At 45.0% G+C, this 57671-nt stretch carries 47 protein-coding genes and 2 tRNA genes (1 of these 49 running past the window's edge); 26 read left to right on the plus strand and 23 right to left on the minus strand.

Translation table 11 applies throughout. The annotated features are described in order from the left end of the window. Nucleotides 1-250: 250 nt before the first annotated feature. Both K1Y79_RS28700 and K1Y79_RS28705 read right to left on the minus strand, forming a co-directional pair. Nucleotides 251-1300, minus strand: coding sequence for an alpha/beta hydrolase (locus K1Y79_RS28700; RefSeq protein ID WP_220253675.1), 1050 nt, complete (start codon nt 1298-1300; stop codon nt 251-253). Between the two features lie 158 nt (nt 1301-1458). Beyond that, nucleotides 1459-2373 (minus strand): helix-turn-helix domain-containing protein, encoded by a 915-nt coding sequence (locus K1Y79_RS28705; protein WP_220253676.1) that lies wholly within the window; start codon nt 2371-2373, stop codon nt 1459-1461. A 365-nt stretch (nt 2374-2738) separates the two neighbouring features. On the opposite strand from K1Y79_RS28705, the gene K1Y79_RS29230 reads away from it, so the two are divergent. The 3 genes from K1Y79_RS29230 to K1Y79_RS28720 all read left to right on the plus strand — a co-directional run bounded on the left by K1Y79_RS29230 (nt 2739) and on the right by K1Y79_RS28720 (nt 8051). Then, nucleotides 2739-5987, plus strand: coding sequence for a sigma 54-interacting transcriptional regulator (locus K1Y79_RS29230; RefSeq protein WP_236059924.1), 3249 nt, complete (start codon nt 2739-2741; stop codon nt 5985-5987). A gap of 73 nt (nt 5988-6060) precedes the next feature. Next, nucleotides 6061-7449, plus strand: a complete 1389-nt coding sequence (locus tag K1Y79_RS28715) for a sigma-54-dependent transcriptional regulator (RefSeq protein ID WP_220253677.1) — start codon at nt 6061-6063, stop codon at nt 7447-7449. Nucleotides 7450-7637: 188 nt separating this feature from the next. Then, entirely contained in the window at nt 7638-8051 is a 414-nt protein-coding gene (locus K1Y79_RS28720; RefSeq protein WP_220253678.1) for an OsmC family peroxiredoxin, read from the plus strand. 30 nt (nt 8052-8081) lie between these two features. On the opposite strand, the gene K1Y79_RS28725 is transcribed toward K1Y79_RS28720, so the two are convergent. The 3 genes from K1Y79_RS28725 to K1Y79_RS28735 all read right to left on the minus strand — a co-directional run bounded on the left by K1Y79_RS28725 (nt 8082) and on the right by K1Y79_RS28735 (nt 9735). Next, the gene (locus K1Y79_RS28725) at nt 8082-8423 is read right to left on the minus strand and encodes a hypothetical protein (RefSeq protein WP_220253679.1); all 342 of its coding nucleotides are present in this window, start codon (nt 8421-8423) and stop codon (nt 8082-8084) included. A 54-nt stretch (nt 8424-8477) separates the two neighbouring features. Next, nucleotides 8478-8930, minus strand: coding sequence for a hypothetical protein (locus K1Y79_RS28730; protein WP_220253680.1), 453 nt, complete (start codon nt 8928-8930; stop codon nt 8478-8480). Between the two features lie 76 nt (nt 8931-9006). Next, nucleotides 9007-9735, minus strand: a complete 729-nt coding sequence (locus K1Y79_RS28735) for a DUF3667 domain-containing protein (protein WP_220253681.1) — start codon at nt 9733-9735, stop codon at nt 9007-9009. A gap of 184 nt (nt 9736-9919) precedes the next feature. Here K1Y79_RS28735 and K1Y79_RS28740 point away from each other — a divergent pair, with 184 nt between their 5' ends. Beyond that, nucleotides 9920-10681 (plus strand): response regulator transcription factor, encoded by a 762-nt coding sequence (locus tag K1Y79_RS28740; RefSeq protein WP_220253682.1) that lies wholly within the window; start codon nt 9920-9922, stop codon nt 10679-10681. 248 nt (nt 10682-10929) lie between these two features. On the opposite strand, the gene K1Y79_RS28745 is transcribed toward K1Y79_RS28740, so the two are convergent. The 3 genes from K1Y79_RS28745 to K1Y79_RS28755 all read right to left on the minus strand — a co-directional run bounded on the left by K1Y79_RS28745 (nt 10930) and on the right by K1Y79_RS28755 (nt 12206). Beyond that, on the minus strand, nt 10930-11358 hold the full coding sequence (locus K1Y79_RS28745; protein WP_220253683.1) for a hypothetical protein: 429 nt from the start codon (nt 11356-11358) through the stop codon (nt 10930-10932). Nucleotides 11359-11374: 16 nt separating this feature from the next. Further along, on the minus strand, nt 11375-11983 hold the full coding sequence (locus tag K1Y79_RS28750) for a type II toxin-antitoxin system antitoxin SocA domain-containing protein (protein ID WP_220253684.1): 609 nt from the start codon (nt 11981-11983) through the stop codon (nt 11375-11377). Between the two features lie 151 nt (nt 11984-12134). Then, nucleotides 12135-12206 (minus strand) — tRNA-Glu (locus K1Y79_RS28755). A 101-nt stretch (nt 12207-12307) separates the two neighbouring features. Between K1Y79_RS28755 and K1Y79_RS28760 the strand changes: the two genes are divergently transcribed. Next, on the plus strand, nt 12308-12694 hold the full coding sequence (locus K1Y79_RS28760; protein ID WP_220253685.1) for a response regulator: 387 nt from the start codon (nt 12308-12310) through the stop codon (nt 12692-12694). A 76-nt stretch (nt 12695-12770) separates the two neighbouring features. Here K1Y79_RS28760 and K1Y79_RS28765 read toward each other — a convergent pair whose 3' ends face one another. Then, complete coding sequence (locus K1Y79_RS28765; protein WP_220253686.1) at nt 12771-14051, minus strand: chloride channel protein; 1281 nt, start codon at nt 14049-14051, stop codon at nt 12771-12773. A gap of 90 nt (nt 14052-14141) precedes the next feature. After that, complete coding sequence (locus K1Y79_RS28770; RefSeq protein ID WP_220253687.1) at nt 14142-14984, minus strand: dienelactone hydrolase family protein; 843 nt, start codon at nt 14982-14984, stop codon at nt 14142-14144. A 144-nt stretch (nt 14985-15128) separates the two neighbouring features. Here K1Y79_RS28770 and K1Y79_RS28775 point away from each other — a divergent pair, with 144 nt between their 5' ends. Beyond that, on the plus strand, nt 15129-16679 hold the full coding sequence (locus tag K1Y79_RS28775) for a PAS domain S-box protein (protein ID WP_220253688.1): 1551 nt from the start codon (nt 15129-15131) through the stop codon (nt 16677-16679). Here K1Y79_RS28775 and K1Y79_RS28780 read toward each other — a convergent pair. From K1Y79_RS28780 to K1Y79_RS28790, 3 genes are all read right to left on the minus strand, one after another. Next, entirely contained in the window at nt 16676-17080 is a 405-nt protein-coding gene (locus K1Y79_RS28780; RefSeq protein ID WP_220253689.1) for a response regulator, read from the minus strand. The two genes, K1Y79_RS28775 and K1Y79_RS28780, sit on opposite strands and share 4 nt — an antisense overlap. Before the next feature lie 395 nt (nt 17081-17475). Then, nucleotides 17476-18261: a glycoside hydrolase family 16 protein gene (locus K1Y79_RS28785; protein ID WP_220253690.1), complete on the minus strand. Its 786-nt coding sequence runs from the start codon at nt 18259-18261 to the stop codon at nt 17476-17478. A 181-nt stretch (nt 18262-18442) separates the two neighbouring features. Continuing rightward, nucleotides 18443-19006 (minus strand): Crp/Fnr family transcriptional regulator, encoded by a 564-nt coding sequence (locus K1Y79_RS28790; protein WP_220253691.1) that lies wholly within the window; start codon nt 19004-19006, stop codon nt 18443-18445. A 120-nt stretch (nt 19007-19126) separates the two neighbouring features. On the opposite strand from K1Y79_RS28790, the gene K1Y79_RS28795 reads away from it, so the two are divergent. Continuing rightward, a complete protein-coding gene (locus K1Y79_RS28795) occupies nt 19127-19894 on the plus strand; it encodes a type 1 glutamine amidotransferase domain-containing protein (RefSeq protein WP_236059925.1) in 768 nt (255 codons plus the stop codon). A gap of 537 nt (nt 19895-20431) precedes the next feature. Continuing rightward, complete coding sequence (locus tag K1Y79_RS28800; RefSeq protein ID WP_236059926.1) at nt 20432-21079, plus strand: sterol desaturase family protein; 648 nt, start codon at nt 20432-20434, stop codon at nt 21077-21079. 79 nt (nt 21080-21158) lie between these two features. On the opposite strand, the gene K1Y79_RS28805 is transcribed toward K1Y79_RS28800, so the two are convergent. Beyond that, entirely contained in the window at nt 21159-24146 is a 2988-nt protein-coding gene (locus K1Y79_RS28805; protein ID WP_220253694.1) for a glycoside hydrolase family 9 protein, read from the minus strand. A gap of 340 nt (nt 24147-24486) precedes the next feature. Here K1Y79_RS28805 and K1Y79_RS28810 point away from each other — a divergent pair, with 340 nt between their 5' ends. From K1Y79_RS28810 to K1Y79_RS28825, 4 genes are all read left to right on the plus strand, one after another. Further along, on the plus strand, nt 24487-26805 hold the full coding sequence (locus K1Y79_RS28810; RefSeq protein WP_220253695.1) for a hypothetical protein: 2319 nt from the start codon (nt 24487-24489) through the stop codon (nt 26803-26805). After that, nucleotides 26802-27758, plus strand: a complete 957-nt coding sequence (locus K1Y79_RS28815; RefSeq protein WP_220253696.1) for a hypothetical protein — start codon at nt 26802-26804, stop codon at nt 27756-27758. Before K1Y79_RS28810 ends, K1Y79_RS28815 begins: the two co-directional genes overlap by 4 nt. Nucleotides 27759-27854: 96 nt before the next feature. Then, nucleotides 27855-28367, plus strand: coding sequence for a hypothetical protein (locus K1Y79_RS28820; protein WP_220253697.1), 513 nt, complete (start codon nt 27855-27857; stop codon nt 28365-28367). Nucleotides 28368-28514: 147 nt separating this feature from the next. Next, entirely contained in the window at nt 28515-29297 is a 783-nt protein-coding gene (locus tag K1Y79_RS28825) for a hypothetical protein (RefSeq protein WP_220253698.1), read from the plus strand. Nucleotides 29298-29419: 122 nt separating this feature from the next. Here K1Y79_RS28825 and K1Y79_RS28830 read toward each other — a convergent pair whose 3' ends face one another. Together K1Y79_RS28830 and K1Y79_RS28835 are read right to left on the minus strand one after the other, a co-directional pair. Continuing rightward, a complete protein-coding gene (locus K1Y79_RS28830) occupies nt 29420-30304 on the minus strand; it encodes a hypothetical protein (protein ID WP_220253699.1) in 885 nt (294 codons plus the stop codon). Nucleotides 30305-30715: 411 nt separating this feature from the next. Beyond that, nucleotides 30716-30790, minus strand: a tRNA-Glu gene (locus K1Y79_RS28835). A gap of 171 nt (nt 30791-30961) precedes the next feature. Between K1Y79_RS28835 and gap the strand changes: the two genes are divergently transcribed. The 4 genes from gap (at nt 30962) to K1Y79_RS28855 (ending at nt 37808) form a co-directional block, all read left to right on the plus strand. After that, the gene (gene gap, locus K1Y79_RS28840) at nt 30962-31978 is read left to right on the plus strand and encodes a type I glyceraldehyde-3-phosphate dehydrogenase (protein ID WP_220253700.1); all 1017 of its coding nucleotides are present in this window, start codon (nt 30962-30964) and stop codon (nt 31976-31978) included. Nucleotides 31979-32098: 120 nt separating this feature from the next. Then, entirely contained in the window at nt 32099-33295 is a 1197-nt protein-coding gene (locus K1Y79_RS28845) for a phosphoglycerate kinase (protein ID WP_220253701.1), read from the plus strand. An 84-nt stretch (nt 33296-33379) separates the two neighbouring features. Then, complete coding sequence (gene dctA, locus K1Y79_RS28850; RefSeq protein WP_220253702.1) at nt 33380-34636, plus strand: C4-dicarboxylate transporter DctA; 1257 nt, start codon at nt 33380-33382, stop codon at nt 34634-34636. 16 nt (nt 34637-34652) lie between these two features. Then, on the plus strand, nt 34653-37808 hold the full coding sequence (locus K1Y79_RS28855) for a sensor histidine kinase (protein ID WP_220253703.1): 3156 nt from the start codon (nt 34653-34655) through the stop codon (nt 37806-37808). A 55-nt stretch (nt 37809-37863) separates the two neighbouring features. On the opposite strand, the gene K1Y79_RS28860 is transcribed toward K1Y79_RS28855, so the two are convergent. Genes K1Y79_RS28860 through K1Y79_RS28870 form a run of 3 tightly spaced genes read right to left on the minus strand, consistent with a single transcriptional unit; the run spans nt 37864 to nt 39751 of the window. Beyond that, on the minus strand, nt 37864-38655 hold the full coding sequence (locus tag K1Y79_RS28860) for a TPM domain-containing protein (protein ID WP_220253704.1): 792 nt from the start codon (nt 38653-38655) through the stop codon (nt 37864-37866). Between the two features lie 37 nt (nt 38656-38692). Further along, nucleotides 38693-39148: a TPM domain-containing protein gene (locus K1Y79_RS28865; protein WP_220253705.1), complete on the minus strand. Its 456-nt coding sequence runs from the start codon at nt 39146-39148 to the stop codon at nt 38693-38695. A 12-nt stretch (nt 39149-39160) separates the two neighbouring features. After that, entirely contained in the window at nt 39161-39751 is a 591-nt protein-coding gene (locus K1Y79_RS28870) for a LemA family protein (protein WP_220253706.1), read from the minus strand. Nucleotides 39752-40179: 428 nt separating this feature from the next. Here K1Y79_RS28870 and K1Y79_RS28875 point away from each other — a divergent pair, with 428 nt between their 5' ends. Continuing rightward, nucleotides 40180-40644 carry a response regulator gene (locus K1Y79_RS28875; protein WP_220253707.1) on the plus strand — a complete coding sequence of 155 codons (465 nt, stop codon included), beginning with the start codon at nt 40180-40182 and terminating at the stop codon, nt 40642-40644. Here K1Y79_RS28875 and K1Y79_RS28880 read toward each other — a convergent pair. Together K1Y79_RS28880 and K1Y79_RS28885 are read right to left on the minus strand one after the other, a co-directional pair. Further along, nucleotides 40641-41870 carry a FecR family protein gene (locus K1Y79_RS28880; protein ID WP_220253708.1) on the minus strand — a complete coding sequence of 410 codons (1230 nt, stop codon included), beginning with the start codon at nt 41868-41870 and terminating at the stop codon, nt 40641-40643. The two genes, K1Y79_RS28875 and K1Y79_RS28880, sit on opposite strands and share 4 nt — an antisense overlap. A gap of 57 nt (nt 41871-41927) precedes the next feature. After that, nucleotides 41928-42293 carry a sigma-70 family RNA polymerase sigma factor gene (locus K1Y79_RS28885; protein ID WP_220253709.1) on the minus strand — a complete coding sequence of 122 codons (366 nt, stop codon included), beginning with the start codon at nt 42291-42293 and terminating at the stop codon, nt 41928-41930. 179 nt (nt 42294-42472) lie between these two features. Between K1Y79_RS28885 and K1Y79_RS28890 the strand changes: the two genes are divergently transcribed. The 4 genes from K1Y79_RS28890 to K1Y79_RS28905 all read left to right on the plus strand — a co-directional run bounded on the left by K1Y79_RS28890 (nt 42473) and on the right by K1Y79_RS28905 (nt 48193). Then, nucleotides 42473-43843 carry a dipeptidase gene (locus tag K1Y79_RS28890; protein WP_220253710.1) on the plus strand — a complete coding sequence of 457 codons (1371 nt, stop codon included), beginning with the start codon at nt 42473-42475 and terminating at the stop codon, nt 43841-43843. A 72-nt stretch (nt 43844-43915) separates the two neighbouring features. Continuing rightward, the gene (locus K1Y79_RS28895; protein WP_220253711.1) at nt 43916-44311 is read left to right on the plus strand and encodes an RNA-binding S4 domain-containing protein; all 396 of its coding nucleotides are present in this window, start codon (nt 43916-43918) and stop codon (nt 44309-44311) included. A 99-nt stretch (nt 44312-44410) separates the two neighbouring features. Further along, nucleotides 44411-45631, plus strand: coding sequence for a diaminopimelate decarboxylase (lysA, locus tag K1Y79_RS28900; RefSeq protein WP_220253712.1), 1221 nt, complete (start codon nt 44411-44413; stop codon nt 45629-45631). 225 nt (nt 45632-45856) lie between these two features. After that, entirely contained in the window at nt 45857-48193 is a 2337-nt protein-coding gene (locus tag K1Y79_RS28905) for a GAF domain-containing protein (protein WP_220253713.1), read from the plus strand. Nucleotides 48194-48356: 163 nt separating this feature from the next. Here the strand turns inward: K1Y79_RS28905 and K1Y79_RS28910 are convergent, their stop codons facing one another. Both K1Y79_RS28910 and K1Y79_RS28915 read right to left on the minus strand, forming a co-directional pair. Beyond that, nucleotides 48357-52028, minus strand: a complete 3672-nt coding sequence (locus K1Y79_RS28910; protein WP_220253714.1) for a BamA/TamA family outer membrane protein — start codon at nt 52026-52028, stop codon at nt 48357-48359. Then, on the minus strand, nt 52025-52873 hold the full coding sequence (locus tag K1Y79_RS28915; RefSeq protein ID WP_220253715.1) for an SdiA-regulated domain-containing protein: 849 nt from the start codon (nt 52871-52873) through the stop codon (nt 52025-52027). Before K1Y79_RS28915 ends, K1Y79_RS28910 begins: the two co-directional genes overlap by 4 nt. A gap of 139 nt (nt 52874-53012) precedes the next feature. Between K1Y79_RS28915 and K1Y79_RS28920 the strand changes: the two genes are divergently transcribed. The 5 genes in view from K1Y79_RS28920 to K1Y79_RS28940 are tightly spaced (at most 41 nt apart) and all read left to right on the plus strand, a layout consistent with a single transcriptional unit that may run on beyond the window. Next, complete coding sequence (locus K1Y79_RS28920; RefSeq protein WP_220253716.1) at nt 53013-54296, plus strand: Pycsar system effector family protein; 1284 nt, start codon at nt 53013-53015, stop codon at nt 54294-54296. A 2-nt stretch (nt 54297-54298) separates the two neighbouring features. Next, a complete protein-coding gene (gene ppk1, locus K1Y79_RS28925) occupies nt 54299-56383 on the plus strand; it encodes a polyphosphate kinase 1 (protein ID WP_220253717.1) in 2085 nt (694 codons plus the stop codon). Between the two features lie 15 nt (nt 56384-56398). Then, nucleotides 56399-56911 carry a thioredoxin family protein gene (locus tag K1Y79_RS28930; RefSeq protein WP_220253718.1) on the plus strand — a complete coding sequence of 171 codons (513 nt, stop codon included), beginning with the start codon at nt 56399-56401 and terminating at the stop codon, nt 56909-56911. A 7-nt stretch (nt 56912-56918) separates the two neighbouring features. Continuing rightward, nucleotides 56919-57422: a DUF4442 domain-containing protein gene (locus K1Y79_RS28935; RefSeq protein ID WP_220253719.1), complete on the plus strand. Its 504-nt coding sequence runs from the start codon at nt 56919-56921 to the stop codon at nt 57420-57422. Between the two features lie 41 nt (nt 57423-57463). Continuing rightward, nucleotides 57464-57671: the 5' portion of an MBL fold metallo-hydrolase RNA specificity domain-containing protein gene (locus K1Y79_RS28940; protein WP_220253720.1), read on the plus strand. The gene runs 1196 nt beyond the window's last position; 208 of the gene's 1404 nt are visible here — the first part of the coding sequence; the start codon lies at nt 57464-57466; the stop codon falls past the right edge of the window.

A 57671-nucleotide genomic window follows, 5' to 3' on the forward strand; every position in this document is an offset into this window, starting at 1 on the left:
GACGAACAAGCGACGGCGAAGAGGTGGACTTGATCCGAAGACAGGACGGCCAAGGGACGAACAAGCGACGGCGAAGAGGTGGACTTGATCCGAAGACGGGACGGCCAAGGGACGAACAAGCGACGGCCAAGAGGTGGACTTGATCCGAAAAGTAACCAGATACTGGTCGTCTTACAAAATAACAACTGTATAGTAATGTTACTAATGTAAGATAACCAGAATCTGTGAGAAATCAGCCGATGGACACCAGTTATTTCAGGGCATTTCGAAGTTCATTAGCAGCATATCTCAGGGCCGATTGTACAGCAGGTACTTCTGCAAGAGGATTCAGTAATCCGTAGTCATGGATCATACCCTGTATCCTGACGAGTGTAACCGGTACGCCTGCCAGGTCGAGCTTACGCGCGTACGCTTCTCCTTCATCCCGCAGTACATCATTTTCTGCTGTCTGCACCAGTGTAGGCGGTAGTCCCTTTAGTTGCTCGAGGCTAGCCTGTAAAGGGGCCGCGTAGATGTCTTTGCGCTGGTCCTTTGGAATATAATTGTCCCAGAACCATACCATCATATTTTTGGTAAGGAAGCGGGAGGTCGCATATTGGTTGTAAGACACCGTCTCGAAGTCAGCATCTGTTACTGGCCAGAACAGCAACTGGAATTTCAGCGCCGGCCCGTTCTTGTGCGCTGCCATCAGCGCCGTGGCAGCAGTCAGATTGCCACCGGCGCTATTACCTACTACCGCCAGGCGTTTGCCATCAATAGCTATCTCACTGCCATGTGCAGCTACCCATTTGGTAGCAGCGTAGGCTTCATTGAGGGCGACAGGGTACTTTACCTCCGGAGAACGGCTATACTCGACAAATACCGCTGCCACACCTGAATATACTACCAGGTCTCTCACAAAGCGTTGATGCGTAGGGAAATCACCGAGTACCCAGCCGCCACCATGAAAGAACAGGAAGGCAGGTAGCTCTCCCGTTACACCCGCAGGCCGCACAATGAAGATCTTGATACTGAGGCCGTCTTGTGTAATTGTTTTCTCTGTTACATCAACGCCTGAAATAACTGCTTTTACAGAAGATTGTGCGCCTTCCAGTACCTTACGCGCATCGGCAGGTGCCATCTGCTCCATCGGCTTACCGCCTCCGCTGTTCAATACCTTTAAAAATGCTTTTGTACGTATCTCTATTGCAGGGTCATTAGCAGGATCCAGTACTTTCGTCTGTGCATCTGCACTATTCACTACACTGGCAGCAGCAATAGAGCCTGCGGCCAATATGTTCTTCATCGATTGCTTTGTCATTTGCTTTCGTTTATTATGATTAAGGAATGTCGGCTTGTGCAAAGCTATCGTACGGTTACACGGGCATCAATGGCGGAATAGTGTGCTCAGTTGTATATTTTGGTTAACGGTTGTGTCTGTGGTCTGTAGTGATGAATACGTGGTCGAGTGGGGGCTTTTTACAGAACGGCATCTGCTGTAAGACCCTTCTTGAAACTGGTGAAGTTCATACCTGAGTTGTTCTTGAAATACTTGCTGAAGTGCGAGTGATCATCAAAGCCCAGCAGGTAAGCTATTTCCTTCATGCTGACATTTGAATGTAGCGCCTGTCTTTTTGCCTCCATGATAATATGCTGCTGTATATGCGAACTCGCAGGAGTGCCGGTAATCTTCTTTACAATCCGGTTTAGATGATTGGCAGTAACACATAGTTCACTGGCATAATCGGCTACAAATTTCATCGTCCGGAAATGCACTTTTACCAGTGAGATGAAACGTTGCACCAACTCAATTTCCTTTGACTGTGCCAGTTCATTTACCCTTACATGCTGCCGGCGCGAAAAGTAGATGACCAGTATGTTCAATAGTCCGGCCAGCACTTCTGATCTGAGGAGGTAATGATTACAATACTCCTTGGACATCTTCGTCATCAGGTCTTCTATTTCATATTGCATATCTGCATCTGACGAGATCATGGACAATCCCATACCGTATATGTGCGTGTCCAGCCAGGTATTTCCCATGGTATAGGTTGCCCAGCGATAAAGGAAGTCCTGTGAAAAGGATATGTAGTACCCCTTAGGAGCATGTTGCAGTTTACATTGCCTGACCTGTCCGGGCGTCAGACAGTAGATCATATCGTTGTTGAAGGGGTGATGCACCGCATCAATAGCAATAGTGCCTGTGCCTTCCTGCATCCAGATGATTTCAAAATACTGCAATCTTTCCTGTTGACCGCTCAGTAAATGATGATCGCTGCGAATGGTCTCCAGCCGTTGGATCTCAAAATGATCATTCTTTTCTACCTTGGGTTGTTTGCGGGGATGCTGCAATGCGGGCAGCACGTCTGCGTCGTATAGGATTTTACTGGTCATAATGATGTGGTTTCAGTTCGTAAGGTATCATGCTAATCTGGTGCCATGGTATAAATGGTTGATTATTATATAGATGTAAGGGGTATGCCTCTTCTTTACTAGTCATATATCGTTAATTGTTCAGTAGATTGTTAAAATATCAGGAGTTGGACAGGTCATAAATATCACCCACATAGAACGGTATGCACATTAGTCATATATCGACAATTTTTTGGTAAATTGTCCGTATATGAATAATGCCAGTAGATTAGTTTTCTGTCTAAATTCTTAGCATACAATGAGTTATTAGCATGGCATAGCGCTTGACCTATATTAACCAAATTTTACTGGTATATCAGTTATACCAGTAAGAAGCACCACCTCACATGCCACGATCAAAATCTGTAGTACAATCATCTCCACCTGCAACATCAGGAAAGTCCTGGCAGCAGGATAGTGAATTGCAGCAAATGCTGTTGTCGCTGACAATGGACATCGCCAGGGTAAAGGCGAAAAGTGATCTCATGACCCTGATGAAAGCCCGTTTCAGTACTCTTTTTCCCTTTACGCATTGCGTAATCTCGGTTCCTTCCAGGGATAACCGGTCTTATAGGGCTTATCTGCTGGATACAGCGTCAGTGATAAGAGGGCATGACCAGTATGATGAACTGGTGGCTCATGAATGGCCGGTAACAGAAGAGTGGATCATTACAGCTATCGGTACAGGAGAACCTTTTATTTGCAAATTACGTGAGATGAAAGCCAGGGGAGAGCTGTCAGGTAATATGCAGATTATACATGAAGCAGGCATAGAAGAGACCATGAACTGCGGGTTGATCTCCGAGAATGAAGTAATAGGCGTGCTGTCGTTTTTCTCTAAGACGCTAGGTAACTTCTCTGAAGCCATATTTCCGCTGGTAAAGGTCATAGCGAGTTACATCTCGCTGGCAGTGGTCAATATTATGGCCCGGGAGGAGATAGAGCAGAAGATCAGGGAGAGAGAGGCCTTGCTTACATTAAGTGATGCTATCAGCAGGGTAAAAGACAGAACAGGTCTGCTGGATGTGATCAATACAAAGCTGAAGCAACTATTCCGTTTCAATTACAGCCTCGTGGTCAGACTCAGTGACGACGGTATGTCCTGTACCGCTTTCTTGCTGGATCCGCAGTCCACCAGTCGTTCAGATCCGGACTACAATAAAATTACTTCCCGGTGGCATACTATCAATGATGGTATTGTTGATAGAGTGCTCAATGCAGATGGTCCGGTGATGATAGATATTGAGAAGGAAGCTTTGCGGAGCGATGCGCCTGAATATACTATCATGCAGTTCCGGGCAGGCGTCAGGGAATGTGTGGGAGTTACGTTGAGAGATGGTAACCGTCAACCCCTGGGGCTTATCCTGTTTTGCGCAGAACAGAAGGGTTGGTTCAATACTGATGTATTAAACCTGATCCGTGCAGTGTCGTATCATCTGGCTACTGCGATGTCTAATATTTTCCATCATGAATATATACAGGCCAGGGATGCGGAGAATGAGTTACTGCTTACCATCAGCCATGCTATTGCCAGTATACCTGACAGAACAAAGCTGATTCACCGGATCAAGCGAGCCTTGCAGACACGCCTGCAGTTCTCGGATATAGCCATTGTACAATACAACATCAATAAAGGGATATACAAGGTAATACTGGAAGATTGTGAGAAGACCAATCAGCATAAGGACTTTGAATCTATTGCTTTCAGAGAGCATCCATTGCAGGATGGTCTGCATAATGTGGTGATGGCCTCAGAGGGTACAGTGATCCTGTCCGTACCAGCATTGCAGAAGAGTGGAGGCGTACATTTCGATTTTTTGGCCGCTGCAGGTATTGTGGAAATAGCAGGTATACGGTTAATGCACAACAACGAAGTGTTTGGAGGAATGACGTTGTTATCAGAGAAGAGCAACACGTTTTCTGCTGCTGACATGCGGCTGATAGAGCGTTTCTCTTATCACCTGTCAGGCTCTGTTGCCAATATGCTGGCAAATGAGGCCATACAGCAACGGGAGAAGGAGAAGGAAATCCTGTTAGCGCTGAGTGCGGATATTGCCAGAACAAGTGGTCCTGAATCACTGATTGCAGTGATGCGCCAGCGTCTGAAAAGTATCTTCCGTTTCAATGATATTACTGTTGGGTTGTTTAATGCAGAAAAGACCGCCTTCAAGGTGATGGTGGCAGATGTGGAAGAGCGGCGTACTACCCATCCTGCATTCAATGAAATAGCTTTCTCTGAGTATCCGATAGCAGATGGTATACATGATGTATTGTTACATTCAGATAAGCCTGAGCTCTTTTATATAGAAAACCTGCTTATGAAGAACCCTGGTAAACATCCTGGCATACAGTTCATTTTTGAGCGAGGTATCAGGGAGATTGCCGGCGTCAAACTGGTTAATCAGAATGAGGATATAGGTTTCATTACTATGTTATCCGAAGAAAGGAACTCATTTCGCCCGAAGGATCTGCACCTGTTAAAAGGTGTGTCAGACCAGGTAGCTGTAGCCGTTGCGAATATACTGGCAGATGAGAAGATTGAGCAGCAGCTGAAAGAGATCAACGGTTATAAGGAGAAGCTGGAAGAAGAGAAGTTATATCTGCAACAGGAAATCAGCAGTGTTTATACATATACTGATATCATTGGTGCAGGTCCTGAAATGCAGCGGGTATTCCATATGCTGTCGCAGGTGTCATTTGCCCAGAGCACCGTCTTGATTTTAGGGGAGACAGGAACAGGTAAGGAGCTGATTGCAAGGGCTATTCACAATGCCTCGCCCAGGAAGAGTAAACTGATGGTGAAGGTGAATTGTGCTGCTTTGCCGGCTAACCTGATTGAGAGTGAACTATTCGGGCATGAGCGGGGAAGCTTTACCGGTGCAGTCGAGCGACGGATCGGGAAGTTCGAGTTGGCGAACCATGGCACCTTGTTCCTGGATGAGATAGGAGAGATGCCGCTGGACCTGCAGGTTAAACTGTTACGTGCCATACAGGAAAAGGAGATTGAGCGTATTGGAGGGAAAAGTACTATCAAGACGGACGTCAGGATTATTGCGGCTACTAACAGGAACCTGCAGAAGGAAGTGGCAGAAGGTCGCTTCCGTAGTGATCTCTTTTACAGGCTGAATGTGTTTCCAATAGTATTACCTCCACTACGCGATCGTAAGGAAGATATCTCTTTGCTGGCCGCTCACTTCATGGAGAGGTTTGCCCGAAGTGCGGGAAGAAAGAATGTCCGGCTGTCCAGTACTGCCATGAAGCAGCTGACGGCATACAACTGGCCAGGTAATGTGAGAGAGCTGGAACATGTATTGGAACGAAGTATACTGTTGACGCAGGGAAATGTAATCAGGGAGATTAACCTGTCTTCTCAACCAAAATCTGACCATAAAGTACAGCCAGAAGAAGACTACACCAGGACATTTGAAGAGATGGAACGGGATTATATACTGGGTGTGCTGAATAAATGTAAGGGGAAGGTGTTTGGTCCTGGGGGCGCTGCGGAGATACTGGGCATGCATGTATCTACCTTAAACCACCGGATCAAGAAGTTAGGTATCCGTAAGGAACAAACTTATTACATCAGGAAACCATAGCCATTGTAGCATGATTAGGAGACAGGCATATCCACAGACCGGCAAGCATGATTAAACATTTACTAACCATCGCATGGGCGAAAAGATACTAATAGTAGAAGATATTTTTATTGAAGCCAATAACCTCCAGATGATTATGGAAAGGGCCGGCTATACAGTAAGCGGCATTGCGGCTTCTGTGGAAGTGGCTTTGCAGATGGTTGAGCAGGACACACCTGATTTTGTGCTCATCGATATCTATCTGAAGGGCAAACAGACAGGTATTGATCTTGCCAGGATACTAAGACAGCGCAATATTGCTTTCATCTATCTCTCAGCTAATTCCACCAAGCAGACCCTGGATCAGGCGAAGGCTACTTTTCCCTATGGCTTTCTTGTGAAGCCATTCCGGGAGAGGGAGGTACTCGTTACACTGGAAATAGCCCGTTATCTGCATGCAAACAGCCTGGAAGCGCTGCTCCGGAAAGGCACAGCCGAGCCTCATCCGCATACTATTCAGGACCTGCGCGTACATGGCATCGTAGGGGATAGTCCGCAGTTACAGCGTATACTTCAGCACCTGCTCATTGTAGCTCCTGCCGATACCTCGGTGCTGATTACTGGGGAGAGTGGTACCGGGAAAGAAAAGATGGCTGAGCTGATACACCGGTTGTCTGACCGCGCCTCCCGCCCGCTGATTAAAGTAAACTGTGCGGCCATGTCTACTGAGCTGATAGAGTCGCTGCTGTTTGGTCATGAAAAAGGCAGCTTTACAGGAGCAGTGGAAAGACGGATTGGCAAGTTTGAGCAGGCGAATGGCGGTACCATTTTTCTGGATGAAATAGGAGAGATGCCGTTAGAAGTTCAGGTTAAACTACTGAGAGTACTGCAGGAAAGAGAGATTGAGCGCATAGGTGCAGCACGGCCGCTGAAAGTTGATGTCAGGATCATTTCAGCTACCAGCCGGGATCTCGAGAAGGAAGTCGCAGAGGGACGGTTCCGTATGGACTTCTATTACCGGCTAAACGTGTTCCCCCTGCACCTGCCACCGCTGAGAGAACGGAGAGAGGACGTCCCTGCATTGATCAGGCACTTCCTGGAATTACATTGCCGTAACCTCGGTAAACCGCCGGTAACCGTCACGCAAAAGGTAATAGAAATGCTAACACATTATTCCTGGCCGGGGAATATCAGGGAGCTGGAAAACCTGATAGAGCGCGCTACACTGATGTGTGAGGGGAATACTATTTCATATATCGCACTGCCGGAGAAGATAGATTATATGCCTTTGCCTAAGGACGACAGGATTAAAACTATACAGGAAAATGAGCGGGAGCATATTATCAGGGTACTGCGTCGGTGTAATGGTAAGATCTTCGGAAAAGGCGGTGCAGCAGAACTATTGTCTATGAATGTGTCTACACTCAACTACCGCATCAGGAAGCTGGGTATTAATAAGGATGAATTGCATCTTCCAGGATAAAATGTACAGCTGAATAGCGTGATTTTCCATTGCCGGGGTATCTCCACTAGGGTAGCTTTGAGATATCGAAATAAATTTCAGCAGCTATGGAAAAGATCATATCACCACACATTTTATTCATTACCAGTACCTACGTAACTAACCAGCACCTGGGAATCCGGGGTTCTAAGATTTAAAGTGTCCGGTCCATGAAACGTTATGCAAAAGCTGTGTGGCATGGTTCGGGGAAGGATGGTAGCGGGCATCTGACTACACAGAGTGAAGCGCTTGAGAAAAACAATTACTCCTTCACCAGCAGATTCACCAGTACAGCAGGCACAAATCCTGAGGAGCTATTGGCTGCTGCCCATGCAGGATGTTTTACTATGAAGCTGAGTTTTGTGCTGGATGAAGCCGGTTATTATCCCGAAAGATTGGAAACGACCGCCTATATTAGCTTTGAAAACGGAGCCATTACAGCATCCCGGTTGTTTGTAGCAGGAATAGTGAAGGGGATCAGCCTGGTCGATTTTGAGGCCTGTGTGCTGGAAGCAAAGGTTGATTGTCCGGTAAGTATGGCACTGAATATTGCCATTACCACAGAAGCTAGCCTGACGGATTAATTACACGGCCGCTGTTACAGGCAGACTGCCTCAGCTAGCGCTTTTCCGTTTATGGGCGACAATCTTTGCAAAGGAGACCAGTTCGCTGATAGCGATAAGTCCGCAGATAAACAGGAAATTAGACCTGTCCATGCCCACGAAGAAGACAATAATAATCAGGAGCGGGATCAGCAGCATTCCATACCCTTTCCAGCCTATGACACGTTGTAAAAGTGATACGAATAATCCCCAGATAAGGCTATAGAAGAGACTTGCCATTAGTAAAACAAGTACCAGCTGGGTGCCTTTCACCGGAGCAATAAACTGGTAATACAGTATACACCAGATACATACAAAGAGGATATAGGAGGCAATGAATGCTAATCTTTTCATACAATTGTCAAGCTCGTAGTCTGTACTAATATTTGACAACAATATACGAGTCTTTTATACAAAGTAGATGAAAACAATGTAAAGTCCGAGGCTGAAAAGCAGGTGGCAGCTGCCTACAAGCAAGGCATAGCCGGGTATAGGAACTGCAGGAGGATTTGGATGCAGACGAATAAAAGCCGACCAGAAGGCGATCGCGACTATTCCCGTAATTACCCCCAGTGCAAGCGCAGATCCAATAGTGAGTTCTATCAGGTCAGCCCGCCACAGGTAGAAATAGACGACTGCAAAGAATACCCCGATCAGGTAGTGTAGTATTGTGCCGATGATGATATCTATAGGGCGCTTAGTGAGCCCTTTATCCGGGGTAGTATGGTTAGTCACCATTGTGGATAGTACTCCCACTACCTTATAGTTCTTGCCTGTCAGCAGAGACAGCAGGTACAAAGCACCGGTCATCAGCAATGTACCAAAGATTCCTCCAGCCAGGATCATCAAAAAGTTGTGCATACGAATGTGTCAATGGTCAGCTTTGAGAGGTATAAAAACTATGCCACCGGATAATAGGAGGAGAATGCGCTGTCTTCTAGGGCTTCAAAAAGTCTATCAAGATTCCTAACAGCACAAGTGAAAGAGAAAATACGATCATACCTAACATATAGGCGGCTAATGCTTTAAAATAACTGGACACTTTCTTAGCATCAAAAAATTGCCCGATGGCCCAGATGGCGTATAGTATAGCCACAGCACCTGCAATATTCATCAGGCTTACTTTAGTCAGTCCTTCAATAACGGCGAAGGCTGCAAAGATTAGCATACCTACTCCCATTACAAAGCATAGCAGGATTAATATCTCAAAGAAGTTATAATTATACCTGCTGAAAAACAGTTTAGACCAGAAAGCAATGTACATCCCCATGATAATGTTTGCATAGCCATAATGATGTTGTACCCAGGAGAAGATTAGACCTATAGCAGATTGCTTGGAGCCATCAAAATTGACATACCCTTTCTCAATATGGAAGAAATTACTGGTTAATGTATATATTAGTGAGGTTATTATGATAAATATTACAGGCTTTACAAGTCTGCTTCTATTTGTTGCGATAAATTCTTTTACATTTTGACCCGGCCGGATCAATAGTTCCTTTATGGTATAAAATATCCCTTTGTCAAAATGTAAGATATGCCAGATCTCATGCAGGATATAGTCCTTATCAATTCGCTTAATTTGTATAGGTTGACCACAATTGCCACAGAAATTGTTGTCTACTGCATTGTGACAGTTACTGCAAGTGATTGTAGTAATAAGCATAGCTGGGATAATTTACTGTATTAGAGGTCTTATTTAGATTTACTGGTTAATAGAGTCTATAAGCGACTCTTTTACAAAAGAAACTAATATACCGCTGCCAACGGCTACACTTTAGTGTAGATCTTACCACTATTACAGGGTTAGTGCCCTTCTATATAAGGACCATATTATTAATTACTCAGGTATGAAGAATTATGCTCAGTCCGGGCTGTTTACCAGGAATAACCTGGGAGAAATTCCAGCGGCAGACCGCTTAAAGCAAAACAACTACCTGGAGGCCGTAAAAGCCTTCGCAAGATTAACGTACGAAAGTATCTATGTCATCGACTATGAGCATATGACATTTGAGTACGTATCTGAAAATCCCTTGTTTCTCTGTGGATATTCCCCGGAGGAAGTAGTGAAGCTAGGCTATGAGTTCTATTTCAGACATGTTCCTGAAAATGACCTGACAATGCTGAACATCATCAATGAGGCAGGCTTTGACTTCTTTAAAAGGGTATCTGATGATGACAAGATGGGGTACAGCATTACTTACGATTTCCACCTGGCAGATAAAGACGGAGGACAGCTGCTTATTAACCATAAACTAACGCCGTTATTTCTGACAAGCGAAGGCAGGTTATGGAAGGCGATGTGTATTGTTTCCATCTCTCACCATAAGACTGCAGGTAATGTCTGTATATACAAGCAAGGAGCTGGAGATATATGGCAGCTGGATTTGAAGAACCTTGCCTGGACCAGATCTGAAAAGCCGAAATTAAACAAGAGAGAAATAGAGGTGTTACACCTACATGCCCAGGGGTTGACAATCAACCAGATTGCAGAGAAAATATTTGTTGCACCTGATACTGTCAAGTACTACCGGAGACGAATTTTCGAGCGTTTAAACGTAAGTAACATGGTTGAAGCGCTTTCCTATGCAGTAAACAACAAAATTATTTAACGGAATGCCATATTGGGCTACCGACTTACTTTAATGAGCGTATGCTTTACTAGGCGAGAGGATGTGTGAGTATTCCGGATCAAGTGCACACTTGCAGAATGATTAAACGAGAAAGGGTCGCTCATTGAGCAACCCTTTCTCGTTGTACTATATTTAGAACTATTCTATGTCAGTTTTTTATGAATTGGATATTATTACTAAAGTCTATTAATTGTAGATTAGTAAGTAATTCTTTCCAGAAGTCGCCTTTACTTATTTTTTATGTTTGGCGCAGTTATAAAGCATTTAATTAAGTTGAGAAATTCAGTTTCCGTCAGCCTTCCTATTTGCTCATAATCAATTCCCTCAAAGGCATACTTATCTTCAAACGATGTTTGATCATATTCATCAATCCAGTTGGCATATGAATAAGTAGGTTTCGGAAAAGCCCAGCCATTTGTGGTTATTATTTTTGCTGCTTCAAAATAATAGCAATTAAAACTTGCGTCATCAATATTTATGCAACCATGATTTTTTGAAGCATATGTTGGTACGTAATCCTGACTTGATGGTAACGTGGCTAACAATAGATTATTATCCTTCTGGCCTAAGCTAATAAAGTACTTATTTTTTGCAGGAGTCTTATCCCCTTTAAAGTAAAAGGGTGTGAAATAAAGAATTGTGCCAGGTGAGAACATTATAATTTGAGTGCTTTTACAGTTTTATAATATTCCTGAAAATCGTTGTAAAGCTTCTCCTTAACAGGGTCTCCGGATATAAGCTCACTAGATCTATCCGATAGTTTGATGTATTAGCTCTTTTAGACTCAAAAAGCTCAATTAATCCATAGTGATGTGCGGCCTTGTACCATGGCGAAGATGTTCTGTGAGTAAAGTCAACTAATTCCTGGGCGCTCGAATACTTAAAGGTACTAATGAGATAATCCATTAACTCAATTTCATTCTTTGAAAATTCATCGTCACAGAATGGCTTACGCCCGAAAACTTTCGTTCCTATATTATCATTTGCAAGCTCTATGTAATCTGCCAGCATATTAGGAGCTTCGTTTACCTCTTGATAGATATCGCTACATACCGGGCCCGCCTGCCATACCTCATAATCAAGGTTTAGAAAAGGAATACCATATTTCTTCACAGAAAACTCATCCAGAAAGTAAAGGAGCTTCAACAATTTGGTTTTATACAATGGTTTGATCCTATCAGCAATGTATATGACAGTATTGCCGATCTTATCAATCTGATCAGGGGTGTATTGATGAATATTGTTGTTTTGACATTGAGTCATATAATCAGCGTCATTCAAATTTTATGTAAAATACTAATTTTTTTAGTATTACTTATGCCTCTTTCAATAGGTTGATCTTATATGGCAAATGTCGAAATTTCTACCGAGTTGAGGATAATACATAGGGAATAAAAAAAGGAACATCAGATGATGTTCCTTTTTTTGTTCGTACCGCGTACGGGAGTCGAACCCGTCATTCCTCCGTGAAAGGGAGGCGTCTTAGCCGATTGACCAACGCGGCATGTCGCGTTTGGGATTGCAAAGGTAGACAAAATATCTAATCGACAAAATTTATTTTTAAATATTTTCAAAAAGGATAGAATATATCACCTTTGTACTACTATGGGAAAACTAAACATACTTATAGCAGAAAACGATGCAGATGGTAAAGTGCTGATCCAGGAATCCTTTGCGGATACCGGTTTGTTTAACGTATTAGCCATTGCTGAAGACGGGCAGATCCTCAAGAATATAATGGAGGAATCCGATATCCTGTTCCCGGATGTGATTTTGTCCGCCGCCGGACACGGATATGATATTCTGTACTATCTTAAGACTAGCGATGCCTTCAGAGAAATCCCTGTGGTGACCTACTCCAATACCACTACCGGTACTGATGAGAAGAAATGCCAGCAGATGGGAGCACTGAAACACTTTATTAAACCTGATAGCGCACCCGGTTACCAGAAGATGGCCAAAGAACTGTATGATCTTCTGCTGGGAGAATAGTTGTAGCAAAAAGACATTGAAAAAGCCATGACCCGCAGGTCATGGCTTTTTTTATTTATCATATTGATAGCCAATGTTATTTTGCCGCTACCGGCTGCTGAATAGCCTGGTCTTTATAGCTGTAGACCGTATATGGGTAAATCTTCTTAGCCGTATATCTCGCTACTGTACTCGCAATCAGAACAGGTACAGTCAGAATAAACCCTCCTGACAACCGGCAGGCAAGCGAAGTGGATGTCAGCGGAGCATGGATGCTGCCACTTAATACTGCCGCAATACCCATAATGATAAAGTTGGCTACAATCAGATGGGCATGGAAGTAATGATTACAGAATGTAGCCAATAGTAACCCCAGTAATGCGCCAATAACAATACTTGGTGCAAACACGCCACCATCACCGCCGGCTCCCAAAGTAACAGACGAAATGATCGGTTTAAGTAAGACAATCGCCAGGATTGTCACAGCAAAGGGAATAGTAAACGCCTGACGCTCCGACCGGCCTATCATATCTGTTACAGCGCTATAACTATCTCCGAACAGGGCCGGTAACAGGAAAATGCCTACTCCTACAATAGCAGCCCCTACAAGAATACGTATATAATCGTTTTTAACGCTCCCGAATCTATTCTTTACAGCAATGACCGTCCGCGTAAAGAAGACGGAAATAACGCCAGCCAACACGCTTAAACCGATAATGTACGGTATAGCACTTACCTGCCAATGGGTAATACTCAGATTCAACAAAGGCTCCTCATGCAGCAATTGCAGAAACGCCCAGGCAACAAGCACCGCTGCCACACTACTCATAAGAATCGTCTTTGTTACTTTCCGGGCAATGACCTCAACCGCAAACAGCAAACCTACCAGCGGACTTCCAAACAGGGCTGTCAATCCTCCTGCTACGCCGGCACAGATCAGCTCTGTTTTAAACCGGTTGGCAATAGCAGCCTTCTGCCTAGTCACAGCGCCAATCGTCGCCGTTGACACAACAGTCGATACTTCCACACCTGTTGACCCTCCAAAGATGACTGTCAGGAATCCATTGATAAAGTGAGACGGTATCTTATAACCCGGCAGCTCATTACGACGGGTATCCAACGTTAGATAAATTTCCTTAATACCTTTATTCGGCTTCTTCCGGAAAGCATACTTACGCAATATATGTATCATTAGCAGGCCGATCAGCGGAAAAACCAGGAACAGATAAGAATAAGGAGAGATCGTCTTAAAGAAATGCGCTTCGTAATGCTCTGTTATATGCTTAAGCACGCTGGCGAGGAAAGCAGACAATAATCCTGCTACCAGAGAGGCAATCAGCAGTTTAACATAGTTGGCCTGGATAATCTTCTTACGCATAACATTCCTTTTGACGCTGCAAAGTTAGGGCATGTAAAATAAAAGGAGCGGCTCTTTCGAAGCCGCTCCCTTAAAATGTCGTTAAATGTCCTATTTGAAGATCTCCCCAAAGAAGGTCCGCATATCATTCCAGGACGCTGTATCAGCTGCCGCATTATATTCAATAGGCATATTGAACTTTTTGCCGGTTGCTGTAGCGGCTGGATTAGTAAATGCATGGGTTGCTCCAGGATATTCCTTAAAGGTGTAAGGGATGCTCAGAGAATCCAGTTGCTTTTTAAAGGTAGTCACATCCTGCGCTGGTACGAAGGGGTCTGCTCCACCATGGCACACCAGGATCTGAGCTTTGGTCAACCCTTTCTGTGGAGGCACGGTAGCCAGTCCGCCGTGGAAACTTACCACGCCATTAACTGGCAGTCCCAGTTTCGCTCCGTTCAGTACCATTGACCCGCCAAAGCAATAACCGATCGCTGCAATACGGGTTGTATCCGCCTGCGGAAAGGTCTTTGCTTTCGCCAGTGCCGCTGCTAACCTGGTATAGCCCAGCTGCGGATTGGTATAAAACGGTGTAGCATACGCTTTTGCCGCATCAGGATTATCAGCATGTTTACCGTTACCATACATATCTATCCCTACCGCGAGGTAGCCCAGTTCTGCCAGTTGTCTGGCACGACCCTTTACATAATCATCCAGGCCCCACCACTCTGGTACAATCAGCACAATCGGCTTTTTGGCACTGGTATCAGTACTAAAGGCCACGATGCTGTTTAGCGTAACGCTGTCAGCCTGAATGCTCAGGGCTTCTTCCGTAATAGTCGGCTGCGCAACTGTGGTGTCAGTAGCATGCTCTGAAGATGCCTGCTGATTATTACATGCTGCCATGCAGAATGCAAGTGCTGCCGGAGCGATCATTGTTACAATGTTGAATTTCATGCGATAGTAGTATTTGAATGTATAAATTATATGGAAAAAACGCCGCAAAGTTAATCAATATGCGGATTAGCCCGCTTGCAGCTTAATAAAATAGGAAGCATGCCTACACTACTAAAATTAACTTAGTTTATATAATTTCAGCGCATGGATCAGGCACTAAATACGGCAATAGCAGACAAATTACTGGAAGAAGCAGGCATCTCTCCCGCTACCCTGATCCAGTTATTGCCCGTGGCAGCCTGTCTTTGTGATGCCAGTCATCGATTTATATGCTGTAATCAATCGGCCGTGGCGCTGCTGGGAAAAACGCCTGCTGTCAAAGACGTCCTCTTCAATAATAACCTGACCACCATATTTAATCCGGAAAATGGACCTATGCCTGACAACTGGCAGGATACCATCCTCCGGCCGGATAACTCCATTATCACTGTTAGGGGAAGTATAACTCCCCTAAAAGATAAGACAGGTGCTGTAACCGGCTGGCTATATTGCTTCCGGGAAGTATTCCTGCCAGACGCTCAGAATGCAACTACTACCCCCGGATCCCACCTGAATGAAGAGCTGAAGCAAAGTAAAGAACGCTATTACAAAATGATTGAGGAAGTGGAAGACTATGCCATCCTCCTGCTAGACAGGTCAGGCGTGATCCAGAACTGGAATAAGGGTGCCGAGAAAATAAAAGGATACCAGGAATCAGAGATTATCGGACAGCACTTCAGTGTATTTTATCTGCCGGAAGACCGGGCTAAAAAACAGCCTGAGAAACTCATTACTGAAGCCATCAGAACCGGCAAGGCTGTGCAGGAAGGCTGGCGTATGCGGAAAAACGGTACCCGCTTCTGGGGCAGTATCGTCATCACGGCACTGCATGATAACGAACAGCGCGTTATAGGCTTCTCAAAGGTAACCAGAGACCTTACTGAGAAGAAGATAGCCGAAGACCGGATCAGGCAGTATGCCGGAGAATTGGAGTTTCAGAACAGAGAGCTGGAACAGTTTGCCTATGCCGCAGCCCATGATATGAAGGAACCTCTTCGTAAAATCCAGTTCTATAACAATTACATCTTTGATAACGCCGCGGATACCCTGCCCGAAAAATCAAGAGAATACCTGATTCGATCTATCAATGCGGCTTCACGCATGCATGGACTGATAGATGACCTGTTAACATATTCCCGCGCATCTTCACAACCCAACGAAATGAAGATGATCGACCTCAAAATTATCGTTGAAGAAGTACTCCAGAGCTACAGCGAAACCATAAAAAGCCATCAGACAGTTGTTACTGTAGGAGTACTGCCCTTACTGCACATCATTCCTTTCCAGTTCAGTCAATTGTTTGATAACCTGATCAGTAACGCGCTGAAATATCACCACCCTGACCGTATCCCGCGTATTTCCATCACGGCCGAAAAAACACAGTTGCCTGCCGCCGAAATCACCGGAACAGAAATAGACACGCCCTGTTATAAAATAACCGTAGCAGATAACGGACTGGGTTTTGAACCTGGTCACGCAGACAAGATCTTTGACGTCTTCCAACGCCTGCACGCCCGCCCGGATATCTCAGGCTCCGGTATCGGACTGGCTATCTGCAAGAAGATTGTCCTGAATCACCATGGCATTATCAGGGCACATGGCATACCTGGCGAAGGAGCATCCTTTGACATCTACATCCCCTGCGATCACAGCTAGTCCTTCAGTAAACACAGCATTTCCCTGGCAATGTTGTAAAGTTCTTCAGTTTTAGTTGGTTTGACAAAATAAAGATCAGCGCCTTTCTCCTTACAAAGCCTTACGTGGTCGGCCTGGTTGGAAGTACTCCACACAACTTTCGGAATAGCTTGTAGTTCCGGAATACCACTGATTTTCTCTAAAATTTCTACTGCGCTGAAAATTGGCATTTTATAATCAAAGATCAGGAGAGATGGTATATTTTCGGATGTACAATTAAGCAGGTAGTCTAATGCCTGCTGACCATTCATAACAGAGTGAATATTTGCTGCCGGATCCTGTCCTAATATTGCGTCTTTCAGGATTTCCTGGTCTTCGGGATCATCATCTGCTAAAAAGATAATTTTAGCCTTGCTGTCCATATCAGATTAAAATTTGTAAACTTCCGTATTTCCGCGCTTAAGTTATACAATCTTTTCAAAACTAATATACAGCAGTGTGTTCACTGGAGCGCTTTCATGACAGGTTGCAACACGAATTGTTTTAATATCATAGCAACAATAGGCCGGAGAGAGACTGACTGCCAATGTATGTTGAAGGAAAATATAAAAGCCAGGCCCGCTATTATTCACTGTGGAGGCTTGAATGACGTATCCTAGCTTGCGGATAAAGTCAGGGGTAGTGCGGACGGCTGTAGAGGATATTTGAGGAGGTACATCATCTGCGCATAGGAATACAATAATGATATAAGAAAAGGGTTAACCAGAAGGTAGAAACCTTCCTGGCGTAACCCTCTCCATTACAAGACTTACGTCATCTACGCTGCCGTAAATGAGAATGAGTGTATAATGATTTCAACTTCCTGTCCGTTAGACGGTGCACTGCCACCATATAACCATAGGTTCATGTGAACCGGCAGGGATAATGTACTTACATTAAAGCCTGCAGGTGTCGTCCAGGGAAAGAAGGAATTGGCTTCGATCAGATTGTGGCCGTGATACCCTTTATACGATACGGATGTTGCCGTTCTTACGAATTTATAGGATGTATAGGTGCCATTCAGGGCCAGTTCATACGTCTGTGATACGTTGCCCGAGCCGGTGGCAGGGTATACCGTATAATTGTAGTTAGGCCATGCATCATTACCCCAACGGGCAAATTCAATGTCTACTTCATGATGGCCGTTATCGCCTGATTTGTAATTAAACAATCCCAGTACGATGTTCCGGTCCAGTTTATCCACAGCACCTTCTATTTTCCATACATAGGTGCCGTATCCGAATGTCTGGTTAGAGTATACTTCAGCGCATACCCATCTGCCGGTGGCAGCGTCTCTCCGGATCTTCAGATGCAGGCGACCATTACTGTCCACCCATACACTGTTAGAAGCGCCACTCCAATAGTTGGGACCAGGTCCTGATGAGCCGGATTCATCTCTTACCTGCCAGGTGTAGCCACTAAAATTGATGGTACTTACTGCGGCGGCCTTTCTGGCACCAGCATTATCCACACCGGTAGTGGATGGGGCAGTCGAGCGGACTGCCTCTTTTGCGCAACTGCTGAATATGGCCAGGATGGCAATCAGCATTGTGAGTTTTTGCATAGAATAACGGGTTATTTTAAGGAAAAATGAGGGCTTTTCGTAGTATGACAATTCAGAGATCACCATACTTTGATAAAAATTACAGAAATTTTCCCGGTTTATTAGTATACCGGCATAAATTCTTTACCTGAATACGACACATATCAGCCATCTGATTTTCAAATATCTGCTTATCTGCAACTTACATATGTAACCTGCTAAGCGTCTCCCGGGTTACGCCCAGATATGCGGCTATAAGCGCTTTGGGTACACGCTGAAAAAGGGTAGGATACTGGTTTAATAACTGCTGATACCTCGATTGTGCATCATTCTTCAATAAGGCCATCACCCTGCTTTGCATACTGATAAAGCCTGCCGTCACCTTCAACCGGCAGAAACGCTCATACTGCCAGATCTCATTACATAAACGCTTCCTGTCATCATATGAGATGTATAACAACTCTACATTCTCCAGGCACTGAATGGTAAAGGACGACGGAGTGTCATTATGTAATGCCTGATAATCAGATGCCCACCAGTTCTCCATCGAAAACTGAAGAATATGCTCTTTGCCATTATCATCTACCAAAAAGGTTTTTAATAGCCCCTTAATTACAAAATATTCATGATTGACCGTGTCTCCCGGTTGCAGTATGATAGAGTGCTTTTTAAACCGCTTCTCACGAAAGCAAGCCGCAATACGCATATACTCTTCGTCCGTCAGCTCGGCCAGTTCCGCAAAATGTTTTCTCAGTGCCGGATACATAAAAGTCAGTTAAACCCAGATGGAATATGTAAAGTGATCTACATCACAGCAAATCCGTGAGGTAGGTCCTTTGCGCAAGGTACCATCTAAACCTAGCTTTGTAAAAAAATAAATATGAAAATGAAGAGCAGATATGTCCCGATATTACTGGCCCTGATATCCGTACTGGTACTACAAACAGCAACTGCGTTCGGACAAAAAAACAAGAAAGTCCTGATAGTCGTTACCTCATTTTCCGCAATGAAGGATGGTACGCCAATGGGACTCTGGCTGGAAGAATTTGCAACACCTTACTACGAATTGAAAGAAAAAGGTATCGAACTCGTAATTGCATCTCCCGCCGGAGGTAAAGCGCCTATCGATCCTAAAAGCACTACGCCGGATTACCTGACGGCTTCCGCCAGAAAATTCCTTGGCGACGCTGCAGCACAATCCGTATTAAACAATACCGTAAAATTAAGTGCAGTCAACGCCAAAGATTTTGACGCGGTATTCTATCCCGGCGGCCATGGTCCTATGTGGGACTTGCCAGATAATGCTAAGTCTATCACCTTAATTGAGGCTTTCGTTGAGCAACAGAAACCAGTAGCATTTGTATGTCACGCACCCGCAGTCTTGAAGAACGTAAAGACAAAGTCCGGCGCTTACCTCGTCAATGGTAAAACCGTTACCGGCTACTCTAATAAAGAAGAGCAGGACGGTCAGACTGTCAACGTGACGCCCTTTCTCCTGGAAGATATGCTGAAAGAACGCGGTGGTAAATTCGTTAAAAGTGAAACGCCCTGGGGGCCATTCGCCGTTCAGGACGGCTTGTTGATTACCGGACAGAATCCGGCATCTGCAGCGCCTACTGTACAGAAGTTGCTAACAGCACTATCTGCAAAATAAACCGGTATTCCGGCACGGCCCGGAACTTCAAAACGATGATGTCGTCCAGATGTGCATCTTACGAAAAGCGGGAGTACTAGCTTCGAACAAGGGACGGCCAAACGACGAACAAGACGTGGACTTGAGGCAGGAAAAGGAATACGCTGAGGGGAGTACAGATAGTACTAGCTTCGAACAAGGGACGGCCAAGCGACGAACAAGACGTAGACTTGAAAGAGGAAAAGGAATATGCTGAGGGGAGTACAGATAGTACTAGCTTCGAACAAGGGACGGCCAAGCGACGAACAAGACGTGGACTTGAAACAGGAAAAGGAATACGCTGAGAGGAGTACAGATAGTACTAGCTTCGAACAAGGGACGGCCAAGCGACGAACAAGACGTGGACCTGAAACAATGAAATAATAAACAAACGGCGAACCAGCCCGGTATAAACCTTTAGTAAAAAGTCATCCGAAAAGGTGGCTTTTTACTTTTGTACCTTAGTGGTACATTTATGAGGCCGTGAATATCGAATACTTACTTAACTATCTGTTACACATGCCAATATGGGCATTGTGGCTTCTTTTCCTTGTAGAAAATCTACTGATCACCTGTAGTATTCTGCTGATAGGTCGCTTCTTTCACAAAGATACGCCTACTTCCGCAGAATGGACGATGTGTATTATTACTAATATACTGAATACCGTCATTACATACGCCGGATTCTGGATGTGGAAACATCACATCATCCATATTACGACGGTATGGTCCTGGCAGGTCCTGCCCGATTTTTTGTTGCTGTTTATAGGGATGGATCTGTTGATGTTTCTATTCCACCTCACTATTCACAAGACCTTTTTGTATAAGGCAGTACATCAGCTACACCATGCATATACAGACCCTTCTCCTATAGATCTGTTTGTACTGCACCCCGTAGAAACTATCGGCTTTGGTGCTCTATGGCTGCTGTTGCTGGTAGTGTACCCTTTCAATTTTTATGCTGTCATGATCTATCTGACGGTAAATGTCATCTTCGGATTAGCAGGGCATCTGGGAGTAGAGCCGCTCCCCGTACAGGTACGTAATCTGCCGATTGTCAGATACCTGGGTACTTCTACATTTCACCATCAGCATCACCAGGATATTAACTACAACTTTGGTTTCTATACCAGTATATGGGACCGGTTGTTTAAGACATACAAATAGTCGCTATGAATACAGGCTGAAAGACAAAAGGCTTCTGCAATACTGCAAAAGCCTTTTGTCTTTTAACTTATCGTTTTTTCTACTGCTGAATCAGGAGTTTGGAACTCATTATCTTTTTCGTCTTTGTACTTACATCTACATTGTAAATGCCGCTTGGAATAGCATCTGAGAGGCTGATAGTTTCATTTGCCTTCACTACTTTTCTCAGCATTACCCTGCCCGACATATCTGTCAATGTTACAATTACATTGCTGATAGATGGATCAGACACACGCACAGTGAATTGATGCTGCGTTACCGGATTAGGGAAAATGGCATTTGTCTGCTTGTCAACCACGCTGCCGCCCGCTGATCTTGCTGCTGTCGCTGCACCATTTGCCTCAAAGTGAGACCAGCCATACGAACCGACATAGTGGATGTAATATTGGCCATTTACCTTCGGCGGCAGATTGTTAGACCAGGTATTTGTAAAGTCTACACCATTTATTTCGAGTTTGCTCAGGTTCCATGAGTTTACAAACGAAATGTTACCTGATATTACATAACAGAACTCTCCTACACCTTCTTTCTTAAATGGTAATGTAGCAGGAGAAGGGTTGTCACAGCTACCCTGATTAGCATCCTGTATGAAGTTGGCTGTAAGAGACAGGTTGCTGTTAACCGTCACGTTCACCGGATTCAGTGTATCCGTGATACTGCCGCTCCAGTTGCTGAAACGGTATCCATTGCCAGGAGTAGCCGTTGCGCTTACTACCGTACCTTCGGTATACGTACCGCCGGCAGGGCTGAGCGACACTGAGCCGGTACCTGAAACTGCTGTCGTGATGGTGTACCGTTTTGGTGCCACTACATTGGATACATATAGTATGCTGCTATCCCGGAAGCTGCCATCTGCAGTAGTAGCTGTGATTACAACACGTCCTGCGGTTAATGCGGTTACTACCCCGGTACTGCTCACCGTGGCCCTTGCCGGCGTACCGGAAGTCCAGGTTACGGCTTTATTGGTCGCGTTGGATGGCGCTATTGTAGCAGTGAGTTGCAGCGTAGTATTGATGTTTAGTGTATCAATAGCAGGTACCACATCTACACCGGTAACTCTTACAACCTGCGTAGGCGTTGGTGTATTACCAAATACCAGTACATTGTCTACATACAGCGGGATATTATTGACCACTTTCAGATTGCCATCTACTCCCTGTGATGACCAGTCGTTAGTTGCATTCCAGGCACTGGCGCTGGCTTCATATGGCAGGCGGATACGGATCTGTGATTCCTTTCTGGACTCACCCTGACCACCAGGCCATATCTTAATTGTGGGATTGTAAGTAACCTCTGTATAATAGATACTTGACGAAGTATTCCATTGCTGCAGGGGGGTAAATGTAACTTCTGCATTGTTGGAAGATATTACATAGTCCGATGGCCTGTAACCGGCATTCAGACCTTCAGTAATATCGATGAACAGGCGGTAGGCATGTTTGGAAGCAATACGGGAAGGCCATGCCGTGTGATTATTGACCCATACAGACCATTCTGTATAGGTAGGTCCGCTGCCATTAATTTTCGCCTCTATCAGAAACTCGCCGGTAGGCGTCTCCGGTACAGGGAAGTTGGTCAGCGGAGTACCGCCATGATCCTGAATCATTTTAGACAGCAATCCGGAGAAAGCTGCATTATAGTCACACGCCACTTCATTATTTACATAATTGCCACGATCGTCTGTATAGGAATCATCACGTCCAGGTCCACCAACCAGTGCACCATACAGAATATGGCGGGATTCAGTGGGGGGACCGTTCAGGTTATTTGACCAACAACCATGGGCAGTGCGGTGGTGTGGTTTAGTAGGAGGATTAACGCCAAAACCGCATACATAGCTACGGTTATTGGGATTATTACCTAAGGCATAACTCATCTGCGAATTAGCAAAAGAAGTATACTTAGCTGCTTTGGCGGCAGTAGTGGCTGCATCGCTGTAATAAGCAGCGACAAAGCTGGTATTAATTGCATATCTCAGTGCGCCCCAGGTATCGAGGAAGGCAAGTCCGCCGGGTGTATAACTGATACGTTGTCCGCTATAGCCATCTGTCCAGTAGTCAAGGTGTCTTTCTATATCCTGCTTGTACTGCGCTTTCCCAGTCAGTTTTGCCAGCAGGGCATAACACCCGTAGGATTTATCATCCCAGGCCAGTCCCCATTTGAAGGACTTGATAGTAGATTGCGGCTCTGTAGACAGATTTGCATAGTAGGTTTCTGCTTTTGTGAGCCATGCCGCATCGCCGGTAGCGCGGTACAGCCAGATGGCGCCCCATACCAGTTCATCATTGTAACCGCTGAAGGATTGGTAGTAACTGGCAGCATCCGTTATAGCGCTGGTGTAGATACCACGGTAGTTATCTGCAAAGTTATACAACTGGATGGCATGCGTCAGTAGCGTAGCGCTGTAAGATGGGTCGTCCGTTTTAAATATCATGCTGGCAGCCGCCATTGCAGCCGCTGTTTCTGCAGCCAGTTCTGAGCCAGGGTGTGCCTGATCAATTTTGTATGCAGGACGGGCCATTGCCATTACTTCGGCAGATCCCCACCAGGCATGATCTGTACCTCCGTTGCCGACTTGTCCGTACAGCTCATTAGGAGCAGTATGGCAGCGGATGAAGTAGTCATTTACAAACCGGAGATTGCTTTTCAGGTATCTCATCTGACCGGAAGTATTGTATCCGGCGGGATAGTCAATAGCGCCCCAGGCAAGTACAGTAGCAGAGAATGCCATCGGGAAGTTGAACTTAACGTGGTCACCGGCGTCATACCATCCGCCGGTAAGGTTCTTACCTACATCACTGCCATCATTGAGAGCGGAATTACCACGCCAGGTAACGCGATTATCAGCAGGTAAAGCGCCCGATCGCTGGGCTTCGTAAAAGAACATGGACTTCTGGAGCACTTCCGCATAATTGTAGCTTTGTGCTTTGGTTTGTCTGAGGGAAACCATCATCAGGATGGTTAGGAACACAGGCAGGCATAGTTTTCCGCCGCCTCTTGTTCTCATGAGGGAAAATCTGGTTTTCATCGTATACCGTTTAAAGTAAAAAAAGTAAGGGACCAATGAGATAGAGAATCGGGCCTTAAATAGATATAATGGGTTGTTTAGGTTGTGTGCTTCTAATGTTGAATTGATATGGTACTGCAAGTTTACATGAATTAAATGCGATATCCAAGCACCTCAGAGACATATGGAGCACGGTTTTTTCTAACGTATTATATCTGAAGAGAAACAGGTGTAAAAAACATTTTTAGTCCATTTTACATGGCTAATTTGGACTCACTTTACGGGAGCCTTTATTATATGTTTTTTATTTTACATATATTTACAGCTTATCCCTTTATGCCTGAAGATGCGCGTTTAACCTATGAAGTTCTACTTATTAGTCTTTTTAATAGTCCTGGTACAGGCCGCGTCAGGACAAGCGCCTGCCAATGATCTGGTGCAGGTATATTCAGCAAAGAACTTGGAAGCAGCTCAAAAGTCGCTATCCGCCGTCAGCAAATCTTATAAAATTATATACCGGCCGGCATTACAGCTGGTGTTACCACCTGTACAAGAGGTGAAAGACGCTACTCCTGCACAATTGGTTGATGGAGATATAGCTGCGAATCAAAATTATCTGCAGGATGCACTAAGCAAGCAGGTAGAAGAGAATCTGAAGAAGGCTAACGCTGAATTTGAAGCGTTACCGGATAAGGAAAAGACCATTCTGATACTGGATAATATAGTTGTAACGAGTGGACAGAAAGCCCCAGCCAATGAGGGTAAAGCTGTTATACAGCACCTGAGTAAGCGTCAGTTTATTTTTGGAAAAGGTATTACAGCAGCGGTGGAAAATGCGATTGCTGGATGTACTCCCGTCAGTGTGCTAAATTTCAATGACTTATCATTGGGTGAGAACGATAAGTACCTGAACGAGTATATAACGTTGTTGACTGCGGCGGCAGAGAAGACCCCCAATACAGAAGCACATATTGATTACCCTTGGGGAAGTCCTGTTATAATCATGATTGTAGAGGGAACCGGGTACCTTCATATAGATCCTTCACTGGTGTTGAAACAGGCGGAGATGGATGCACTGAAAAAGAGTATTATGGCGAATATAAAGGGTCTTTACGATCTATTGCCTGCGCCTGAGAATTATGTAGTCAAAGATGATAACTTCCAGTTTAATACAGCTGTAATATCGTATGCCTTCAAGCGTAATAAAGATGCAGAGATGGAAGCAGTATTTCTGAATGACGCCAGCAGAACCTGGACACTCAATGGCGACCCGATGCCAACCGTTAGTGCCCAGGATTCCAGGTTTATCTTTACAGCCTTCAACGAAACGGCGGACGGCAAAGAGATATACAAGCTCAGGGACGGAGACAATATTATGAAGATTAGTTCTGATATAGGAAAAGCCTATGTGGCAAAAGCGTATAGTACGAAAGATCCTGCAACACTGACAAAGTCTTTTGATATCAAGTTTGCGTACAATAGCAGTAAACTGTTTCTGAAAGCATCTATCAGGGGGCAGCAACCAGTACGTATAGATTTTGGAAAGGTGATAGGAGAGGAGAATGGAAAAGCTACTTTGGAAATAGGTGACGTAGTGGAGCTTTATCTTTTCAGGACGGTATCTGGTGAAGAAAAGTTAGTGACTACCTCTCTGTGGTCTGCTGATGGTGAAAAGTATGTCAATGCGGAGCATGCTACCGTGACCATCAAAAATGGCGTTAACGATATAGCTGTGAAAGTGGCTGAGGGCGAAAATGTCAATACAATTAAGTTTGCGTACAACAGGCCTCAGCAGAAGGAAATTGAGTTCTCTTTTGCCAATGTAGATCTGAGTAAGCTGCCGGCGAGTGATCGCTCTACTGCAAAATACTATTTTGAAGATGCCTTGAAAAAGATAGACGAGAAGAACAAAGATCTTTCCAGGTATTTTATCAGCAATAATGCAAGGATCCAGTCTTATATACTTCCAGGTAATGATCCTTTGCTGGCAAGGCCATCCAGCGATGCAAAGAAAGTTTTGATGGGCTTTGCAGATAAGCAGATCGCTTTAAATTACAAATCAGACTATCTTGATGTCATCAATATAAAAACTAACAAAAGAGGTATTATAGAAGACGCGACGCTTGTTGTCAGGTTATATGGTAATGACCGGCAGTCATTGCTGAACGCAGCTGTCGATAAATCACCAGCCATACAGGATGCGGCTAATCTTATTCTGGACAGGCTGAGAAATACAGATCAGAAGATGTCTGGCAGGATCCGTAAATTGATAGAGGCCGGCACGTTAAAGGATGCAGATTTGAACGACTGTTATGAACTTATTCCGGATGATGCAGGAGTAATAACATCGTACTGCAAGATCATCAACAGTAAGAAATTGCTTTATCTGAACTATAATGGTATACTATTGATGGATGCAACACATCCGGTAACGATGGAGCATAGATTTACGAGTATTACAGCGCACGAAATGGTACATCTGTATTACACTGCCCAGCATTACCATTCGGTGTTGAAGTGGCATGTCATCCGTAGTAAACAGTCAAAATACGGTTATAAGTTCGGAACAAGCCGTTGCAGTCAGGATGATGGGCATGAGGTCAACAATCCTGAAGATACTGCCACTTGTGATGAACAAACGAAATATATACCTCAAACGCAAGGAACACCAGTACCATGACGAGAATATTAACAATATTGCTATGCCTGATGGTAAGCAATACCTGCTTGTTCGGACAACGGGTTTTAAGGGAGCGGGTACCTGACAGCCTGTCAAAGTACATCATATCCAAGGTAAATGACGCTATTTTGCAATACAGGGTTGATTATAATCCATCACTGACCGCGTCAGACAAGATCCTGAGGCAGGTAGACGGGCAGACTATATTCAGGGATCCGGCATGGATCTTATTTGAGGATCCTGAAGTCTTTGAGAGGCCGGAGTTATTGATGCAGGTATCCAGGTGGCCTGAGCACAACCCGATACCTCACTATTATATCGTTACCAAGTGGGATAACAGGTTTGCTACAGACTATACGTACCGGCCTTACAAGGGCAAGCTGAGGGATACCTTATCATCGAAGAAATATGACAGCTACAACAGTTTCTTCCCCCATGATGAGCGTTTTCTGGTATACTATGATGAAGGGAGGGATATTTTCAGGTATCTGAGTGGGAATTTCTTCCAGGATCGTATTAATGGCAGCTGGTATATATTCGGGTCATCGATGATCCCGGAGGTCCGGTTAGCGCAGTACGGAGTTCGTCCGGTTGAGCGTTTCCTTATCAAGCAGGATACCACGGTATATATCATGCCTGTATGTGCAGCTATTACCCATGGAACACCAGGTAGATTTGTAGTAAAGACATTGGAGCAATTCCCGTTTGACTACCTGGAGATCATCTATTATAGCAACAAGGCTGCTGAGACTGGAGATAGCAATGCCAGGCATTTTTATGAGATCAGGCAAGTGCGTGATTATACAAAAGGGTATCCGGCCGCGCGTCAGGTGATGCAGCCTACAGTTCGTTTGCTGGGTATGCGTGAAATAGCAGTATTAGAGCAGTATTATGGCGAGCCTGTGTATAACCTGGGAAATATTGATCCGGCAGGCCTTCCTGGCAATAAATAGCGCTATAGCAGGAAGGGTAGGAAGTGTCGAAAATTATGGGTATAAAGTGTAACTTTTGAGGGTATTTTTCCGTTCTAAGATAAACCTATATTGTGTATGAAATTCAATTTTTACCCAATTGTTTTAATGTTAATCTCTACGTTGTTTGTAGCCTGTAAAAAGGATATCGAGTTTGACAATGCCTTTTCCAAAAGTGAGAAAGCCTGGAATCGCTTTAAGTCAGCTGCTGGCAATTCCTATCAATACATGGTGAATACTGTTAGTTGGTCGGGGCATAGTACGGAGACTACCATCGTTGTAACAGACGGCAAAGTGACCGGGCGTTCTTTTCTTGCGTTGGCAAGGCAGGATGCTAATGGTCAGCTGGAAATACGCTCTATGTGGAGAGAGGATACATCTGATCTGAACTCACATTCAGAAGGTGCTGAATCACTCACATTAGATGAAATATACGCGCTGGCAAAGAATGATTTACTGAAAAAGAGAGAGGATGCGAATACCTATTTTGAGACCCAGAACAGCGGTATGATATCGCTATGCGGATATGTGTCCAAGGCATGTACTGATGATTGTTTCACGGGTATCAGGATAAAGTATATTGAGCGGTAGTCATTTCGTGAAGATAGTCTGGGCTGAAGTTGACGTCTTCACTGACGATTTGGTATGCTGTTGTTTGGGGGGCGCAAATAGATTTTAGAGGTGTAGAGTTATATGGCATTTGTTAATATATCTTTGCGATAGATATAAACCTATACCATGAAAATGAAATTGTTAGCGTCGCTGTTATTATTGTCGGCGATGACGGCCTTTACGGCATGTAGTAAAGATGAGGAAACTAAAACGGAGCCTGAAGTTACCGGGAGTAGCCTGTTTGTTAGAATGCAACAAGGCGTTGAGCCAGGTAGGGATACCATTTATGGTGTGAAATACGACGCACAGCAGCGCATCGAGTATGTTTACGACAGCTCCTTCGAGACAGGATACAAGAGCGTATATAATGCCGCTGGTCAGCTGGAATCAATAGTAGAAGAAGGCCCTTTTGCCGGAGGATCCACGATCAACTTCAGCTACAATGAAGGCAATCAGCTGAACGCAATTGTTTACAGCGGAGGTGGTTACAGATATAGATATGAATTTACCTACAAAGACGGGGTTATTTCACAGTCGAGATTCTATCAGAACGTCGGTGATGGTGGCGCGCCTTCATTAAGCAGCATTAGCAATTATGAAGTGACCGATGGTAACATCACTAACATTAAGCGATACGCTGCTGATAATGTCCTGAAGAAAGAAACTACGCTGACTTATACAGCCCACGAGAATGTATTTAAGCCGTTTGTGTTGTTGAATATGTTTGCTCGCATGGGGTATTACGATCTCGCAGATGTAGAGCACTACTTTAATAAAAATCTGGTATCAGGTGCAACATCTGGAACCATACTTGACGTGTATGTATACACCTATAATGACAAAAAGCAGTTGATTAAATCAGTATCACTGACAGAAGGCAGAATACTGACAAGATTCTTTGCATACTAATTTATAGGAGTCTCTACGATCTTTTGATAAGCTGATAGCGGGCATTCTTAATGAGGATGTCCGCTATTTGCTTTTTTAGATTCCAGAAACAGCAGGAAAGCAGGTCTTAGAAGCGCAGCAGATTATTGTAGCTGTATCGGACTAAATAATTTTCGGTAATAGTTTTCATCAGACATATGCCAGTTGATTATTCTTTCTACTTCGGCATTTTGGTAGGCCATATTACTGCCCTTCATTAGCCGGTTCCATTTATTTATTAGCATATTCTTTTCTTCAATCTTTCTGATAAGAAGAGAGTCTTTATTTTCATCTCTCTTATAGTTAATGCTTTTCAGCATACTTGTCATTGATGCTATGGAATCTATTCTTCCTTGTAAGGCAGTATTAGTTTTTACGCAATTATTATACAGTTTGAGATAATACATTGCACTGTCTTGATCATTGATATTCAGCTTTGGAGTGATTGTTTGAATGATATGGCTACTATTATTAAAATGCCTGATTGAATCTTCTAATACCTTATTAGCATTCTTTAGTCGCTGCTGTTCTTGATTAAAAATTCTTGTTTTATTTATCAGTTCTTTATTGGGAATCCACGATGTCTGTTTTGCAAGGAAACTAAAAACTGATAGTACGTTAGCTTGGGTATTTACCTCTTTTTTCGCATCGCTCGCATTTGCTCTCATGGCAAGTTCTTTACTTTCAACATGAAACCCTAAAGCGTGTATGTATATCAGCATGGCATTTGGAATGACAAGCATCCATCTGATTTTAGTTTTTTTTCCTCCCAAGGAAGAAACTTTATAGATAGCTAAGCCTATGCAACTTAGGGCTGTTATAATTAAGATAAGTAATGAGCGAATCCTGATGTTGGCAATCGGTGTAAAGCAAACCAGATCAAAGAAAATTGTTGTTAACCAACAGCAAAGGGCAGCTCCACTAACTGTTTTAAGGGTTTTTATTGTTACCCATTCTTGGGAAATTACTGGGCTATTATTTTCAGTCATAATTAGTAATAATCTAAGTTGTGGCGGGTACAATTTAAATAAAAATGTTATGAATATATATTAAAGCAAGAGTTCCATGATCACATTTCCGGCTCCTGTATAGGAATACATTTTTCCTGGAGTAAATGAAACAGTGACAGGATAAGTAGAAGCCTCTCCATTTGATACTTGCAGAAGAGAAGGAAGAGAATCGTGAATCTTATAAGGAGGGTTAATTCTATTCACTGGCGGTAATTCTGATCCAAAGTATTGATTTATAGCACAACAACAGCTTTTAATCTAATCCCTCAAGTTTTCAACTTGATCCCAAGTTTTCAACTTGATCCGTCTTCCTCTCCATCGCCCAACTGTCGCACGAATTACCTCAAAAGAAAAACGGAGATAATACTTTCGTACTATCTCCGTCATCTTTGGTACCGCGTACGGGAGTCGAACCCGTCATTCCTCCGTGAAAGGGAGGCGTCTTAGCCGATTGACCAACGCGGCTAATCTTTTGTCCCTTTGACATGATCACCATGCTTAAGGGATTGCAAAGGTAAGCGGTATTTTCATATTTCCAAAAAAAATTTGCTTAACTTAAATTTATATTGCTTTATCCCGCTATAGCTTGTAAATTCGCTACTCAATTTTTTTCAATCTCAACAAACTCAGTGTAAAATGGGAACTACTCTTAAAATCGGTATTAATGGTTTCGGTCGTATCGGCCGCTTAGTATACCGTCAGATCTACAAGATGCCAGGTATAGACGTGGTAGCTATTAATGACCTTACAAGTCCCGCTGTATTAGCTCACCTGTTGAAGTACGATTCTGCACAAGGTCGCTTCGATTCAGAAGTTAAACATTCTGATAATGCCATCACCGTTGACGGTAACGAGGTAAAAATATACGCACAGAGAGATCCTTCACAAATTCCCTGGAAAGAGCATGGTATTGATGTGGTGATTGAATCTACAGGTTTCTTTGCAGACAAAGATAAAGCAGCAGCTCACCTGACTGCAGGCGCTAAAAGAGTTGTAATCTCTGCTCCTGCAACCGGCGACCTGAAAACAGTTGTTTTCAACGTAAACCATGATATCCTCGATGGTAGCGAAACTATCATCTCCTGCGCTTCATGTACTACTAACTGTCTGGCACCAATGGCGAAAGTACTGGATGATACCTTCGGTATCGAACTCGGTACTATGACTACCATCCACGCTTACACCAACGACCAGAACACCCTGGATGCTCCTCATCCAAAAGGCGACCTGCGCCGTGCACGTGCTGCAGCTGCTAACATCGTTCCTAACAGCACCGGTGCCGCTAAAGCAATCGGTCTGGTACTGCCTTCCCTGAAAGGTAAACTGGACGGTAACGCACAGCGTGTTCCAACAATCACTGGTTCCCTGACTGAACTGGTTTCTGTACTGAAAAAGAAAACATCCGTAGAAGAAGTTAATGCCGCAATGAAAGCTGCTGCTAACGAATCCTTCGGTTATACTGAAGATGAAATCGTAAGCACTGATATCGTTGGTATCAACTACGGTTCCCTGTTCGATGCTACTCAGACTAAAATCGTTTCTGTTGGCGACAAACAACTGGTGAAAACCGTATCCTGGTATGATAACGAAATGAGCTACGTGTCTCAGCTGGTTCGTACCGTTAAGTACTTCGCCGGTCTGATCAACAAATAAGCTATTAAGGCTATATCTGTAAATGGTGAATGGTAAATGGTGCTCACTGAGTTCCGTTCACTGTTCACCATTTACGTTTTACTTTCCAGCATACTTCTCCACTTTTAAACAACTTGCATAATGAGTCAATTCTCCGACTTCAATTTCAGCGGCCTTAAAGCTGTAGTGCGCGTAGATTTCAACGTGCCGCTTAATGATAAATTTGAGATCACTGATGATACCCGCATGACCGCTGCTGTACCAACTATCAAAAAGATCCTGAAAGATGGCGGTAGCGTAATCCTGATGTCTCACCTCGGCCGCCCGAAAGATGGCCCTATAGACAAGTACTCCCTGAAACACCTGGTATACCACCTCGTGAAATTGCTGGATGGCGCTACAGTGAAATTCGCTGAAGAGTGCATCGGTCCGGTAGCTGAAGAAGCAGCCGCTAACCTGCAGGCCGGCGAAGTGCTCCTGCTCGAAAACCTGCGCTTCCATAAAGAAGAAGAAAAAGGTGATAAAGCCTTCGCTGAAAAATTATCTAAACTTGGTGACGTATACGTGAACGATGCCTTCGGTACCGCTCACCGTGCACACGCTTCTACCGCTGTTATCGCTGAGTTCTTCTCCGCTGACAAACGCATGTTCGGTCTCCTGATGGAAGCTGAAGTAAGCAACGCTGAAAAAGTACTCAATGGTGCCGGTAAACCTTTCACCGCTATCCTCGGTGGTGCTAAAGTAAGCGACAAGATCCTGATCATCGAAAACCTGATGGAAAAAGCAAATAACATCATCATCGGTGGTGGTATGGCTTACACCTTCCTCAAAGCACAGGGTAAAGAGATCGGTAACTCCCTCTGCGAAAATGATAAACTCGACCTGGCCCTGGAACTGCTCTCTAAAGCTAAAGCTAAAGGCGTAGCACTCATCCTGCCTGTTGACTCAGTAGCTGCTGATAAATTTGCCGCTGATGCCAACACCCAGATCGTTAGCAACGATAATATCCCTTCCGGTTGGATGGGACTGGATATAGGAGAAAAATCCGTTGCATTATTCAGCGAAACAATCCTGCAATCCAAAACAATCCTCTGGAATGGTCCTATGGGCGTATTCGAAATGAAAGCTTTCCAGAACGGTACCAAATCTGTTGCTGACGCTATCGTTAACGCTACTTCACAGGGTGCATTCTCCCTGGTAGGTGGTGGTGACTCCGTAGCTGCTGTTAACCAGTTCGGCCTGGCTGAAAAAGTAAGCTATGTCTCTACCGGCGGTGGCGCTATGCTGGAGTTCTTTGAAGGTAAAACCCTTCCTGGTATCTCCGCTATCAAAGGCTAAGCGGTACTCCATACTATATTAAGACGCTTAACGCTGCATGCTTTCCCGTATGCAGTGTTAAGCGTTTTTTTGTATCTTGATAGTATGAGTAAACTTTTCCGCCATCTCTATTTCCAGGTTGTTGTAGCTATCTTTCTTGGTATCATTACCGGCGCCCTCTTCCCATCTGCCGCCCCTACCGGTAAAATGATGAGCGAGATCTTTATTAATCTGATCAAGATGCTCATCGCCCCTATTATCTTCCTGACTATCGTACTGGGTATCGCTCGTATGGGTGATATGAAGAAGGTGGGCCGCGTAGGAGGAAAAGCCCTGCTCTATTTCGAGATCGTGACTACCCTCGCCATCGTTATAGGTCTGCTCGTCGCTAACCTCTTAAAACCTGGATACGGTATGGTGGCCCGGAATGTAAATGCGGCAGAGGTCACCAAATATAAACAACAGGCTGCCGGATTCAGCTGGTCTGAGTTCCTCATGCACATCGTTCCTTCAAATGTTGTAGATTCCTTTGCTAAAGGAGATATTATCCAGGTACTGGTCTTCGCTGTCCTCTTCGGATACGGACTTACCAAGATGAAAGACCATGGCGCTTCACTCTTGCTCACCTTCGACAAGCTGTCCCAGGTCTTTTTCAATATCCTGAAATTCATTATGCGTCTCGCCCCCCTCGGCGCATTTGGCGGAATGGTATACACCGTAGGTAACTTCGGACTTACGGCACTATACCCCATGCTCAAACTGTTAGGTTGTGTATACCTGACCATGTTCCTCTTCATCTTTGTAGTGCTGGGCCTCATCGCATGGAAATACGAATTTAGTCTCTGGAAATACCTGGTATTCATCCGCAATGAACTGCTGATCGTACTCGGTACCTCTTCCTCTGAATCTGCTTTGCCAGGTATGATGGAAAAACTTGAGCAACTGGGTTGCGCCCGTCAGGTCGTAGGATTGGTCGTTCCTGCAGGGTATTCTTTTAACCTGGATGGAACAAGTATTTATCTTTCTATGGCAGTGATATTCCTGGCTCAGCTTTCTAAAGTACCTTTGGACCTCGGACAGCAGCTAACGATTATCGGTATATTGATGGTCACCTCAAAAGGAGCCGCGGGTATTACCGGCAGCGGATTCATCGTACTAACGTCTACCCTGACAGCCATGAAAGTAATTCCACTGGAAGGACTAGGCATTCTGATAGGGGTAGACAGGTTTATGTCTGAGGCACGTGCCATCACTAACCTTATAGGCAATGGCGTAGCGACGATTGTTATGGCGAAAAGCGAGAATGCATTTGATCTCGGGAAATATCTGGCAGCTACCGGTAAACAGCAAAAATCACTTTAATGCTTTCACCAACTTGATGAAGCTGTACTTATCGAAATACTTGTGGACATCAGCATTACTACTACTACTGCTGATAGCATGGCCTTGCGCTGACGTCAGGTCACAAGGCTCCTCTTATACTTTTGCTCACCTGGACAGGACTGATGGTCTGGCCAGTAACCATGTCTCCGCTGTACTGCAGGACAGTAAAGGTTTCATCTGGATAGCCAGCACCGCCCTGCAGCGTTTTGATGGTATCAACCTGGTCACTATCGCCAGTTTTGACAAGGTACCCGGCTCTATCTATTATGATGATATCTGCCTCTGCGAAGACAATAAAGGCCGCATCTGGATGGGCGCTCCTGATAATATACGCTATTATGATCCGACCACTGCTACAGTATCAGTACTAAAAATCGATATTCCACCATCCATACATGGCAGCATCAGCTGCAGCCGCATTATCCAGGATCATGCAGGTGTAATATGGGCTACTACCCAGGAAGGACTCCTGAAATATGACGATGTGCAGAACCGCTTCATTAAGCCCGCCAATATTGCTGAGAATATCCGCCGTGAGCTGTTTAGCACCATCATCGAAGATGGTAAAGGTAACCTGTGGATCAGTGGCCGGGGAGGAGTATATAAGCTTGACCCTTCCCGGAGGCAGATGTACCACGCTGGAAATAATCCCGATAATGATCCCCTGCTGGCCATTAAAAGCAGCGTAAGACGCTTTTATATAGACCGGCAGCAACGCATATGGGTAGCTGCCAGGGGTGGAGACTCACTCTATCAGTATACGCCTGATAAAAAAGAACTCAGGGCCTTTTCCTTCTCCCGCCCGCAACCTGAAGGCAATATGGTAACAGACATTATCGCCGACAGAGACCATCATATCTGGATCGCTACTGAAAACGGAGGCATCTTCAGATATAATGAACAGGAGGGAAGGTTCGATACCAACATCCGGTCTAATAACGAAGACGATCAGGATCTGCATTACGACTTCGAGGTCAACTGCTTCCTGAACGACCGCAATGGCCGCCTGTGGGTAGGTACAGACCTGGGAGTCAACATTCTGAGCATGCCGGAGAAGTCTTTTCGTATAATGGATCACCGGACAGTGTTCAGAGATACCGAAGCGCATTTGCCCCGGATGGAAGTAACCGGGCTATTCCAGGATAGCCATGGAAATATCTATGCCGGTTATTGGGGTCGGGGATTCTGCTGGCTGAGCCCTTCTCTCGAACTGCTTGGACAATACCTTCATGATGCCAAAAGCCCAGCCTATCAACTGCCGGAAGAACGAAGCCTTGTATGGAGCTTTGCAGAGATGAAAGATGGTAATGTGCTGATAGGGCAGGAGAATGGTATGCTATCAATCTTTGATCCGCATAAGGGACGCTTTATTCGGCACTATCATCCGCCGTTGTTTGGCGACCAGACCCTGATGACCATGTCTCCCGAAGGCGACAGCGCTGTCTGGATAGGGCTATACAAACGGGGACTGGTAAAATGGAATACCCGTACAGATTCATTTATTGCTTATCCCGGATTGCTGCAGTATGTAAACAGACCTATTACAGTGATGGATATCGCCAGGCGGAATGACTCCCTGCTCTGGATTGCCACCAGTGACGCCGGCCTGCTTCGCTTCAATACCCGTACAGGCACCGTCAGCGGCGCTGAACTATTCTCCTATGATAAACTCACCGTCAGTAACATAACCTGTATCGAGTTCCTGGATGACACAACACTGATTGCCGGTACAGATCATGGTTTGTGGGTATACAATACAGAAAAGGCTTTCGCTCGCCCATTGATGATCAACGGAGCACTGTTTGACGAATGGGTGTTAAACCTTCAGGTCAATGGTACCGCGGGCGTATGGTTCAGTACACAGTTCGGCTTCTATCGCTTTAACCGGCACCCAGGGACAATAGAAACATTTGTACAGACCGGCGATATTATAGACAACAACAGGAAGGTTCGCAGGTCTGTCAGTATGCTGCATGACGGCCGGCTGATGGTAGGAGCGTCTGATCATTTCGTAATATTTGAACCTAGTATATTACAGGTAGCACCACCCCCACCGGATGTAACTATTCTCGGCTTCCGCACCATGGACAGTGTAATCAATCTGGGAATAGAGAAAGGAAAATATGCGCCGGTGACATTGTCACACAGACAGAATTTCATCAGTATCGACTTTAAGAGTCTCTTGTATCATCATGAAGCAGTGGGCTACCTCTATCAGATGGAAGGAGTAGACGAGGAATGGGTAAAAGCAGGAGGCTTGCTGACAGCCAGGTATACCAACCTTCCGCCAGGCAGTTATCGTTTTAAGGTACGAAGTGTTGATCCCGCAGGCACCTTTTCAACAGGCATCACCACATTAACCATTAATATCCTGCCCGCTTTCTGGCAGACAGCCTGGTTCAGAATACTGTCGGTATTGCTGATTATTGTACTGGTATATGTCTATTTCAGATTGCGTGTAAATGCAGTGAAGAAGGAGGCAAGAAGACGTACTGCTATTCAGCAGCAGATTGCTCAGCTGGAGATGAAAGCTTTGCGTGCACAGATGAATCCTCACTTTATCTTTAATGCGCTGAACTCTATCCAGACATTTATGATGAAGCGCGAAACAGAGCAGGCCTTATCCTATCTGGGCCGTTTTGCCAGGTTGATCAGAAACGTATTGGATAACTCACAGTTGAATAGTATCCCGATTTCCAATGAGCTGCGTATGCTGGAGAACTACCTGGAACTGGAAAAGCTTAGGTTTGGAGATCAGTTTACTTATGATATCACTGTTGATGATGAGCTGGACCCTGATTTTACAGATATTCCCACAATGATATTACAGCCGTTTGTTGAAAATGCTATCTGGCATGGGTTATTACACAAGAAAGGAGAAGGGCGCTTGTCTATTGCCTTTTACCAGCGGGAGGGCAGTTTACTTTGCGTGATTGAAGATAATGGTGTAGGAAGAGAGAAAGCTGCTGCCCAAAGGCAACAAGGGAAGGAACATCATTCCCGTGGTTTACAGATCACGCGGGACAGGCTTTCGCTGTATAACAGGCGTTTTAATCTGGACGCTACTTTCGATATTGAAGATCTGTATGACGAGGCGGGCCAGCCATGTGGTACGCGGGTGAATGTATGGTTTCCGTTAAGTGAAGTATAAAAAAAACTCCGCCAGGATGCTGACGGAGTTATAATGAATAATCAGTTGTTGCGTATTACCAGTCACCACTAGCACCGCCACCACCACCGGAGCCTCCTCCGAAGTCGAAGCCGCCGCCACTGTCACCGCCTCCTCCGCCCCATCCGCCGGAGCCACCACCACCAAAGCCGCCAAGACCTCCCAGTCCGCCAATAGGACCGATCCAGCCACCGGAGCCTCTTCTGCTAATAGTAGTACCCCCGCCTCTGCCGCCACCACGATTTCTCATGATGAGCAGGATAATAATGATGACAAAGATCGCAATGAAAAGCCCGTTACTACCATTGCCTGAACCGCGCTTTTTGCCAGATGACTTGTACTCGCCTGCTGCAGCAGCGAAGATCTGGTCTGTCGCTTCGTCAAAGCCACGGAAGTATTGTTGCTTACTGAAATTTGGCTTTATAGATTCACTGATGATCCGGTTTGCGATAGCATCCGGAAGGACGCCTTCCATACCATAGCCTGTCTCGATGCGGATTTTCCTATCATCAATAACAGCAAGTATTACAACGCCATTGTCCTTTCCCTTTGTACCAACACCCCAGTCACGGAGTATTTTCAGCGCTACTTCACTGCTTTCGTAATCGCCGATAGTCCGCATGGTTACGATCACAATCTGTGTGGATGTACTGTCATTGTAAGCGCGGAGTTTGCGTTCCAGCGTTTCCGCCTCATTACCTAATAACACACCTGCCAGATCATTTACTGTTCGCGGAGGATTAGGCCTGGGCGGAATGTTCTGCGCCCGGACAGTCAACCCGGAAATCAATAGTATAACCAGCCATAACCAGCATATTTTCCTCATCATATTAATTTTTACAGTGCGGCAGGTATCAGCCTGTCGCTTATCTGCCGATCACTATGTCGTCTGGTAATTCATTTTCATCGTCTCCTTCAAAAGGAAAATACCGGCAAAGCGATTCTCCAATCTCCCTGATACAGGCATCAAGGCCCTCGATAATCTGATTCCTGGTAAAATAGCTGATCAGCAGGTTTGCTTCTTTTACCCAGAATTGCGTACCTACTTTTTCGTGTATGCCTTTGTCACCAAGGATAGCAAATTGTCGATCCTTTAATGCGATGTACAGAATAACGCCGTTTCTGCGTTTAGTTTTCTCCATGCCAAGCTGCAGGAATAACTCCTTTGCGCGCTCCATGGGATTGACGTACTTGCAACGGCTCTCCACATATAACCTTATCTCCCCACTCGTGAGTCTTTCGGATTCACGTATAGCCTGCACCAGTTGTTGCTTTTCAGCTTCCGTCAAAAGTTCCTTTTTGCTGAATGGGAATATGCTCATGCCGGTTATTTTTTAGAATTGCACTTTAGGAGCATTCTCAGCACCTGCCTGTGCCTCGAAATAAGGTCTCTGCTGGAAACCGCCGAAACCTGCAATAATATTGTTAGGGAAAGTACGGATCGCACTGTTATACACACGGGCTGTTTCATTGAAATCTTTACGTGCTACAGCAATACGGTTTTCAGTACCTTCTATCTGTGCCTGCAGGTCTTTAAAGTTCTGATTAGCCTGAAGTGTAGGGTAACTCTCAGATACGGCCAGCAATCTGCCCAGTGCGGCGCTCAGCTGTCCCTGTGCAGCCTGGAACTGCTGAACCTTCTCTGGTGTCAAGTCTTCCGGTCTAACCGTGATAGATGTAGCTTTTGCACGTGCTTCTATGACTTGTGTCAGTGTTTCTTTCTCGAAATTTGCAGCGCCTTTTACAGTTGCAACAAGGTTAGGAATGAGGTCCGCTCTGCGCTGATACTGGCTTTGTACAGTACCCCAGGATGTTTTAACAGTTTCGTCCAAACCCACGATCTTATTGTATCTGGAAACACCGCAGCCTCCAAATAATAAAACAACAGCAATAATAATGACGATTACGAGCGTGCTTTTTTTCATTTTTATAAAAATTTAAGTTTAAACCAGGTTGTTAATTCAGTTATTGCAACAGCACTATATCACTTTGGTTTATCGTAACTTAGAATACAGATTGGAATCTCCGATCGAACCTCTATGAACAGTCTGGATAGCAGTAGCAAACATAGGAGCTTTTTTTTAATCTGCAAGGGTATTGAGAAATACGATAAAACGGTATTCTTTCACTTTCACAGAAAAGATAGTAGCATTGTCAAAAAAATCAAGCCCTGTATGTACGTTTCTCTATAATTTTACTGGTATTTCACGGTAGCAAGGGTACGGAACAGCTTGTATATAAAGAAGTTATCCATAAGCAGGTCAATATAAACACTTGTTTTTTCATTGTCTATCCTTCTTTCATTCGTTTGTAACGCTTTTATTTTTAATTATTTGAATTTAAGGTTGCGTCAATGAGTGCACAACATATCCATATCCTATATATTGATGACGAGGTACATAATTTAAATGCTTTCAAGGCATCTTTCCGTAGACTTTATACGGTATTTACAGCCGCTTCAGCCGAAGAAGCTGAGGACATACTCGCTAAGCAGGATATCCAGATCATAATTTCTGATCAGCGCATGCCTAAAATGACGGGAATTGAGTTTTTCGAGTCTATTCTCGACAAGTATCCTGAGCCTATCCGGATGTTACTGACCGGATATGCTGATATTAACGCCGTAATAGATGCTATTAATAAAGGACAGGTATATAAGTATTTTTCCAAGCCCTGGAATGATGATGAGCTGCGGCAGAATATTGATAAAGCATATGAAGTATATGCCCTCCGTAAAGAGAATAAAGAGTTGACAGCTAAGCTGCTGGATGTAAATGAGAAGCTCGAATTTCTGTTGAGACAGAAGCTGATTTCTTAATTTGTTGCCCGGCTTTCCTTCCGCATTGAGAAATGAATAGTACCATCATAGATCTTATAGTCCAGCCCCTTTTCCCAGCATAGTTCATCCAGGAACAGGTTGACTGCCTTGTCTTTGTCAAGGTCTCCTGAAAAATGAATGCCGGCAATACTGTTAGCCGCAAAAGCCACCTTCAGCCCAAACCACCGTTTCAACACCGGTGCCACTTCCTCCAACGTCTTATTATGGAAACGGAAGATTCCATCCCGCCAGCCCAACGTAACGTTCTCGTCAAAACGTTTCACCTTAAATCGTTCTCCTGGTTTATAAATGGCCTCAAAACCCGGCTTCAATGTCACATCCAGGCTGTCGCCCACATCCGTTACTACACTACCGGTAACCAGCGATGTTGTAATCAGATTATTATCATATGAATTTACATTGAACGCCGTGCCCAGCGCAATGACTGACGTTGTACCCGTGTGTACTATAAATGGCTGCTTCGGATTATGGGCCACTGTAAAATATGCTTCTCCCTCCAGGTACACTTCCCTGGTTCTGCCTGGAAAAATGAAAGGAAAACGCAAGGTGGAACTGGCATTCAGGTGTACTTCAGTCCCGTCTGACAGTTCAATGCGGTAGTCCGTTTTTGGAGGTACTGTCAGTGTGTTCCACTCGATAGTGCTACTCTGGTAAATAGTATCGTGGGTAATCCGCTTGACAGAAATAGCAGGGTGACTGCCCGTGTCTGCCACAGAAGGTCTTAATGATTGATTATCAGGTAGGCGGATGGTAGTCAGGGTGTCCGAGGGGGAGGTATGGCTTACATTTGCAGTATTGGCTGCGGGTGTTTTTGCCGGCTGTTTTGCAGCCACCTGCCGCAGGGTAGTAGCCGGAACTGCGGCGCTGTAATAATGTTTAAACGCATACCATCCGCCCGCTAAAGCAGTCATAGCCGCTAATACTGCTGCTGCTGCACTATGGCGCTTTACATAATGGTATACTTTCAGATGCCGCGGTTTGGGTGAAAGAATAGCCGCTATCTTACACCAGTCATGCTCAATCCGGAGGTCATCCAGAAAAGCATTATCAGTATAAAGAATGGCCTGCTCCTGTTCATGCCAGCATTTACGAACCTGCTCATCGGTTTCCATGACCTTTTGCAGCAACTGATCTTCCACTTCACTTAATTCGCCGAGTTGCTTACGCAGGAGTAATGTGTATATATACTCTTGGTCGTATTTCATCGTAGTAATGAGAAGATTATTGAGGGTGATAAAGTTGTGTGTATCTGATATCTGGGTCTACGAATCAAGTAAAATTGCAAGCTGCTGACGTAATGCCTGGGGTACTAATGCCGGACCTGTCTTACAGGGCGGACAGGCAGCTGTCTGGGTCATTATCCTTTGCTGCATCTGCAGGCAACGCTCATATAACTGCTGGTAAAAGAACCCGCCCGGAGAATGGGCTATATTCCTATATGTGCGGGTCTCCCATACTTCAATGAACAATTGCTGTACCACCTGTTTGGCACTTTCCACATTTCCTAACATCTGACAGGCTTTGAGGCAAAGAGGCTTGTAGTATTTCATGAAGAAGTATTGATAAGCTCCAATGCTGTTATCCTTTTTGAGCGCGGATAACATGGTGATTTCCTCGCTGGTTTGCATACGATCTGGTTCTATTAGGTAGTAGTGTGTACCGGATTCGGCAAGTAATTTCGAACAAAAGAATCAGAAAAGTGTTAATAGCCTGTTAACGCAGAGAAAATCAGCCCGCCAAACAGACAAATCAATATTTCCGACTTTCCCTTAAATTGCACCTTTCTAAAAGTTTAATTTACTGGAACATGCAAGTTTGGAAAGATTATCAGGTACAAAATAAAGATCGTTTCCTGGAAGAACTGCTGGAACTGCTGCGCATTCCATCTGTTAGCGCGGATTCCCGCTTTAACCCGGATGTGAAGAACTGCGCAGAAGCTGTAAAACTGCGTCTGCAGGAAGCAGGTGCAGATAAAGTGGAGGTTTGCCCTACTGCGGGTCACCCTATCGTATATGGTGAAAAGATTATTGATCCGAAACTACCTACAGTACTCGTATATGGTCACTATGACGTGCAGCCTGCCGATCCACTGGAACTCTGGGATAGCGGTCCGTTTGAGCCTGTGATCAAAGATGAAAAGATCTATGCACGTGGCAGCGCTGACGATAAAGGTCAGTTCTACATGCATGTTAAGGCATTTGAAATCATGTCAAAAACCAATACCCTCCCCTGCAATATCAAATTCATGATCGAAGGGGAAGAGGAAGTAGGTTCTGCCAACCTGGGCATTTTTATTAAAGAAAATAAAGAAAGACTGAAATCAGATGTGGTACTCATCTCTGATACTGCTATGCTCAGTCTGGAAAATCCTTCCCTGGATACAGGTCTGCGTGGCCTGTCTTATATGGAAGTAGAAGTAACCGGTCCTAACCGTGACCTGCACAGTGGTGTGTATGGCGGCGCTGTGGCTAATCCGGCTACCATCCTGTGTAAAATGATTGCCTCTCTTCATGACGAAAACAATCACATCACCATCCCAGGCTTCTACGATAAGGTACAGGACCTGAGCCAGGAAGATCGCAACGCACTGAATGCAGCTCCGTTTGATGAGGCAGATTATAAAGCTGACCTGGGTGTAAATGAACTGTGGGGTGAAAAAGGGTATTCTACCATCGAGCGTACCGGCATCCGCCCTACGCTGGAAGTAAATGGTATCTGGGGTGGCTATACCGGCGAAGGTTCCAAAACCGTATTGCCGTCTAAAGCTTTTGCCAAGATCTCCATGCGCCTCGTGCCTAACCAGGACTGGATAGAAATATCTGAACTGTTCCAGCAGCACTTTGAAAACATTGCACCGAAGAGTGTCAAGGTGAAAGTAACGACTCACCACGGTGGCAGTCCATATGTAACACCGACTGATCACGTAGCCTTCAAAGCTGCAAGTGAAGCAATCAAAGAAACTTTTGGAAAATCTCCAATCCCGATGCGTGGTGGTGGAAGTATTCCAATCGTTGCCCTGTTTGAAAAAGAGCTCGGTCTGAAAACTATTCTCATGGGCTTTGGTCTGGACAGTGATAATCTTCACTCTCCCAACGAAAAATACGGCCTGGCTAACTTCTACAAGGGTATCGAAACAATCCCTTACTTCCACAAATATTTTGCGGAATTGAGTAAATAGCCTTATCGCACGAATTTAATAAATTTGAAGGCCGGCTCGTGATAAACGTGCCGGCCTTATATATTATACAAGATGAAAGAAGTAGAAAAAGTAAGACTCGATAAATATCTCTGGTCCATCAGGATCTTCAAATCCCGCTCCCTGGCATCCGCTGGTTGTGAGTCAGGTAGGGTGAAAATGAACGGCGCTATCGTAAAAGCGTCCCGTAACGTGGCAGTAAACGATGTGTATGAGATCAGAACGGAAGGCCGTAAATGGGTAATTCAGGTAACCGCCCTGCTGGCTAATCGCTTACAGTATACCGAAGCGATCAAGTTCTATAATGATATCACACCGGAAGAAGATAAAGCCCAGGAACGTCAGGCTTCTGTCTTCCAGACTGGTAAGCGTCCCAGCAAGATTGGCCGCCCTACCAAGAAAGAACGCCGTGAACTGGATGATTTCATGGGTGGTGAGGAAGATCTCTAAAAATATCCGTTTTTCAGTAGTAAATTCGCATGCTTTTCAGGCGGCCTTTGCATAAAACCAGCCGCCTGCATGTGAAAATTTGTAAATCATTATCCATAGATGTCTAAGCAAAGCGATCTTCTCCCTGCCGAATTTCTAGTTAAAGTGGCTGAGGAATTTGGAACTCCGGTATATGTATATCATGCTGAAAAAATAAAGATCCAGTACGAAAAGCTGCAAACGGCTTTCCAGAAGACGGATGCCCGCTTTTTCTATGCCTGTAAAGCACTTACCAATATTAACATCCTGAAATATATTAACTCCCTGGGCTGCGGACTCGACACTGTCTCTATCCAGGAAGTACATCTCGGATTAAAAGCCGGATTCGCTCCAGATAATATCATCTTCACACCTAACTGTGTGGACCTCGATGAGATCATCGCCGCCAAAGAACTGGGTGTTAACATCAATATCGACAATATCTCCATCCTGGAACAGTTTGGTAACCGCTTCGGCGATTCTTACCCTATCTGTATCCGCCTCAACCCGCACATCATGGCGGGAGGTAACTATAAAATATCTACCGGTCACGTTGATAGCAAGTTCGGTATCTCTATTCACCAGCTGCGCCACATCGAGCGTATTGTGAAAAGTACCAAACTCAAAGTAACCGGCCTGCATATGCATACCGGCTCTGAAATTAAAGATGTGGATGTATTCCTGCGTGGTGTTGAAATCATGTTTGAACAGGCAGTACATTTCCCTGATCTTGAGTTTATTGACCTGGGTAGCGGCTTTAAAGTTGCATACCAGCAGGGAGACCCTGAAACAGATATTAACCTGCTGGGCAAAAAGCTCTCCGACGCTTTCAATAAATTTAAGGTTACCTACAATCGTCCTTTACAGGTATGGTTTGAACCTGGTAAATTCCTGGTAAGCCAGTGCGGTTACTTCATTGTAAAGGCGAATGTGATCAAACAGACCACAGCCACCGTATTCGTAGGTGTGAACTCAGGCTTCAACCACCTGATCAGACCTATGTTCTATGACGCATTCCACCTGATTAAAAATATCTCCAGTCCGAAAGGAACAGAGCGTATCTACACGATCGTTGGTAATATCTGTGAAACTGATACATTCGGATGGGATCGTAAACTGAATGAGGTGAAAGAAGGCGATTACCTGGTATTCTATAACGCCGGCGCTTATGGTTTTGAAATGTCTTCTAACTTCAACTCCCGCCTGAAGCCTGCGGAAGTACTGGTAAAAGATGGTAAAGCACAGCTGATCCGTAAGCGGGATACGCTGGAAGACCTGCTACGTAACCAGATCGAGTTATAGTATCTAAATAGCTAATACTTAAATTATTAATGCAGATTTGTATAAGCAAGTCTGCATTTTTTTTATCCTGTGATAACAACTTTTAACATAACTTTGCCCCAATATATACCACCAAGCTCCTGCTTTTACCTGCCACTGTACATACTGCTAGTAGTTACAAAATATTTTATTATCCCATTCGTCTATTATAGTAGTATACGATGAGTATTTTTTACACATTTGATTATGAAAGTTTTATCTGCTAAATCCGAAGTTTTTAAGGATGAAGAAGTGCTGATAGACAGTCATATATCTTTCGGTCCTTACGTGAAGTTCCTGAAAGAAAAGGCTGCCAGGAAGTCGGATGCGCGCGCCGCATACTATCAGCAGATAGTTAACCAGTTTGAAGGTAACCCCGCTCTTCTTGGTCCCATCGCTGGTGCAGACGACTTGTCTGCTTACCAGGAATACCTGGACCTTGTTGTCTCAACTATTTTCCCTGTCACTGTTGACATGGACAAGGATATCTATGGAATTGGCGTCCCTCATAAATTCGCCATCTTCTATTATTCTGACCTTTTCAGGAAACTTTTTGCTGCTAACGGTGACAAACTGGTGCCCGTACCGGATGGTGTCTCCGTTGAGAAGGTAAAAAAGGATAAACTGGAATGGCTATATAAACTGATTCTGGAAAAAGTATATGGCTTTCCGGTAGATTACCGCAATGAAATCATTCACCATATTACACTTCCTGACAGTAACGGTCTGAAGAAGTATGTAAAGCTGCAGATTGATGCCCGTTTTGTAGATGTAATTGTAAAAGGGGACTTGCCTAAGCTCACCTACGATAATATTTGCCGTACCAAGTTCTCTCCTGAGTCATTACAGGAAATGCTGCCCCTGCGTAACTTTTCACTGGAAGGTTTTGTAATATGGACGATTCAGGATGTTACCAAAGATGAAGTACAGAACAGTATGAAAAACCTCATACTGAATATGCACGATGGTAACGAAACCCAGACATACCGCCGCATGGAGGAAGAAATATGTTCCCTTATGCAGCAAGAAGACCTGAGTGTACACATAGTACCTGTTCCCAAGATAAATGGTCGGTACGTACTGGAATGTGAACCGTGTGAAAGTGGCGTTATGCTGGGAGTCATGAACAATGGCAAACAACAGCAGCAACTATTTCAACAGCTGCTGGACCATTTGACGCGGCAAAGAGAACCTCTCTTTATTCCGGATGTAACAGAAGCCAGCCTGCTATCATTTCCATTCCTGCGTTACCTGCCGCTGAAAGGTATCAGAAGTTATATCATGGCCCCTGTATGGCATGAAGGTCAGCTACTGGGAATAGTAGAACTGGCATCCTCTACCCCCAATAGGATCACTGCCGAAACAATGGGTAGGGCCATGCCGGCTTACCCGCTGCTGATTATGTTGCTGACCAGGGGCGCGGATATCCTGAATAACCGTATCGTACAGGTTATCAAGGAGCAATTCACTGCCTTACAGCCTTCAGTTGAATGGAAATTCACCGATGCCGCATGGCACTATCTTCATACGCCGAAGGAGGAACGAAAAGACATTGGTAACATCGCATTTGAAGATGTATATCCGTTATACGGAGCTGTTGATATCAGGAACTCTTCCACTGAACGCAGCAATGCTATTCATGAAGATTTGCGCGAACAACTGTTGCTGATAGGAGAGACGCTGGAGCATATCGGTAACGCTATTTATCTGCCACTGCTGGAAGAACTGAAGTTTAAGAACGATGAATTGATCACTGGTGTTACCAGTGGCATGCTGTCAGAAGACGAGTTAAAAACCAATAATTACCTGGATGAGGAAATAGGCCCGTTATTCCGTCATCTGCATGAAAGTCATCCTGAATTGCAGCCGGTACTGGAGCGTTATTTTTCTATGGTAGATGATTCCGAAGGTCACATCCTGCATCACCGCCAGGAATATGAGGATAGCCTCGCTGCTATCAATGCAGAGATCAATAAATACCTGGATAAAGAAAAAGATAATATTCAGCATTCCTTCCCCTGCTATTTTGAAAAGTACCGTACAGACGGTGTTGAATACAATATCTATATCGGGCAGTCCATCGCTCAGAATCGCAAGTTTGACCTGCTGTACCTGCGTAACCTCCGCCTGTGGCAGCTGTCTTCCATGGCAGAAATAGCCAGGATGACCAACAAGCTGAAGGATACGCTGAAAGTACCTTTACAAACTACCCAGCTGATACTGGCGCATAGCAATCCTATTGATATCAGCTTCCGGCAGGATGAACGCCGTTTTGATGTCGAAGGCGCTTATAACATCCGGTATGAGATTATTAAGAAACGGATAGATAAAGTGCATATCCGGCAGACAGGCAAGCGCCTTACACAGCCGGGTACTATTTCTATTGTATATGCCTACGCCAGAGAGATGGAAGAATACCTGAAGTACATCACTTTCCTGCAGAATAAGGGTGTCCTGTTACCCGATGTAGAAGTGCTGGATCTCGAAGATTTACAGGGTGTTAGTGGTTTGAGGGCGCTGCGGGTGAAAGTCAATATGAATTAATGGGTTATGCTTGAATTTCGCATGTTTTACACTTTTTAAGGTGTAAACCTATTTCAGGATCGGACAAGATTTTACCATCTTACGTTCATCCTACGTTCCTGAACGTAGGATGAACGTAAGATGGTAAAGATCAAAACGGGAAAAAAACGGGTAAAAGCCCTTATCAGAACCTGAACCCGAAAGTGACATAGGGTAATACCCCTTCTTCAGATCGGCCAACTACTGCCGACAAAACTACCAGATTAGCAGGCGTAAAATACAACCCACCACCGTAACCATCATGCCATACCCCTGATTGCTGGTTCTGATACCATACCCTGCCCACATCATTAAACCCGATCAGGCCCACACTGGCAGGGAACAGGTAAGAACGAAACTCAAACAGTTTTACACGTAATTCAAGATTGTTATATACTGCTGCATTACCACTGAAGCGAGAGTTACGGTAACCTCTCAGGTTCTGCACGCCGCCCAGTGTTGCTGCCTGGAAATACTCATACGCTCCCCAGATCTTGTTTGCGCCAAACCTTGTTACCAGTACTACGCTGGTAGGTACATGGAAGCTGGTGTATATGCTGAGGTCCGTCTGAGCCTGCAGATACTGCCGGTTAGGACCGTTTAACCCCTGACTGCCATATACAGATGTATTCCAGCTGATACCTCTCGTTGGGATAAGCTGGTTGTCGCGGGTGTCGATGCGTATTCCCAAACGTAAGCCAGCATATGTCTTGGACTGGAATACGGAGAGCGAGTCCAGGCCATTCTTTGGAAAATCAGATGTGATACGGCCAACTGTTTCATCTTTATCCAGGGTGTAATAAGTGAATGACGGACCATAGTACAGCTGTACATTTTGTGACAGCTTGGTATTCAGCAGCGGTTCTACATTATAGAGGCTGAAGCGGGTGCGGTAATACCGGATGCCCAGCGATTTGTTAAATGTTGACTCATTACCAAAACCAAAGAAGTTAAGTGTATTGTTAGGCGCTTTGATATTGGCCGCAATAGTCAGATCTGACTGACCGATAGCATTGGTGAACTCTCCCATGTAGCGGAACTGCCATGCGTTTGTACCCAGCGAGTGCCCGGCCACTACAGTATGCCTGGCTGCAAAAGGACGCTTGCGGAAGCCCTGGGTCGTATACTGGAATCCTGCTCCAAGAGAAAGGCCGTCATCCTGGTTGAAAGCCGCAGATGCAAGTGGCATCAGTTTATTATACTGGAAACGGAATGGTGTACGTTCGTAACGGATATTATCAGGATTGGTTGACAGGATACGCCTGGCATTGCCATGCATGTCAAAACTGTCTTTTTTGCTTACCAGGTCGTAGATAACAATGCGTTTACCTGCATGACCACCGGTGCTGTCTATATAAGTGTCTCCATTCCTGCCGCCAATAATACGTAGTTTGATAGGGGAGCTGTTGTTCCCTTTTACCACGTATCTATCATCACCACCCAGGCCGAATAATCTTACCTCACGGGTATCCCGGGGATCAAAAATCCTTTGATAGATTATCTGCTCCAGTTCGCCTTTCTTACTGATCTTGGTAACTGTAACACCAATCTTACCTTCCGGCTGGCGCTCAATAGTAAATAGTTCATTCTTCTTACTACCGGCTACTTCCACATTTTTAGAAATAAATCGGTAGAATTTTAATGCTTCCTTCTCCAGTATATCACGGCGTGCTTTCAACGTAGTATAAACACGCTCACCAACCAGCGCTCTCACGGAATCAGGGAAACGGTTCACCGCCGTCCGGATGGTAGAATCAGTGATCTTTTCAACGAAAGCATGAGAGATATCCTTCCACTGCTGTTCACTCAGTTCATTCATAAAGGAACGGTCAAATGGCTGAGCGGTGGGGTTTTGCCCTTCTATAAACCGGATGTTCGGACGGAACCCCTGAATATTAGGCATGGCCCATTTCCGGGATGCAATGCGCGGGAGGAAACCTTCATTTACAAAGAATGCCTGGTCGCGGTCACGGGGAATAGGGAAGTAGACCTGTCTTTTGGCTTTCTTACCTTTTTCAGCACCCCATCTCCACTGATCATCATGGCGGTCCCAGTCAGCAATCAGCCAGTCCAGCAGGCGTGCATTCAGAACGGCTGATTGGTTAACAGTGTTATCATTATCTCCCTGTATCTGTTCCAGTAGTTTGGGGGTGCTCAGGGTTTTACCTTTTACATCTGCTTCTCTCTCTTCAAAGAGGTATACATCATCACCGAAGGTATTAGCATAAACACCGAGTACGGTATCTTTTGGTAGGTAGACGAAAGTCGGGTTAGTGTGGTGTACGCCGGCAGCATCAGCCAGTGGAATGATGGCAAGCGGCGCATACGGGTTTGCAGCAGATATCTGATCCTGAACTACATCTTTGGCCACAGTTTCGCGTAATGCCTCAGGCACAGCTTTGTCAGGATACTTCTTTAGGGAGCGTAGTACCCATTCAGTACCATCTTTATCTTCCAGGCGGAGTGACAGGGTCTGCATACCTCCACCACGTTTGATGATCTTTAGTCCGCCTTTCTCTTTATTCAGATCCAGTACAGGGAATGCCAGCGGCGTTGCCCATACATTACGGTAGTTCTGACCCATCAGCCAGTAATGGAAACCTGACTTATCAGTATACTGGGAATCAGCGGGCATTGTAACAGTGGGTGGTAACTGGCTGGCGGAAGGGCTGGCATTTGCCAGCGTGCTGGAACGGATGTCCTGCAAACTAAACAGCTGCTGTGCATAGGAAGGGCCGTCTGTTTTATCAACAGTGTAATACTTAACTTCCACACGCCCGCTTTTTGATATTTCCAGTACAGTATAACCATTTTCATTGCTGGCATACAAAGACTTAGGACCTTTCTTTACACGGGTTTCCTTTGCGCCCGAGCCACTTACGACATAGAAGTTCTGCTCATCATTGATGAGTTGCAGGGTATGGTCATGACCTGATACGAAGATAGCCGGACCATGTGGCTTGATCGCCGCCTCAATACCTCTGATCATTGACTGGTACGTGGGATTAGGAATATCTTCCGGCGTACCAAATACGCCGCGGGTGAGCGGATAGATGGAACCGATCACCGGTAACGGTATATACAGGTTCTTTTTCAGATCAGTGAGTGGGAAGATATGTTGCTTCATGGTATAGTAACCACCATGGATACTATAGCTTCTGAATGGGTGGTGTGCTGCAAATATGATCAGCTTATTCCTGTTTCTGCTTACAATATCACTGACTTCTGTCAGTACCTCTTCCCTGGTTTTAGTATCACAGGAAGATTCAGGACCTGGTTTCTGATAAGGGAATAACCACCACTCCGTATCCATGATGATAAGGGTAGTGTTTTTATCGAGATGTACCTCTTCCGGGCCAGGACAGCCGTCTTTCGGGAGGAAGTTCACGTTCGGCAGTTGTAATGAGTCCACATACAATTGCTGGTTGATGATAGTTTGCCAGCCATCAGGTCTGGAGCGTTGCCAGTCATGGTTGCCTGGAATGAAGATAGCCTGTGTAGCTGTATTTCTTACCAGGTCGATCTGGTAATCCAGTATTTGTCTGGCCTCATCATACCTGGCGGCTCCTGCGTCGGGCAGGCCGAAAGGGTATATATTATCACCCAGAAATAATACTGTGTTCCGGTTATCCTGGAGGTCAATACGTTGTTTTACAGCATCAATAACAGGGTTATGGCCGTCTTTATGCAGCTCCCCGGCATCGCCGATCAGGATAACTCTGCGTGCAAGACTGTCATTTGTCATCTGTGCCTGTGACAGCAATGGCAGGAGGAGGAGGGGTAAAAGGTGCCTTGCTTTTGGTAAAATGCTAATCATCGTGATGAGTTGTACTTAAATTTCAGAATATTGGCCTGTGCTTCGTCTACTGCTTCATTAGATATGTACATGTCGCCATTTGCGGTGAAGGAGATACCTTCAGGTTGCCGGAATCTGCGATGCGGTATGTTATATGCTTCCTGTACCTTGCCGTTAAGGTCAGTAATGACAAGCATGCGGTTTACCGCAGATATAATATACAGGCGCTTTTCAATGGGATGGATGGCAGCCGCAGAAGGTTTGAAGTGGCCTACATCACCACCTGTAAGCCTGGCAATTTCGGCTACATTTATACGGAAAGCGGGCGTGGTGTCATATTCCATTGTATTCAGCCTGAAGCGATATGCAGAGGTAAAACCTTCTCTTTTGTCTTCTTCACAGGACTTGCACACCGCTACCAGACTATTATTGCTGGCATCGAAATAAAGACTTTCAAATTCCCGCTTACCCGGGATGGACATCTTATAACGCGTAGCATCGGCAGTATCTGTAAACATGCCATGCACGTGATACAGATGTCCGTTACTTTTCAGTACAAACCATTCATCGCCTGTTGTGGCCAGATCTTCATAATCGCCGCTTTTGTCAAACTTGGATGTCGGGTATGCCTTGTCTGTATCTACGTCAATGGAGTAGATCTTCCCTTCCTCATCATTGATAGCCATAATGTGATGTTCATCCGGTGCGAGTACAATACCAGAGATCTCCTGCATGGATTGCCTTACACGGTAACGGGTAGGCTCGGCAAGGTTATAGCCTTTGGGAGAAGTGTATTCCTTGTCTTCCCGGTTAAAAGCATTGCATGACAAAAACAGAAAAACGAACGCAATATATCTTACTTGCATAGATGAGTGGTTAGTAGTCAATGCGGAAACACAACGAACTTCAGGCCCGTTGCATTTTACATTGGTTATTTGCAGAATAAAATTAACTTAAAAATGCAGTAACTTGCTGATCTCAGTTTTGCTTTTTTAACTAAGGCTTATGCACACAGGATTAATCATTGAAGCAGCAGAAACATATGTTGCGAAGCAATACCAGGAACGTCCCCACCCTAACCTGGTCTATCATAATTTAGAACATACAAAGCTGGTAGTTGCAGCAGCACAGCAGATTGCAGCGCATTACCGGCTGGCAGATAACGACCTGATGGTGGTATGTGTCGCATGCTGGTTTCACGATCTTGGTTACCTTGCCGGAGAGACAAAAATGCATGAAGAGAAGGGGGCAGAGATGGCCAGGATATTCTTAAATGTACAACAGATTCCAGAAGAAATACAACAGCAGGTAGCTGGCTGTATTATGGCTACTAAAATGCCCCAGCATCCGAAAAACCTGCTGGAAGAGATTGTATGTGATGCTGACCTCTTCCACCTTGGTACCAAAGAGTTCAGAGACCGGTCCCGCCTGTTGCGCCAGGAGGTAGAACTATCTACAGGACATGAGGTCTCCGGAGCTATCTGGAATGCAAGTTCTCTGCGCCTGCAGGAATCTCATCATTATTTTACAGCCTATTGTAAAGCGCTGCTGCAACAGCAGAAGGAAGAAAACATTGCTAAGCTGAAGTCCAAACTGGAGAAACAGGAGGAAAAGGCACACAAGAAAGAAAAGAAGGCAGCTGCAGCCCCGGTATTGGCTGAAGCTCCTGTTGTTGCTCCGGTAACTGCACCACCTGCTGTGACAGAAGAGAAAAAGAAAGACAAGGAAAAGCAGAAAGAACTGAAAGAAGCTAAACCCGGTAGGGGAGTAGAGACAATGTTCCGTACTACTTCCACTAACCATATACGCCTTAGCTCAATGGCCGACAGCAAGGCGCACATCATGATCTCGGTCAATTCAATTATCATATCCGTAATATTAGGTGTACTAGTCAGGAGGTTAGAGGATTATCCTAATCTTATTCTCCCTGCCTTCATCTTTTTACTGACCGGCGTACTTACAATCATCTTCTCCGTACTGGCTACACGTCCTAACATCAACGTAGGTAAATTCACCAAAGCAGATATTGATAGTAAAAAGACCAACCTGCTGTTCTTCGGCAACTTTCACAGGATGTCGCTGGAAGAATATACCTGGGGTATGACCGAGATGATGAAAGACAATGACTATGTATATGGCAGCATGATACAGGATATCTATCACCTGGGTGTGGTACTAGGTAAGAAATATAAACAACTGCGTATTGCTTACAACATCTTTATGTTCGGTCTGATCATTTCCGTAGCCGCATTTGTGATAGCTGCATTATTTTTCCCGGTGAAGGACTAAGCATGAGTAATAAGACGATTTCTATGAATGTACCGTTATATGACCGCGACCTGAGTTGGTTGTCGTTCAACTACCGGGTGTTATGTATGGCGCAGGATGAGACTGTGCCTTTATATGAAAGGATCAAGTTCCTTTCTATTTTCTCTTCTAACCTGGATGAGTTCTTCCGGGTACGCATGCCGGCTATCCTGGCCGTTAATAAGCTGCTGAACAAAAATCCGGCTGCTGCCGGAGAGGATATCCTTTCCCAGGATACCCTGCCGGCCATCCAGACAGAGATTAACAGGCAACTGGGCGTATTCGGATATACACTTACCAGGCAGTTACTGCCCGCGCTTCGTAGCTATAATATACATCTTTACTATAATGAGCCTATCCATCCGCAGCATCATGAGCACCTGCGGGAGTATTTCCTGACACGTGTACTGAGTTTCCTGCAACCACTCTGGCTCAGAAAAAAGAAGCCGGAAGAAGTATTCCTGGAGAATAACCAGTTATACTTTGTAGTATCGCTTACGGAAAATGCTGCGCCGGATATGTTGCAATATGCACTGGTGAACATTCCCAGCGCTACTTTACCCCGCTATATAGAGCTGCCGGCACTGGAAAATGAATACTACATTGCCATGCTGGATGACGTGATCAGGGATAATATAGGCTTCCTGTTTCCCGGATATACCGTCGATGGCTGTTACAGTATCAAGATTACCAGGGATGCTGAAACAGACATGAATGAGCTGGCGCATGACATTCTTGAGCAGGTGGAAACGATGATTGTTAAAAGAGAACTGGGTATACCTACCCGCTTCCTCTTTGATGCCGCCATGCCGCTTGCCCTGCGGAAGTTACTGGCCGTATACTTCCAGATACTGCCGGAAGAAATGGTGGAAGGGGGCAGATACCATAACCTCAAGGACCTGATGGATCTGCCTATGCCAGTTAAATCACCGGCCTTCAGCTATCCAAAGCAATCTTCCATCCAGGTACCCTCATTGGAAGAAACACCCAGGTTACTGGAAGAAGTATTAAAAAGAGACATTCTGCTGCATGCGCCTTACCAGCGGTATGACTATATTCTCCGTTTCTTCAATGAAGCGGCTGTAGATCCTGCGGTACAGGAGATTTATATTACCCTTTACCGTATAGCGGCCAGTTCGCAGATAGCCAATGCGCTGATCAGTGCTGCCCGCAATGGCAAACAGGTAACAGTGTTCGTAGAGCTGAAAGCCCGTTTTGACGAAGCTAATAACATCCGGTGGGCAAAGAAGATGAAAGCTGCCGGAGTGAAAATAGTTTATAGTATCCCCGGACTGAAGGTGCATGCTAAAATTGCATTGGTAAAAAGACGTCGTGGTTACCAGTGGGACTATGCCGGTCTGATGGCTACCGGTAATTTCAATGAAAGCACTGCCCGTTTTTATACAGACCACGTACTGATGACCGCTCATCCGGGTATTACACAGGAACTGGAGCTCCTGTTTCTATATCTCCAGGCTAGAGAGCAGCCTGCCAGATATAGTTACCTGACCTTTCAGCACCTACTGGTAGCCCAGTTTAATATGATGGACCGCTTTAAGGAACTGATCAACCGGGAGATTGCACACGTCCGCGCAGGCAAACCAGCTAAAATCACAATTAAGCTGAATAACCTCCAGGAAAAAGAAATGATAGCAAGCCTGTATGCTGCCAGTCAGGAAGGGGTGGAAATAGATATGATCGTACGTAGTATCTGCTGCCTGACGCCCGACCAGCCGGAAAGTAGTAACATTGAAGTACGCCGTATCGTGGATCGGTACCTGGAACATGCCAGGGTATTTATCTTTCATAATAACGGCAATGAGGAAGTCTATATGGGTTCTGCCGACTGGATGAACCGGAACCTGCACAGGCGTATAGAAGTGGTATTCCCGGTATATGATAGGGAACTTCAGGCACAGCTTAAAGAAATTATCCGTCTGCAACTGGCTGACAATACCAATGCGGTAAGACTTGATGAGAATATCCGTAATATTGAGATCGAACCCGGAGCAGCAAAAACACCTGTTAACGCACAATCTGCTATTTACCAATATCTACAATCATTATAAAATCCTATCCTGCATATGAGTAAGTATTTATGGCTACCTGTTGTCTGCATTTTATTGAGTATAGGCCGCAGCTATGCCCAGGAAAAGCCCTCCCTGGACCTCGAACATATTTATAATCCGGCTGCTGATGCTGCATCCGACCTGAAAAGAGCACAACAACTGGCTGCTGCAACTAACAGACATGTGCTGATAGAAGTAGGGGGTAACTGGTGTATATGGTGTAAGCGCTTTTACAAAATGCTGCATGAAGATTCGACATTGCTGGCCCTGGCAGATAAAAACTACGTTATTTACTACCTGAACTACAGTAAAGAAAATAAGAACCTGCCTGTTCTGAAACAGTTGGGTTATCCACAGCGTTTCGGATTTCCGGTGTTATTAGTGCTGGATGCTAAAGGCAACCGCCTCCACACACAGAATACAGGATTGCTGGAATCGGCAGATACCTACGATAAAAAGAAGGTAGCAGATATGCTCAAGCAATGGGGGCCTGATGCACTCAACCCTGCTTATTACAATAATCAATAATCCCGTTATGGAGCAGACCCCAATTTCGCCGGCAGCAGATGCATTTATGCGTTTTGCCGGTAACCCGTTACGGTTCTCTCTTTATCTGTTCTGGAAGCTACCCATCGCATGGCTGGCTGGTGTAAGGCTCAAAGAGCTGACTGCCACCAGTTGTGTGACCGTAGTCCCCTTTAAATGGCTTTCTCAGAATCCTTTTCGTTCTACCTACTTTGCCTGTCTGGGTATGGCGGCTGAAATGAGCACCGGCTTGCCGGCTATGATGTACATAAGGGGTGTAACTCCCAAACGTGTATCTATGCTGGTAACGGGAATGGAAGCCAGCTTTGTCAAAAAGGCAACCGGTAAAACATGGTTTACCTGCGCAGAAAGCACCATTATGCGGGATGCTATTGCAAGAACAGCTGCTAGTGGAGAACCGGAAACCGTCACAGTTAACAGTGTTGGAAGAAGTCATGATGGCACAGTAATTGCCTCGTTTGCTATCACCTGGTCCTTCAAAGGAAAGGTGTAAACAGCGATATACCATTACAGATCATCCTTCAATACCACCACATGAAAATTGCATTTCACGGGGCCGCACGCACGGTTACCGGATCCAAGCATCTTATTTCTCTCAAGAATGGCAAAAAGGTCCTACTGGACTGCGGTATGTTCCAGGGCATGGGAAGGGAAACAGATGCCATGAATGAAGACTTTGGATTTGATGCGGCCAGCGTCACCCATATGATTCTCTCTCACGCGCACATAGATCACTCCGGGC

It is taken from the genome of Chitinophaga rhizophila, from assembly GCF_019492185.1.
Classification (GTDB): Bacteria; Bacteroidota; Bacteroidia; order Chitinophagales; family Chitinophagaceae; genus Chitinophaga; species Chitinophaga rhizophila.

Excerpts from the sequence above, each read along its gene's own strand:
- K1Y79_RS28700 (WP_220253675.1), bottom strand. The coding sequence starts at position 1,300 with ATGACAAAGCAATCGATGAAGAACATATTGGCCGCAGGCTCTATTGCT.
- K1Y79_RS28705 (WP_220253676.1), bottom strand. The coding sequence starts at position 2,373 with ATGACCAGTAAAATCCTATACGACGCAGACGTGCTGCCCGCATTGCAG.
- K1Y79_RS29230 (WP_236059924.1), top strand. The coding sequence starts at position 2,739 with ATGCCACGATCAAAATCTGTAGTACAATCATCTCCACCTGCAACATCA.
- K1Y79_RS28715 (WP_220253677.1), top strand. The coding sequence starts at position 6,061 with ATGGGCGAAAAGATACTAATAGTAGAAGATATTTTTATTGAAGCCAAT.
- K1Y79_RS28720 (WP_220253678.1), top strand. The coding sequence starts at position 7,638 with ATGAAACGTTATGCAAAAGCTGTGTGGCATGGTTCGGGGAAGGATGGT.
- K1Y79_RS28725 (WP_220253679.1), bottom strand. The coding sequence starts at position 8,423 with ATGAAAAGATTAGCATTCATTGCCTCCTATATCCTCTTTGTATGTATC.
- K1Y79_RS28730 (WP_220253680.1), bottom strand. The coding sequence starts at position 8,930 with ATGCACAACTTTTTGATGATCCTGGCTGGAGGAATCTTTGGTACATTG.
- K1Y79_RS28735 (WP_220253681.1), bottom strand. The coding sequence starts at position 9,735 with ATGCTTATTACTACAATCACTTGCAGTAACTGTCACAATGCAGTAGAC.
- K1Y79_RS28740 (WP_220253682.1), top strand. The coding sequence starts at position 9,920 with ATGAAGAATTATGCTCAGTCCGGGCTGTTTACCAGGAATAACCTGGGA.
- K1Y79_RS28745 (WP_220253683.1), bottom strand. The coding sequence starts at position 11,358 with ATGTTCTCACCTGGCACAATTCTTTATTTCACACCCTTTTACTTTAAA.
- K1Y79_RS28760 (WP_220253685.1), top strand. The coding sequence starts at position 12,308 with ATGGGAAAACTAAACATACTTATAGCAGAAAACGATGCAGATGGTAAA.
- K1Y79_RS28765 (WP_220253686.1), bottom strand. The coding sequence starts at position 14,051 with ATGCGTAAGAAGATTATCCAGGCCAACTATGTTAAACTGCTGATTGCC.
- K1Y79_RS28770 (WP_220253687.1), bottom strand. The coding sequence starts at position 14,984 with ATGAAATTCAACATTGTAACAATGATCGCTCCGGCAGCACTTGCATTC.
- K1Y79_RS28775 (WP_220253688.1), top strand. The coding sequence starts at position 15,129 with ATGGATCAGGCACTAAATACGGCAATAGCAGACAAATTACTGGAAGAA.
- K1Y79_RS28780 (WP_220253689.1), bottom strand. The coding sequence starts at position 17,080 with ATGGACAGCAAGGCTAAAATTATCTTTTTAGCAGATGATGATCCCGAA.
- K1Y79_RS28785 (WP_220253690.1), bottom strand. The coding sequence starts at position 18,261 with ATGCAAAAACTCACAATGCTGATTGCCATCCTGGCCATATTCAGCAGT.
- K1Y79_RS28790 (WP_220253691.1), bottom strand. The coding sequence starts at position 19,006 with ATGTATCCGGCACTGAGAAAACATTTTGCGGAACTGGCCGAGCTGACG.
- K1Y79_RS28795 (WP_236059925.1), top strand. The coding sequence starts at position 19,127 with ATGAAGAGCAGATATGTCCCGATATTACTGGCCCTGATATCCGTACTG.
- K1Y79_RS28800 (WP_236059926.1), top strand. The coding sequence starts at position 20,432 with ATGCCAATATGGGCATTGTGGCTTCTTTTCCTTGTAGAAAATCTACTG.
- K1Y79_RS28805 (WP_220253694.1), bottom strand. The coding sequence starts at position 24,146 with ATGAAAACCAGATTTTCCCTCATGAGAACAAGAGGCGGCGGAAAACTA.
- K1Y79_RS28810 (WP_220253695.1), top strand. The coding sequence starts at position 24,487 with ATGAAGTTCTACTTATTAGTCTTTTTAATAGTCCTGGTACAGGCCGCG.
- K1Y79_RS28815 (WP_220253696.1), top strand. The coding sequence starts at position 26,802 with ATGACGAGAATATTAACAATATTGCTATGCCTGATGGTAAGCAATACC.
- K1Y79_RS28820 (WP_220253697.1), top strand. The coding sequence starts at position 27,855 with ATGAAATTCAATTTTTACCCAATTGTTTTAATGTTAATCTCTACGTTG.
- K1Y79_RS28825 (WP_220253698.1), top strand. The coding sequence starts at position 28,515 with ATGAAAATGAAATTGTTAGCGTCGCTGTTATTATTGTCGGCGATGACG.
- K1Y79_RS28830 (WP_220253699.1), bottom strand. The coding sequence starts at position 30,304 with ATGACTGAAAATAATAGCCCAGTAATTTCCCAAGAATGGGTAACAATA.
- gap (WP_220253700.1), top strand. The coding sequence starts at position 30,962 with ATGGGAACTACTCTTAAAATCGGTATTAATGGTTTCGGTCGTATCGGC.
- K1Y79_RS28845 (WP_220253701.1), top strand. The coding sequence starts at position 32,099 with ATGAGTCAATTCTCCGACTTCAATTTCAGCGGCCTTAAAGCTGTAGTG.
- dctA (WP_220253702.1), top strand. The coding sequence starts at position 33,380 with ATGAGTAAACTTTTCCGCCATCTCTATTTCCAGGTTGTTGTAGCTATC.
- K1Y79_RS28855 (WP_220253703.1), top strand. The coding sequence starts at position 34,653 with ATGAAGCTGTACTTATCGAAATACTTGTGGACATCAGCATTACTACTA.
- K1Y79_RS28860 (WP_220253704.1), bottom strand. The coding sequence starts at position 38,655 with ATGATGAGGAAAATATGCTGGTTATGGCTGGTTATACTATTGATTTCC.
- K1Y79_RS28865 (WP_220253705.1), bottom strand. The coding sequence starts at position 39,148 with ATGAGCATATTCCCATTCAGCAAAAAGGAACTTTTGACGGAAGCTGAA.
- K1Y79_RS28870 (WP_220253706.1), bottom strand. The coding sequence starts at position 39,751 with ATGAAAAAAAGCACGCTCGTAATCGTCATTATTATTGCTGTTGTTTTA.
- K1Y79_RS28875 (WP_220253707.1), top strand. The coding sequence starts at position 40,180 with ATGAGTGCACAACATATCCATATCCTATATATTGATGACGAGGTACAT.
- K1Y79_RS28880 (WP_220253708.1), bottom strand. The coding sequence starts at position 41,870 with ATGAAATACGACCAAGAGTATATATACACATTACTCCTGCGTAAGCAA.
- K1Y79_RS28885 (WP_220253709.1), bottom strand. The coding sequence starts at position 42,293 with ATGCAAACCAGCGAGGAAATCACCATGTTATCCGCGCTCAAAAAGGAT.
- K1Y79_RS28890 (WP_220253710.1), top strand. The coding sequence starts at position 42,473 with ATGCAAGTTTGGAAAGATTATCAGGTACAAAATAAAGATCGTTTCCTG.
- K1Y79_RS28895 (WP_220253711.1), top strand. The coding sequence starts at position 43,916 with ATGAAAGAAGTAGAAAAAGTAAGACTCGATAAATATCTCTGGTCCATC.
- lysA (WP_220253712.1), top strand. The coding sequence starts at position 44,411 with ATGTCTAAGCAAAGCGATCTTCTCCCTGCCGAATTTCTAGTTAAAGTG.
- K1Y79_RS28905 (WP_220253713.1), top strand. The coding sequence starts at position 45,857 with ATGAAAGTTTTATCTGCTAAATCCGAAGTTTTTAAGGATGAAGAAGTG.
- K1Y79_RS28910 (WP_220253714.1), bottom strand. The coding sequence starts at position 52,028 with ATGATTAGCATTTTACCAAAAGCAAGGCACCTTTTACCCCTCCTCCTC.
- K1Y79_RS28915 (WP_220253715.1), bottom strand. The coding sequence starts at position 52,873 with ATGCAAGTAAGATATATTGCGTTCGTTTTTCTGTTTTTGTCATGCAAT.
- K1Y79_RS28920 (WP_220253716.1), top strand. The coding sequence starts at position 53,013 with ATGCACACAGGATTAATCATTGAAGCAGCAGAAACATATGTTGCGAAG.
- ppk1 (WP_220253717.1), top strand. The coding sequence starts at position 54,299 with ATGAGTAATAAGACGATTTCTATGAATGTACCGTTATATGACCGCGAC.
- K1Y79_RS28930 (WP_220253718.1), top strand. The coding sequence starts at position 56,399 with ATGAGTAAGTATTTATGGCTACCTGTTGTCTGCATTTTATTGAGTATA.
- K1Y79_RS28935 (WP_220253719.1), top strand. The coding sequence starts at position 56,919 with ATGGAGCAGACCCCAATTTCGCCGGCAGCAGATGCATTTATGCGTTTT.